A 57,671-nucleotide genomic window follows, 5' to 3' on the forward strand; every position below is an offset into this window, starting at 1 on the left:
AAGCGCGACGGGGCGGCGCTACACAGCGCGCGCGCCTCGGCGGCGGATACCGCCTGTCCGTCTTCCGCGGCGGCTACCAGCGCCTGTGCCAGCGCCAGCACGGTACGCGCACGCGCCGGCACCGCCGCCAGCAGGGCCGCGCCTTGCCCCGGGACTGCGCGGTAATGCTCGCTGCGGGCACGCAGGGCCAGCCGCGCCCAGCCGTCGGCTTCGCGCAGCGCGGGAGGCAGCGCGGGCAACATGACTTCGCCCAGGCAGCGGTGATAGTAGCGGGCGGCAAACGCCGACAGTGCGATCCAGTGCGCGCCGAGCGGCGGCAGCCAGTCCAGGTGCTGGGCGACGGGACGCAGGCGCTCGGCAGGCACGTCCGAGTGCGCCGAACGCGATACCGCCACGCCCACCAGCATGCGGCGGCCGAACGGCACGGCCACCAGATCGCCAGGCTGCACGTCGTGGCCGGCAAGGTAGTCGAAGACGTCGTCGGCTGGCGTATCGAGCGCCACTTGCACCAAGGCGAGCGGGGCGTCATCCCTGCCAGCAACGCTTGCCGGTGCCGCTGCCGCTGCCGGCCCGGCTTCCCCGGGGATCGCCGGTGACGTCACACTGCGCCTCCCGATCCGGACACGGGGCGCAGCAGCAGGTACGTTCCACAATGGGGCAAAGAGGCCCGAAGCGTGTGCAGACCGGCGCCAGGCCGCTTTTCAGCTAAATTAAGTGTGCGGCGCAACATCAACTTAAAGTAACGCTTCAAATGTGCCCCTAAGTCGATGATAGATGGCTGGTTTTCCCGGCCTCGGGCACCGCCTGTGGATAACTTTGTTGAAAACTCGCCCGGAGTTCCCGCAAACGCCCGTAAAACAAGGCTCCCATGGGCATTCCAACCCGACCCTGCCCGGATGCAATCCCTTGTAAATCAAGGACTTGCAGACCTCCCTCAGATGAGTTAAGGACTAACCCGCTCTTGCACTGCGGAAAACCCATTGATGTGCATAAGTCAAGCCTTGACAAGCGCGAACCAGCACCGAAAGGGCGAAATATTGCAAAATAGTTTACTTGACAGCGCTTCTTGCAAGCCTCACCCGGCACGCGGGCATCCCTGCGCGGCGCGCTAGGCCTGCTCGCTGCGCCGCACAGATGGCAGCCCTGGGCGGGTGGGAAGACGTGCACCCCCTGTCACCTCGCGGCGACACGCAGCTGCCGGCTGTAGCGATGTACCTCGTCCACCAGCACCGTCACATTCTCAGGCGGCGTGAACTGGGAAATCCCGTGACCCAGGTTGAAAACGTGACCGTCGCTGCCGCCGCCGGCGGCATAGCTGTCGAGCACGCTGCGCACCTGCTCGCGAATCGCGGCCTCCGGCGCAAACAGCACATTGGGGTCGATGTTGCCCTGCAGGGCCACCTTGCCACCAGTCCGGCGGCGCGCCTGGGTCAGGTTGACCGTCCAGTCCAGCCCCAGCGCATCGGCGCCGATGCCGGTGAGTTCTTCCAGCCACAGGCCGCCGCCCTTGGTGAACACGATGGCCGGCACCTGCTGGCCGTCGTGCTCGCGCTTCAGCCCAGCCAGCACCTGGCGCATATAGGCCAGCGAGAAGGCCTGGTACATGCCATCGGCCAGCGTACCGCCCCAGGTATCGAACAGCATCACCGCCTGCGCGCCAGCCTCGATCTGCGCATTCAGGTAGGCCGCGACTGCCGTGGCGTTGATCTCCAGGATGCGGTGCATCAGGTCCGGGCGGCTGTACATCATGGCCTTGACCGTGCGGAAATCCGAGGAGCCGGCGCCTTCCACCATGTAGCAGGCCAGTGTCCAGGGGCTACCCGAGAAACCGATCAGCGGCACGCGCTGGCGGCCGTCCTGCACCAGGGCACGGCGGATCTCGCTGACCGCGTCGAACACATAGGAGAGCGAGGCCATGTCCGGCACCGCCAGCTTCTTGACGTCGCCCTCGGTACGCAGGGGATGCGCGAAGCGCGGCCCTTCGCCTTGCGCGAACGACAGGCCCAGGCCCATGGCGTCGGGCACGGTAAGGATGTCGGAGAAGAGGATGGCCGCGTCGAGCGGATAGCGCTCGAGCGGCTGCAGGGTGACTTCGGTCGCGTAGGCCGGGTTCTTGGCCAGGCCGAGGAAGCTGCCGGCGCGGGCGCGCGTGGCGTTGTATTCGGGCAGGTAGCGCCCCGCCTGACGCATCAGCCACAGCGGGGTGTACTCGGTGGGTTGCCGGCGCAGCGCGCGCAGGAAGGTATCGTTCTGCAATGCGGTCATGGTCATCCTCGTAAGACCGCCATTTTACGGGATGGCCAGTCGCTGCCGGCAGTCTTGTGGCTGGCTCGGGACGGCAGGCGTTGCGCGTGGGCTCCGGCAGCCACCCCGCCGGGGCCGTCTGCTCAGATATCCGCCGCCAGTTCCTTGAAGGCCTGCGCGGCGCGGCGCATCCATTCGCGCGCGCGCGGGACATCGGGCTGCAGGCGGGCAAAGCCGTGCGTCATGCCGCTCGCTTCCAGCGTGATCACCGGTGCGCCGTAGCGCACCAGGTAATCGGCATAGGCCAGGCCGTCGTCGCGCAGCACGTCGTGAGCGGCGACCATCACTACGCTGGCCGGCGGCAGATGCTTCGGCGCGGCGCCCATCAGGTGGATGCGCGTGTCTTCGATGGCAGCGCCTTCGGCGAGGCGCCCGGCACCGATGAATTCGGTCCAGAACCAGGCCATTTCGTCGCGTGTGAGGCCAGGACCATCCGCGAAGGCGCGATAGCTCTCGGTCGCCAGCACAGGTGCCGTCACGGGATAGACCAGCAACTGGGCGTTGATCAGGCCCGGACGCGCATGCGCATTGGCCCAGCGCGCCGCCTGCGCCGCCAGGTGGCCGCCCGCGCTGTCGCCGGCCACGGCCAGGAAGCCCGCGTCCAGGCGCAAGCGCACGCGCTGCTCGGCGAACCACAGGACGGCTTCCAGCGCGTCGTCGCAAGGCGCCGGAAATGGAAATTCCGGCGCCAGCCGGTAATCCACGCTCGCGACCGCGCAGCCCGTGTCGGCAGCCAGCAGCGCTGCCACGCTGTGATGCGTGTCATGCGAGCCGACCACCCAGCCGCCGCCATGGAAGTAGACGATCAGGCGCGGCTCGGCCACGGCCTCGGGCCGGAACAGGCGCGCGGCCAGGGTGCGTCCCGGCAGCGGGATCTCCAGATTGGAGGCAACGATGCCTTCCGGATCCGGCATGATCGAGGTGGCTGCGATCTCGGCGAAGCGTGCGCGGCGGCCCGCCGCATCGGCCGGCGTGGGCTGGCCGGCGTAGCGCTCGGCGAGACGGCGATAGTAGTCGAGGAGCTGGGGATCGATGGCCATGGCTGCTTGCGAGTGGAATTTGTCTGGTTTGTGCTTGACCGGCTAGAAGTGTAGCGGGATCAGGACGCGAGGCGCATCAGCTCGATCTTGCTGCAGCGGTCCTGTACCGCCAGCAGGCCCGCGGCGCTGGCCCGGCCAAAGGCGACGTCATTGACGATGCCGAGCTGAAGCCAGACGCCGCGGGCGCCGATCGCGATGGCGTCCTCGACCACCGGAGGCACGTCGGCGGCGCGACGGAAGATATCGACCCATTCGATACGCTGCCCCGACTCAGCCAGCACCGCGGCGGCGTCGGACAGGCTCGCGTGGCAGGTTTCCCCCAGGATGCGCTCGCCGGCATGGCGCGGGTTGACCGGCACGATGCGGTAGCCGTGGCGCTGCAGGAAGGTAGCCACTTCGTGACTGGCGCGGTCGGGGTGGTCGGAGAGGCCAACCACAGCCACGGTCTTCATCGCCAGCATGCTGTGTATGGCCTGATGCATCTCGCTCACGTCTGTTCCTTCTCGTTGGGTTCCGGGGATTTGTCGCGGCCGGCGGCAGGTGGGCGGGCACAACTGCCCAGCCGCGCGAAAGGCACCGCCACTTGGTATGCACCCTGTGCAAACGACCCTACCGCGTAAGGTGCATAGTGCATTACCAGGCCACCGCGGTACAGGGTAAATGGAGTGCGCGTATCACGCAGGGCTTGCACATCGAGCGCGCCGCGTTCGGGCTCGGCCGCGCCCTGCCGCTTCAGCGCGGCCTGCAGTTCGTCGTTGAGTTTTTGCAGGCAAGCCTCGCCCGGCTGCAGGAGGTCTGCGAGCCGGACAGGCGTATAGACAGTCCGGGCAGGCGCCGCGGATGCCGCAGATGCCGCAGATGTGGATTCGGCAATATCGCGCCGCCAGGTACCGCCGACAAAGTCGAGACTGCCGTGGGCACCGCCGCTATAGCGCCAGGTGGTACGCAGCGGGCTGACGGCGCCGCCGTCGAGGCGCATCAGTTCGATCCCGCTGCGGCATTCGTGCTCGCCCTCACCGCATCCGCTGTCACGCAACGAAGCAATCAGCGCATCGAGTCCAGGGCGGCCAGTCTCCGGAAAGCGTTCGGTAAGTTGCGCGCCTGCCACTTTCACGGTGCGTTCGCGGTAGATCGCCTTGCGGGTCAGCGACAGTGTCTGCCGGCGGGTGCCGTCGATACTCATCCATTGCCCGGTTGCACTCAGCCCATCGGCGGAGACAGTGCCTTCGAAACGTGCACCATCGCGGGGCTCGGGATACTCAGCCGCCGCCTGGACGTCGTCGCGCTCGCGCAGGCTCAGGCGACCCTGCGCTGTCAATTGGCCATCGAGTTGACGAGGTGCAGCGGCAAGCATCGAATCGTAACGGGCCGTTCCTTCGACCCGGTCAGTCCCGGCGCGCGAGAAAATCGTCAGCGCTACCCGCGCGCCGCCTTCAAGCTCGCCTTGCCACAGCACGCCATTTGGCGCTTGCAACTCGGCTGCGCAAGCAAGGCCACTAGCAAACAGGGAAGCGGTTGACAGCGCCGCAATGCCAAGCTGGACAAGGCCTCTCGCGGTATGTGCGGGAGCAGGAGCGACGGGGGAAAAAGCTGAGTGAGGCGGCATGGCAATCGATGGCCGAACCGCAAAGCGGATGGCGAGTTCAGCGAAATCTATCGGACCCGCGCCACGTGGTGATGTTCCCGCCGCCTGGCGGCGGCGCAGATGCAATGCGCGCTAAAACGCCTATTTAGACGCTTTTTAAGTTACCGCGCTTTCAACTTCTTGCAAACCGATACATTTTGTTACTGCCATCCCCAAAAGTTTCCCCCACAATGCTTTAACACAATCAGTTTTTGTGAAAGGCGTTCCCTCCCCCAAACAGAAAGGGAGGGCGCATTGAAGAAAGCCTAAGGAAGCATTCCCATCTAGATTAACCGGATCGCAGACGATGCTGCGGTCGGTGTACCAGGTTGAGATGATGTTGGCGCGTGCCGGTTCTGGCTGGTTGGATCGTCTGAATGCGATCAATACTGCCCGACCGGATGTTGGACCACCAAGAAAGTGGTTTGCGCCTGTTGGTTGACCTGGACCTTACCCGTTCCTTCGAATTGACCCCTCGAAGGGATTTTCCCGTCCGCGCGGAGCCTCCCCGGCCCGCGCGCTTTTTTTTGTCCTGAGCCGACAGAATAGTCGTTGGGATTCAAAAAAGGCAGCCTCGCGGCTGCCTTTTTTTCGCCGCAGCCAAAAAAACAACAGCTGCGGTGGTGCTACTTTTTCTTACCGTTTCCGACGCAGGCGCGCGATGGCAGCCAGTTGCGCAGTAGCAACAGCCAGCTCGCCTTGCGCACGTGCCAGGTCGAGATCGCTGCTCTGGTTCTGCATCAGCTCCTCGGCGGCGCGCTTGGCTGCCTGCGCCTTGGCTTCGTCGAGGTCGCCGCCGCGGATCGCGGTGTCCGCCAGCACGGTGACGTGCTTGGGCTGGACTTCGAGAATCCCGCCGGCCACGAACACGAACTCTTCGCTGCCGTCTTCCTTCTCGATGCGCACCGCGCCCGGCTGTATACGCGTAATCAGCGGCGTATGGCCCGGCAGGATACCCAGCTCGCCCGACTCGCCCGGCAGCGCCACGAACTTCGCCTGACCGGAGAAGATCGACGATTCGGCGCTGACGACGTCTACAAGAATGGTTGCCATGTGAATTCCTTTAGTCCCTGAAAGCTTCGGCTTCCCGTTGCCAGGAAGCTAGTATTCCGCCCTCAGCCTGAGCGCGGCCGCCGCCGACATTGCTGTCCACGGCAACCGCCACTACAACGCTGAAAGCGAAAGACGCCGCTTACTGGAGCTTCTTGGCCTTCTCGAAGGCTTCGTCGATCGAACCGACCATGTAGAACGCTTGCTCCGGCAGGTGATCGCACTCGCCGTCCACCAGCATCTTGAAACCACGGATGGTTTCCTTCAGCGGCACGTACTTGCCCGGCGAACCCGTGAACACTTCCGCAACGTGGAAGGGCTGCGACAGGAAACGCTGGATCTTACGAGCGCGCGACACAGCCTGCTTGTCTTCCGGCGACAGTTCGTCCATGCCCAGAATCGCGATAATGTCGCGCAATTCCTTGTAGCGCTGCAGCGTTTGCTGAACGCGGCGGGCCACGTCATAGTGCTCCTGACCCACGACTTGCGGGTCGAGCTGACGCGAGGTCGAGTCGAGCGGATCGACGGCGGGGTAGATACCCAGCGCGGCGATGTCACGCGACAGCACGACGGTCGAGTCCAGGTGCAGGAAGGTGGTAGCAGGCGACGGGTCGGTCAAGTCATCCGCAGGCACGTACACGGCCTGGATCGACGTGATCGAGCCGGTCTTGGTCGAGGTGATGCGCTCTTGCAGCTTACCCATTTCCTCGGCCAGCGTCGGCTGGTAACCCACTGCGGAAGGCATACGGCCCAGCAGTGCGGACACTTCGGTACCGGCCAGCGTGTAGCGGTAGATGTTGTCGACGAAGAACAGGATGTCACGGCCTTCGTCGCGGAACTTCTCGGCCATGGTCAGGCCGGACAGTGCCACGCGCAGACGGTTGCCCGGCGGCTCGTTCATCTGGCCGAACACCATGGCCACCTTGTCGAGAACGTTCGAGTCCTTCATTTCGTGGTAGAAGTCGTTCCCTTCACGGGTACGCTCGCCCACGCCGGCGAACACCGACAAACCGCTGTGCTGCTTGGCGATGTTGTTGATGAGCTCCATCATGTTCACGGTCTTGCCGACGCCGGCGCCACCGAACAGGCCAACCTTACCGCCCTTTGCGAACGGGCAGACCAGGTCGATCACCTTGATGCCGGTTTCCAGCAGGTCGACTGAAGGCGACAGTTCGTCGAACTTCGGGGCCTTCTGGTGGATCGCGCGCCGCTCGTCCGATGCGATCGGGCCGGCGTCGTCGATGGGACGACCCAGCACGTCCATGATGCGGCCCAGGGTGCCTTGACCAACCGGCACCGAGATCGCGGCGCCGGTGCTCTTCACCGCCATGCCGCGGCGCAGGCCGTCCGACGAACCCAGGGCAATGGTACGCACCACGCCGTCACCCAGCTGTTGCTGCACTTCGAAGGTCAGGCCCTTCTCGGCGAACGAGGCTTCGTTGCTCTCTTCCAGCACGAGCGCGTCGTACACCTTCGGCAGCGCGTCGCGGGGGAACTCGATGTCCACCACGGCGCCAATACACTGCACAATATTTCCGATACTCATTTCGTATCTCCGATAGCTTGAATACTTGACGCCTTAGACGGCTGCGGCACCGCTGACGATTTCCGACAGTTCCTTGGTGATCGCTGCCTGACGGGTCTTGTTGTAGACCAGTTGCAGTTCGCCGATCACGTTCTTGGCGTTGTCGGATGCAGCCTTCATGGCCACCATGCGCGCCGACTGCTCGGACGCCATGTTTTCGGCCACGGCCTGGTACACCAGCGCTTCGACGTAGCGGACCAACAGTTCTTCCACCACGGTCTGGGCGTCGGGCTCGTAGATGTAATCCCACGAGTAGGCGCGCTTTTCATCTTCGGTCTGGGCAAACTTGTCGGCGGGGAGCGGCAGCAGCTGCTCCACCATCGGCTCCTGCTTCATCGTATTGATGAACTTGGTGTAAGCCAGGTACACAGCATCCACCTCACCATTGGTGTAGGCGTCGAGCTGGACCTTGATCGCACCGATCAGTTTTTCCAGATGCGGGGTGTCACCGAGCTGCACCACGTGCGAAACCACCTTGGCGCCGATGCGGCCCAGGAACTGCATGCCCTTGGAACCAATGGCGGTGCTTTGCACCTGCACGCCGCGGCCTTGCAGGTCACGCAGCTCATTGGTCACCGCGCGCAGCACGTTCGTGTTCATGCCGCCGCACAGCCCCTTGTCGGTCGTCACCACGATCATGCCGACGCGCTTGATGTCGCGCGCCACCATGAAGGGATGCTTGAACTCGGGGTTGGCTGAAGCCAGGTGCGCCGCGATATTGCGCACTTTCTCGGCGTAAGGACGGGCGTTACGCATCCGTTCCTGCGCCTTGCGCATCTTGGACGCGGCGACCATCTCCATCGCCTTGGTGATCTTGCGCGTGTTTTGCACGCTCTTGATCTTGGTTCGAATTTCTTTCGTTCCGGCCATATCTTCCTCTCCATTCGTGCTGCGGCGGCACCGTCATGGCAACGGTGCCGGCGCAGTTTCGTGGAATTGCGCGGTTAGAACGCGGCGGACTTCTTGAAATCCTCGATCGCGGCACGCAGCGCGGCTTCATCTTCCTTCGACAGATCCTTGGTATCTTCGATGCGGTTGATGAGGTCGGCGTACTTGGTCTTCAGATGGTCGTGCAGGCCCTTCTCGAACGCGAGAATGTCCTTCACTTCCACGTTGTCGAGGAAGCCGTTGTTGGCTGCGTACAGCGACGCGGCCAGCTGCCACACCTGCAGCGGCAGGTATTGAGCCTGCTTGAGCAGTTCGGTCACGCGGCGGCCGCGCTCGAGCTGCTTGCGGGTGGCATCGTCCAGGTCGGAAGCGAACTGCGCGAACGCAGCCAGTTCACGATACTGGGCCAGGTCGGTACGGATACCGCCGGACAGCTTCTTGATGACCTTGGTCTGGGCGGCACCACCAACGCGCGACACCGAGATACCGGCGTTGATTGCGGGGCGGATACCTGCGTTGAACAGGTCGGTTTCCAGGAAGATCTGGCCGTCGGTGATCGAGATCACGTTGGTCGGCACGAAGGCGGACACGTCGCCAGCCTGCGTTTCGATCACGGGCAGCGCGGTCAGCGAGCCGGTCTTGCCGGTCACGGCACCCTTGGTGAACTTTTCGACGTAGTCGGCGTTCACGCGGGCTGCGCGCTCGAGCAGACGCGAGTGCAGGTAGAACACGTCGCCGGGGTAGGCTTCGCGGCCCGGCGGGCGGCGCAGCAGCAGCGACACCTGGCGGTAGGCCCAGGCTTGCTTGGTCAGGTCGTCATAGACGATCAGCGCGTCTTCGCCGCGGTCGCGGAAGTACTCGCCCATCGTGCAGCCGGCGTAGGCAGCCAGGTACTGCATGGCGGCGGAGTCCGAAGCCGTTGCTGCGATCACGATGGTGTACTCCATCGCGCCCAGTTCTTCGAGCTTGCGCACCACGTTGTTCACGGTCGAAGCCTTCTGACCGATTGCCACGTAGACGCAGAAAACGCCCTTGCCCTTCTGGTTGATGATGGCGTCGACAGCAACGGCGGTCTTGCCGGTCTGGCGGTCGCCGATGATCAGCTCGCGCTGGCCACGGCCGATCGGCACCATCGCGTCGATCGACTTCAGGCCGGTCTGCACCGGCTGGCTAACCGACTGGCGTGCGATCACGCCAGGGGCAACCTTCTCGATCACGTCAAATTCCTTGGCGTTGATCGGGCCCTTGCCGTCGATCGGCTGGCCCAGCGTGTTGACCACACGGCCCAGCAGTTCCTTGCCAACCGGCACTTCCAGAATGCGGCCGGTGCACTTGACCGGGTCGCCTTCGGAAATGTGTTCGTAGTCACCCAGCACCACGGCGCCGACAGAGTCGCGCTCGAGGTTCAGCGCGAGGCCGAAGGTGTTGCCGGGGAATTCCAGCATCTCGCCCTGCATCACGCCGGACAGGCCGTGCACGCGGCAGATACCATCGGTCACGGAAATCACCGTGCCGGTGTTGCGCACTTCAGCGTCAGCGCCAAGACCCGAGATGCGGGACTTGATCAGCTCGCTGATTTCTGAGGGGTTCAGTTGCATCACAATGCTCCTAATTCTTCAATCCGTCGGCCGGTATGCGCGCTTACGCGCATCATGCGGTCAGCGCCACTTGCATTGCTGCCAGGCGCGCACGCACGGAGGTGTCGAGCACTTCGTCGCCGACCTTGACGCGCACGCCGCCGATCAGCGACGGGTCCACCGCAACCGAGGGCTGCAGCTTGCGGCCGAACTTGCGTTCGAGCACGGCGACGAGGTCGGTCAGGGTTGCGCCCTCGATAGGGAAGGCACTCGTGATCTCGACATCTGCCGACCCTTCACGGTCGTTCTTGAGCGCATGGAACTGCTCGGCGATTTCCGGCAATACCGACAGGCGGTGGTTCGCCGCCAGCAGGTTGACGAAGCGCTTGGCCTCGTCGTTGACCGGAGACTTCAGGGCCGACAGGAACAGTGCGATCAGCTTGTCGCCTTGCACGTTCGGATCGCCAGCCACCGCCTTCATGTCGGGATTGGCGGCAACTTGCCCCATTTCCGACACCAGCTCGGACCATGCATCCAGATTGCCGCTCGACTCGGTCGCGACGCGGAACAGCGCCTCTGCGTAGGGACGGGCAATGGTTGCGGTTTCAGCCATGATTAGAGCTCAGCCTTGAGTTGATTGAGCAGATCCGCGTGGACCTGCGCGTTCACTTCGCGCTTGAGGATCTGCTCGGCACCCTTGACGGCCAGCACGGCGACCTGGTCGCGCAATTGCTCGCGCGCGCGGGTAACTTGCTGATCGGCTTCGGCCTTGGCCTGGGCAATGATGCGTGCGGCTTCTGCCTGGGCGTTCTGCTTGATCTCGTCAGCCGTCAGCTGGGCGCGCTTCTCGGCGTCGGCGACGCGTTGGGCACCTTCGGTGCGGGCTTCGGCCAGGGCCTGGTCCACACGCTTGTTGGCGAGTTCGAGCTCAGCCTTGCCTTTTTCGGCGGCGGCGAGGCCATCGGCGATCTTCTTTGCGCGTTCGTCGAGCGCCTTCACCAGCGGCGGCCAAATGAATTTGGCAACTACCCACCACAGGATGAAGAACACGACCATCTGCGCAAGAAACGTTGCGTTCAGATTCATGGTGTGTTCCTTTCGGTAATCAAACTACAGATAAATGCGCAAGGGCGGCCAGGCTAAGTGGCCCGCGCCGCCCGTCAGCATCATGCAGACCGAAAAGAATTACTTGATGACAGCCAGCAGCGGGTTGGCGAATGCGAACAGCATTGCAACACCAACACCGATCAGGAATGCTGCGTCGATCAGGCCAGCCAGCAGGAACATCTTGGTTTGCAGCGGGTTCATCAGCTCGGGCTGACGTGCGCACGCTTCGATGTACTTGCCGCCCATCAGGGCGATACCCAGGCAGGCGCCGATTGCGCCCAGACCGATGATGATGCCGATACCGATGGCGGTCAGACCCTGGATGTTGGCGAGATATGCTTGCATGACGACTCCTTTAATTGAGAAGAGACTTAGAACCAAAAAACCGAAAAACCGAAAACCTGAAAATCAGTGGTGATCGTGAGCCTGGCCGATGTACACCAGCGTCAGCATCATGAAAATAAAGGCCTGGAGCAAAACGATCAGAATGTGGAAGATCGCCCAGACAGCACCGGCCAGTACGTGACCGACGAAGCCCAGCGCGGACAGGTCTGCGCTGAACGTCCAGATGGAACCCAGCAGCGCGATCAGCAGGAACACCAGTTCGCCGGCGTACATGTTGCCGAACAACCGCATGCCCAGCGAAACCGCCTTGGCCAGGAATTCGATCAGGTTCAGGACCAGGTTGAACGGGGCCAGGTACCACTTGGCGCCGAACGGGGCCGACAGCAGCTCATGTGCGAAACCGCCCGCGCCCTTGATCTTGAAGCTGTAGTAAATCATCAGCACCAGCACGGCGCATGACATGCCCAGCGTGCCGTTCAGGTCGGCCGTGGCAACGGCGCGATGGTGCGGCAGGTGGATGTGGAAGATGCCCAGCAGGCCGTTCAGGCCGGTGACCCAGTCGACCGGGATCAAGTCGACGGCGTTCATTACGGTGATCCAGCAGAACACCATCAGCGCCAGCGGAGCGATGAAGGAACGGTCGCCGTGGATAATGCCCTTGGCCTGGTCGTCGACCATCTCGACGATCATTTCGACGAATGCCTGGAAACGGCCCGGCACGCCAGCGGTGGCGCGGCGCGCTGCGGCATACAGGAACAGGCAGGCGATGGCGCCGCACAGTACCGACCAGAACACGGTGTCGTAGTTGATGATGCTGAAGTCAACTACGGAGGCTTGCTTGCCGCCGATCGAGTTGAAATTCTGCAAGTGTTCGGCGATATAGCCGGAGGGGGTGAGGGCCTGTTCGGCGCCTTGAGCAGCTGACATGTCGAAACGAACCGTAATATTGCGAAACCAGTTGCCGGCATTTTGCCGGTACGCTTCTTGCACCGCCTTCAGCATGATTTGCTGGTCACCGCGGGCAAGCTCGTTTGAACCTTATCTGCGCCGCGCTTCACTGTTGTGACGCGCCACGCCAAAAAACTCTTGATATTCTGTTTTCGTGCCCCACTTCGACGAGAAGCACACTTATTCGATCTACTGCGCCTGGCCACCTTGCCCTGAGGCACACCCTCAGCGGATCGCCAGCGCCACCCAGTAGGTCTTGAGCGCAAGCAGGAACGTGACCAGCATCGGAACCCAGCGCAACTCGCCGTACAGCACCACCACCAGCACAAACAGTGCTGCGGTGGCAAACACTTTGATCGCCTCGCCGACCACAAGCCCGCTGATCGAGGGACGCTCGCGCGACATCCAGAGGCGCAAGGCGAAGAAGCCGCTGGGCACGAAACATACCGTGCCACCAAATAGTGCGGACCAACCCGCCGCCCCGGCGTTGCCGCCGGCAAACAGTCGCCAGGCAATGGCCGACAAAACAGTAACCGCCACCTGCGCCAGCACGACCCTGCCGGGCGTCATGCGCGAAGGGCGCAGCGCGCGCTCGCCGAACAGCGTTTCCGCCTCGACGCGCGACAGCGGATCGACCGCCTCTTCCTCGCGCTCCGCCTCGTCGTCTTCCCAGGTTTCCCAGGCTGCATTACGTGCGACTTTAGGTGCGTTACGCGGCTGCCGGTCTTTATCCTGACCAGCATCATGACGATCTGAAACCACCTGCGTATTGCCTCTGCTTGTTGTTTAATCCGACCCGGAACTTTTCTGGACCGGCCGGAATTCAAACCGCACGATTTTACGAGGAATGCACCATGCGAGTCAATCTGCTTACAGACTCCTTGCAACAGTCCGCATTCCGCTTGCAATCTCCACGCGCCCATAGTGCGCGCACGACCGACTGCCTCCAATAACGCGCCAGGTAATTGAAGCGCCTTGGGACAGCAGCGCACCATGGTCGTTTAACGCCCTTGCGTGGCGCTTACGAAGGGATCATCGCGGCCGGCCCGTGGCACTAAAACCACGCAGCCCGGCCGTTAATCGCGCACTATTTTTGGGAAGCCCACTCAGGCGGGAGACTGGCTCTCGCCTGGCTCGCGCAGGCGTGTCAGCACACCGTCGAGCGCATCGTTGCTGGTGAAGTGAATGGTGAGCTGGCCCTTGCCGCGCGTGCCCAGCTTGATCTGCACGGCCAAGCCAAGCACGTCGGATAGTTCTTCCTCAAGGCGCGTCACGTCGCGCGCCGGCGCGCCGTTATTTGGTTTCTGCAACCTCAGGTCCAGGGGCTTGAGGGTGGAGGCTACCAGCTTTTCGGTCTCGCGCACCGACAATCGTTTATTAATGATCTGATTGGCGAGGGTGATCTGGTTGGCGCCGTCGACGGACAGCAACGCGCGCGCGTGCCCCATGTCGAGATCGCCCGCCATCAGCATGGTCTGTACCGGCTGGGCGAGGTTCAGCAGACGCAGCAGGTTGGATACCGCGCTGCGCGAGCGCCCTACCGATTCCGCCGCCTGCTCATGCGTGAAATTGAACTCGCGCACCAGGCGCATGATGCCTTGCGCTTCTTCCAGCGGATTGAGGTCTTCGCGCTGGATATTCTCGATGAGCGCCATCGCGGCGGCGGCTTCGTCTGCCACGTCCTTGACCAGCACCGGCACCTCGTCGAGCCCAGCGATCTTGGAGGCGCGGAAGCGCCGCTCCCCGGCAATGATCTCGTAGCGATCCGGCTCGGCCACGCGACGCACCAGGATGGGCTGCATCAGACCCTGGGAGCGGATGCTCGCGGCCAACTCCTGCAACGCGCCCTCATCCATGCGTGTGCGCGGCTGGTACTTGCCGGGCTGGAGCTGATCCAGACGCAGCACCGAAGGCGCGCCCTCCTGCTTGACGGCATCGACAATTTCGGCCGGCCCACCCAGCAGGGCTTCCAGTCCGCGGCCCAGGCCCTTCTTCTTCACGGTGCTCATCTCGGTATCCTGTATACGTGAATCTCAGGCCCGGCGCTTAGCCGAGTTGCTTGACGCGCGCGATCATTTCCGCGCCGAAGTCGAGGTAAGCCTTGGCGCCCTTGGAGGACGGATCGAAGGCCACGCCGGGTACGCCGTAGGACGGTGCTTCCGCCAGCCGCACATTGCGCGGGATGAGGGTCTTGAACACCTTGTCGCCGAAATGCGACTCAAGCTGGGCTGACACCTGCTGCTGCAATGTCACGCGTGGATCAAACATCACACGAAGCAAGCCAATCACCTTCAGGTCGCGATTGAGGTTGGCGTGCACCTGCTTGATGGTGTTGACGAGATCGGACAGCCCTTCCAGCGCGAAGTACTCGCATTGCATCGGCACGATCACGCCGTTGGCCGCGCAGAGGCCGTTGAGGGTCAGCAGGGAGAGCGAGGGCGGGCAATCGATCAGCACGAAATCGTACGCGTCATCGACTTCGGCAAGGGCGTTCTTGAGCCGGCGCTCGCGCTGATCCAGCTCGACCAGCTCCACTTCCGCACCGGCCAGTTCACGGTTGGCAGGCAACACATCGTACTTGCCGGACTCGGAGTGCTGACGCGCCTGTTTCACCGTGGACAGCCCGACCAGCACCTGGTAGACGCTGTGTTCGAGCGACTGCTTGTCGATGCCGGATCCCATCGAGGCGTTGCCCTGGGGATCGAGGTCGACTAGCAGCACGCGCTGGTCCTGTGCCGCCAGGCCGGCGGCAAGGTTCACCGTGGTGGTGGTCTTGCCGACGCCGCCCTTCTGGTTTGCGATCACGAATACCTTGGCCATAAGCTCCTGCTGCTCCTGCTTGATTTCAACCTGCCGGGGGTGGGCGCCGGCGACAACCACCGGCCGGGTCAGCGGCGCGACAGCACCACCAGGTGACGCTCTGCGTCCAGCTCCGGCACGGTCAGGCGCGGTATTGCCTCGACCTGCCACTGTGCCATCAGCCCGGCCGCTTCCATGCGATCGATCTCGGGCTGGGGATAAACGCCCTTCATTGCTATCAGCTTGCCGCCCGGCGCCAGCAGGTGGCCGGCGAGCGAGACGAAATCGCTCAGCTCGGCAAATGCGCGCGAGGTGATCACCGCATAGCCCTTGTTGTCCTCCAGCTTCTCGACCGGCCCCCAATGGGCAGCGGCATTGGACAATCCGAGCTGTGCCCGGCACTGCGTGAGGAAGGCTGTCTTCTTTTGCACGATGTCGACCATCAGCACCGATACATCGGGACAGGCGATGGCAAGCGGCAGGCCGGGCATGCCGCCGCCCGAACCCACATCGAGCACCCGGCGGCGCGCGCCCTCCTCCACCACGGCGGCGCGCGCCGCCTCCGCCAGCGCCGGCACGGCGGCCAGCGAATCCAGCATGTGGTGGGTGAGCATCTCGTCGGGATGACGGATGGCGGTCAGGTTATAGACGCCGTTCCATTTGCGCAGCAGCGCGAGGTAGGCAAACAACTGGTCGATCTGTGGCGCGGAGAGAACCAGCCCGATGGCGGACAGGCCGGCTTCCAGCCGACGGCGCTGGTCGGCATCGTCCACGGCGGCGTAACGTTGTTTCCTCACTCAGGCGGCCTCTTGGCTGGAGCCGGACTTGGTACGCCCCATGCCCTTTTTCTTCAGATGGACCAGCAGCAGTGAAATCGCCGCCGGCGTCACGCCGGAAATGCGCGATGCCTGGCCGAGTGTCTCCGGCCGGTGCTGGTTCAGTTTCTGGCCGACCTCAATGCCCAGGCCGCGCACTTCGGTGTAATCGAAGTCTTCTGGCAAGCGGGTGGATTCGTTGGCTTCCAGCTTATCCACCTCCGCGGCCTGGCGTGCGATGTAGCCGTGATACTTGATGCCGATCTCGATCTGCTCGCAAATCTGCTCGACCAGCAGGGGATCGGCATCCAGCGGCTGGGCCGGCGCGAACTTGCCATCTTGCAGTGCCATCAGTGCGTCGTACGTAACGGCCGGACGGCGCAGCAGGTCGGCGAGGTTGTACTCGCGCTCGATCGCCTTGCCGAGCAGCGGCACCGCATCCGCCTCGGGCAGCACGCTCGGATTGACCCAGGTCCCCTTCAGTCGCTCTGTTTCACGTGAAACAGCATCGCGCTTCCGGTTAAATGCATCCCAGCGCACATCATCGACAACACCAAGCGCCCGACCAGCCTCGGTCAGCCGCATATCGGCATTATCTTCGCGCAGGCTCAAACGGAACTCCGCGCGGCTGGTGAACATTCGATACGGTTCCGAGACCCCGCGGGTGATCAGATCGTCGACCAGAACCCCAAGATAGGCCTGGTCCCGCCGGGGAGTCCAGGCATCGCGCTCCTTCACGAAGCACCCGGCATTGATACCGGCCAACAGGCCCTGGGCCGCCGCCTCCTCGTAACCGGTGGTGCCGTTGATCTGGCCCGCGAAGAACAGCCCGCGGATCGCCTTGGACTCCAGCGAGGCCTTCAGGGCACGCGGATCGAAGTAGTCGTACTCGATGGCGTACCCTGGGCGCAGGATATGCGCGTTCTCCATGCCACGGATCGAGTGCACCAAGGCGAGTTGCACGTCGAACGGCAGGCTGGTCGAGATCCCGTTGGGATAGAACTCGTTGGTCGTCAGCCCTTCCGGCTCCAGGAAAATCTGGTGGCTGTCCTTGCTGGCGAAGCGGTGAATCTTGTCTTCGATACTGGGGCAGTAGCGCGGCCCTACCCCCTCGATCACGCCGGTGTACATTGGCGAACGATCGAGGCCGCCACGGATGATGTCGTGGGTACGGCTATTGGTATGCGTGATCCAGCACGGCAATTGCCGCGGGTGCTGTTCGGCACGGCCAAGGAAGGAGAACACGGGCACCGGGTCGAGATCCCCGGGCTGCGCCTCCATCACCGAGAAGTCGATGGTGCGGCCGTCAATGCGCGGCGGCGTGCCGGTCTTCAGGCGGCCCTGAGGCAGCTTGAGCTCCTTCAGCCGCGCGGACAGCGATACCGACGCAGGATCGCCAGCGCGGCCGCCGGTGTAGTTATCCAGTCCCACGTGAATCTTGCCGTCGAGGAAGGTACCGGCGGTCAGCACAACCGCGCGCGCGCGGAAGGTGATGCCAACCTGAGTGACGGCACCGACCACGCGGTCGCCCTCCACCACGAGGTCGTCCACGGCCTGCTGGAATAGCATCAGGTTAGGCTGGTTTTCCAGCCGGGTGCGAATCGCGTTGCGATACAGCACGCGGTCGGCCTGGGCACGGGTGGCGCGGACGGCCGGGCCCTTGCTGGAATTCAGGATGCGGAACTGAATGCCCGACTCATCCGTGGCAGCCGCCATGGCGCCGCCCATTGCGTCCACTTCCTTGACGAGATGACCCTTGCCAATGCCGCCGATCGATGGATTGCAGCTCATCTGGCCAAGGGTCTCGATGTTATGGCTCAGCAGCAGCGTCTGGCAGCCCATACGAGCCGCGGCGAGCGCAGCTTCCGTGCCGGCGTGGCCGCCGCCGACAACAATGACATCGAATTCTTTTGGGTAAAGCATGGAGGCACCTCCTCCGGGAGGCTGGCGGGAAATGAATCGGGATGCCGAATTATAGCGGCATTCGCTGTGGCGTCCCTGCGCCGCAGCATGTTTCACGTGAAACATGCCGCATGAATAACTCGGGTGTGTTCCACGTGAAACAAAAAAGCCGGGCTCGATGGCCCGGCTTGGATACTGACTGGATTAACGTCTACGCGTCATGCCCCATCCTGCTCTCGCAAGTAGCTGGCAATGCGTTCGACCAGTCGGCCCAGATCCGCCTGAAGCTGGCCGAACCCAGCGCTGCGTTCGCGCGTCGCCTCATCCATATATAGCGGTCGGCGAATCTCGATCTGCAAGCTGTTACGCCGCTCGGCGGGACGCCCAATTTGCGCTATCAGTTGCACGCCCTTGTACGGATCGTTACGCGCCACCGTATAGCCGAGCGCCCGCAATTCGGATTCCACTAGCGCGACGAAAGCCGGCTCGCAGGTCGTGCCGTCGCGATCGCCCAGCACGAAGTCCGCCAGTGGATGCGGACTCCGGATCTTGAGCCGCTCATAGGCGTTGTTCGGCATCGAGTGCAGGTTCAGATGCCACACCGCACCGAAGCGCTGGTAGGACTCCTCCACCGCCGCAGATAGTGCCTGATGGTAAGGGCGGTAGTATCGATCGATCCGGCCGCGTACCTCTTGCAGCGAGAGCTTGCGGTCGTAGATCCGTGTGGCCGCATCCACATTGCGCCAGATCAGTCCATAGCCCAGGCGCGTCTTTTCACCTGGCGCCAGCGGCTCGGGCCAGGTGTCATCCAGCAGTTCGGGATCCAGATCGTCAAGCGTACGATTGGGATCGATATAGACGCGGGGGAAATTCGCGGCGATCAGCGTGCCACCGATCCGCGGCACGGCTTCCCACAGCGATTCCACGTGGGTGTCCTCGCCGCTCCGAAGACGCTGCAGCGGGATGGCCGCACCGAAGTCCTGCGGGTAGCACGTGCCGCTGTGCGGCGAATCGCAAACCAGCGGCAAGGCCTGAGCCTGCGGCGCGGACTGGACAAAGGGTTCGAAGCTATCGTTCATGCCATCAATCCAGTTTGATATTGGCGGCCTTGGCCACGCGCGCATAGCGTGTCATGGCCTGCTGGATCTGGACCTTGAAGCCATCCGGCGTGGTCGGTACCAGGGTGCCACCGGACTCTTCCACCTTGCGCTTGAACTCAGGATTCTGCATGGCCTTGTGGATGGCGCGGTTGAGCTTCTCGACGATAGCCGGCGGCGTCCCCGCGGGCGCCACGATGCCGAACCAGCCGCCATCCCCCATCTCCTTGTAGCCCAGTTCCGCGTAGGTCGGGACGTTGGGCAGTAGCGGCGAACGAGCGGAGCCCAGCACGGCGAGCGGGCGCAGCCGCCCGGATTTCACGTGGGGCAGCGCGGACGACAGGTTGTCGGTGATGGCACTGACCTGCCCCGCCACCGCGTCGTTGAGTCCCAGACCGGCGCCCTTGTACGGTACGTGCAACAGGTCGATCTTGGCCAGCATCTTGAAGTTCTCGATATTCACATGACCCAGGGAGCCCGCACCTGGCGAAGCAACGCTGTATTTGCCGGGGTTGGCGCGGGCCAGGGCAACGAACTCCTGCATGGTCTTGGCCGGTACGCTGGGATGCACCGCGAACACGCTGGGGACCGCCATCACATTGGTGACCGGCGCGAAATCCTTGATCGGGTCGTAATTCAGCTTGGGGTACACGGCCGGGTTGGAACCGTGCGTGCTGACGGTAGCCATGCCGATGGTGTATCCATCCGGTGCCGAGCGCGCGACCTGCTCCATGCCGAGCGAACCACCGGCACCGCCCTTGTTCTCCACCACGATCGGCTGCCCCAACTCGCGGCCGCCGAACTCCGCCACCAGGCGCGCCGACAGGTCCGTCGAACCACCCGCGGCAAAAGGTACGACCAGGCGGATCGGGTGGTTCGGATAGTTGGCCTGCGCGAACGCGCCGCCGGCGGCGGAGACGCTGGCGCACGCCGCCAGGCAGGACAGGACGAAATGCCGGCGCGGCAAACTGGCTCGGATCATGGGAGTTTTCTCCTTGGCGTTATGTGGGTAGGTGGCCAAGTGTCGGCAGTTTACCGGGTCCGCACAAACGACTATATTGCACGCTTGCATTACCAAAGCTCATTCTCGGCTCCCCCCTCCCCCTCCTCCCATGCGGCTACGCTCGCCCTCGATGTCCGAACTGCACGCCTTTGCCGCCGCGGCGCGACTGGGCAGCTTTACGCGTGCGGCGGAGGATCTTTGTGTCACCCAGGGGGCGATCAGCCGTGCCATCGCCCGTCTCGAATCGCACTTTGGCCAACCCCTTCTCCAACGCAATGCGCATCGCCTGACCCTGACCGATGCCGGCCGCCAGCTACTCGACTCAGTAGCCGGCCCGCTGGCAGTCATCGAGAACGCCAGCGCCGCCCTGCTCTCTCGCGACCGTCAGCGTCACCTCACGCTGTCCGCCGTGCCCACGCTGGCCAGCGTATGGCTGATACCGAGGCTGCCGGATTTCCACCGCCGCCACCCCGAGATCCGCCTGGACTTCGTGCCCTACCGGCGCAACGAGGACTTCTCAGGCCCGGCGCCGGATGCCGCTATCCTCGCCGGCGCCCCGGACCGCTGGCCGGGCCTGCAATGCGACTACGTGATCGGCAGCGAGATGGTACCCATCTGCCATCCCGACCGGGCCCGCGCCCGCCATGAGTCTGGGCGATGGTCCCAACCGGCAGAACTGCTCGAGGAACCCTTGCTCTACCACACCACCGCCCCGGCCAACTGGCAGCACTGGCTGTGTGCGGCAGGCGTACCCAGTGCTGCGCCGGCGCTTGCCACGGGCTTCGACCAGGTCTCGATTCTGGTCCAGGCGGTCAAGGCGGACATGGGAGTGGCCGTGTTGCAGCGCTGTCTGGTACGGGACGAGATCGCCGCAGGGCGCGTAGTGGCGCCGTTTGATTTGCCGATCAGGCTGACGCGGGGGTACTTCCTGTGTGCGCCGAGGGAGAGGCGGGACCATCCCGCATTTGCCAAGTTTCGTGCGTGGCTACTTGGCATGGCAGCGCAAGATCCCGACGTGCTGCAGGCCAATCAGGAAAATTCGCCGAATAAATAACAGAAGGCATGATTCTGGAAATTATTTTTGTTCAGCGAATATCCACCTGTCTCTTGGCGCACTGATATCTACGCAACGAATTTAGAGTCAATTTGCATTAGTACTGAAATTCTTTCTATGAATATATAGCGTACCTATTCCTGCGCTAACCCTGGATCAAGAACGCTTCCGCAAAGGTCCGGCTTCTAGCAATCCAGCCTACAAATAATAATGACGGGCAATGCCCGTCATTATTCGTCGTATAAATTCTGGCGATAGATAAGGCCTAGGCCGCCTTTTTCGCCAGCCCCAGATACGTCTCAATCACCTTCGGATTCGCCGCCAGTTCCACCGCCGGCCCCTCCATCGCCATATCCCCCGTCTCGATCACATACCCATAGTCCGCCACCTGCAGCGCAGCGCGTGCGTTCTGCTCGATCAGCAGCGTCGCCACGCCCGTCTTGCGCAGGTCGTTGATGATGTGGAAGATCTCCTTCACGATCAGCGGCGCCAGCCCGAGGCTCGGCTCGTCCAGCATCAGCAGTTGCGGCTTGGCCATCAGCGCGCGGCCCACCGCCAGCATCTGGCGCTCGCCGCCGGACAGCGTGCCGGCATCCTGCTTCGCCCGCTCCTTCAGGCGCGGGAACAAGCCGTAGACCACCTCCATCTGGTCGAGGAAGTTCTTTTCCCCGGCGCGCTTGCGGCGATACGCACCCAGCACCAGGTTGTCCGCCACGCTCATCGAGCCGAACAGTTCGCGCTTCTCCGGCACCAGGCACATGCCACGCGCCACGCGGCCCTCCACCGGTATCCCGGCGAGGTCGTGGCCGAGATAGCTCACCGCGCCGGCCGAGGAGCCGTTCACCGGCAGCGCCCCCATGATCGCGTTGAGCATGGTGGACTTGCCCGCGCCGTTGGGGCCGATCACCGTGACGATCTTGCCCGCCTCCACTTTCAGGTTGGCGCCGTGCACCGCTTCGACCTTGCCGTAGCGCACGTGGAGGTCTTTCACTTCGAGGATCAGGCTCATTGTCTTTTCCTTACTCCACGCCGCCGAGATAGGCTTCGAGCACCGCCGGGTTCTTCTGCACGTCCTCGGGCACGCCTTCCGCGATGCGCGTACCAAATTCCATCACCACCAGGCGGTCGGTCAGATTCATCACGAAGTCCATGTCGTGCTCGACCAGCAGCACGCTCATGCCCTCGCCCTTGAGCTTCTTCAGCAGTTCCGCAAGCGCCTGCTTTTCCTTGTAGCGCAGCCCCGCCGCGGGTTCATCCAGCAGCAGCAGCGCGGGGTCGCAGCACAGCGCCCGGGCGATTTCCAGGATGCGTTGCTGACCCAGCGCGAGGCTGCCGGCCTCCATGTACATGCAGTCGGCCAGCCCCACGCGTTCGAGCTGGCGCGCGGCCTCGTGCAATAGCTTCGCTTCTTCGTTCTGGTTCATGCGCAGGATCGCCGCGGTCACGCCGCCCTGCGCCGCGAAGTCGCCACGCAGGTGCGCGCCGATCGCCACGTTCTCCAGCACCGTCATGGTCGGCAGCAGATGCACATGCTGGAAGGTGCGTCCGATGCCGCGCTTGACGATCTCGCGCGACGGCAGCCCGGAGATCTGCTCGCCACGATAGCGCACCTCGCCGCGCGTGGCGGGCAGCACGCCGGTGACAAGGTTGAAGGTGGTGGACTTGCCCGCGCCGTTGGGACCGATCAGGCCGATGATCTCGCCGGCGCGCACCTGGAAGCTGACGTCATTGACCGCCACCAGCCCGCCGAACTCCTTGCGCGCGGCCTTCACATCAAGGATCAGCTCGCCGGCCTGCGGCTTCGCCCGCAACGGCAACCGCTCGGCCTGCTCCGGCGCCGCCACCGGCGGCCCGCTCGGGAACAGCTTCTTGATAAAGGGCCAGATGCCATCGCGCGCGTACTGCAGCAGCAGCACCATCAGCACGCCGAACACGATGGTTTCGAAGTTGCCGTTGGCGCCGAGCAGCTTGGGCAGCACGCCTTGCAGCACGTCCTTCAGGATGGTGAGGATGCCCGCGCCGAGCACCGCGCCCCACACATGGCCGACGCCGCCCACCACCGCCATGAACAGGTACTCGATACCGTAGTTCAGGCCAAAGGGCGTCGGGTTCACCGCGCGCTGCAGATGCGCATAGAGGAAGCCAGAGATGCAGGCGAGTATCGCCGCCACCACAAAGATCACCACCTTCATCCACGCGGTGTTGACCCCCATCGCCTCGGCCATGGTGCCGCCGCCCTTGAGCGCGCGAATGGCGCGGCCCGGGCGCGAGTTCAGCAGGTTCTGCATGGCGATCACCGCCAGCAGCACCACCGCCCAGATCAGGTAGAACATCGAACGGCCGGAGGCCAGGTCAATGCCGAGCAAGTTCAGCACCGGAATGCCGTTGAGGCCGTCGTACTTGCCGAGGAACTCCAGGTTGCCGAACAGGAAGAACAGCGACAGCCCCCAGGCGATGGTGGCCAGCGGCAGGTAGTGGCCGGACATGCGCATGGTGATCAGGCCGATCACATAAGCCGAGGCCATCGTGATCATCAGTCCCACCAGCAGGCCGAACCACGGCGACATCCCGAACTGCGTGGTGAGGTACGCCGTGCTGTAGGCGCCCAGGCCAACGAAGGCGGCCTGCCCGAAGGAGGTCATGCCGCCCACGCCGGTGAGCAGCACCAGGCCGATGGCGACGATGCTGTACAGGCCGATGTAGTTGCCCAGGGTGATCCAGAACTCGGGGGTGGGGAGCACCGGCAACAGCGCCAGCACCACCGTGAAGGCCAGCAGGAAAATTCGGTTCTTGAGGTTCGTGTTCATGGCGTGTCCCTTATTCCTCTTCTTCCACATGCTTGCTGGTGAGCGAGCGCCACAGCAGCACGGGCAGGATCAGGGTGAACACGATGACCTCCTTGAAGGCGCTGGCCCAGAAGGAGGAATAGGATTCGAGCAGCCCCACCAGGATGGCGCCCGCGGCCGCCGCCGGATAGCTCACCAGGCCACCCACGATGGCACCGACGAATCCCTTGAGGCCGATCAGGAAGCCCGATTCGTAATAGACGGTGGTCAGCGGCGCGATCAGGATGCCGCACAGCGCGCCCATCGCCGCCGCGAGCGTGAACGACAGCCGCCCGGCCTGGGTCGTGCCGATGCCCACCAGGCGCGCGCCAAGGCGATTGACCGCGGTGGCGCGCAGCGCTTTACCAGCGATGGTGCGCTCAAAGTAGAAGTACAGCGCCGCGATCAGCAACGCCGACACGCCCACCACCCACAGGCTCTGGCCGGATATCGACAGGCTGCCCACTTCGAAGCGAGCCTCGGAGAACGGCGTGGTGCGCGAGCCCTCGGCGCCGAACATCACCAGGCCCAGCCCCACCAGCGCGAAGTGCACGCCGACCGAAACGATCAGCAGTACCAGCGTGCTGGCCTCGGCCAGCGGCTGGTAGGCCAGGCGGTACAGCATGGGACCGAGCGGAATCACGATCAGCAGGGTCAGCGCGATCTGCGCCAGCATCGGCATCGACTGTCCGTTGAAATTCTGCGCCAGCAGATGCACGGCCAGCGGGAAGACCAGGTACTTGCCCGCCAGCACGGCCAGCCGCCTTGCTGCCGTACGGCGCAGCTCGGCGCTGCGCAGGATGGTGATCGTCTCGTAGAGAAAGGTCAGCACGCCCATGACCAGCAGCAGCCAGCTGCTTTGCGGCGCATGACCTGACTGGATCGCCGCCAGGGTCAACGCGCCATAGGCGACGAACTCCCCTTGCGGAATGAAGATGACGCGGGTCACCGAGAACACCAGCACCAGGGCCAGTGCAAGCAGCGCGTAGATGGCGCCCGAGGTGATCCCGTCCTGCGCCAGGATGGCGGCGATCGAGAGGTCCATTGTCTCCCCGTATTGTTGAATGGCCCTGCCGGCGAGGGAGGCCGGCTGGCTTGTGAAAAAACGAATTACGAAATAGTAAAGAACTTACGCATAGCGTAAATCCTGACGAACCCTTAGGTTTCGCAGTGCCGCATCGGTCATCCGCCAGCGTGAGCGCCAACCTTTCGATATGGCTGAGGCAGTCATACCCGCGGCGCAACATGGCCGCCATCCCGTTTCGCCCGCCCCTGGGTGGACCGGTCGGCCCGCCAATATAATTAACACGTTAAAGATCGTGCATGACGGATGCGGTGTCAAGCTCGGGATTGCCTGTAGCGGGTGGCGCAGCCGCCGCGCAATAAAAAGGGCGCATGGTCTGTCCATGCGCCCTCCTTGCACCTCCGTGCACCTATGCCGGCAGTCTTACTTGGTCTGCAGCTTCCACTTGCCGTCGACGATTTCCACCATCACGCGCGCGCGCTGGTCCAGACCGAGGTGGTCGGTCGGCGTCATGTTCATGATGCCGTGGGAGATCGGCAGTTCCTTGGTCTGCTCCATCGCATCGCGCAGCGCCCTGCGGAATTCCTTGGTACCCGGCTGGCCCTTCTTCAGCGCCTCGGGAATGGCTCGCTGCAGCAGCAGGCCAGCATCCCAGGCGTGGCCGCCGAAGGTCGAGACCTGCCCGCCGTACGTCTTTTCGTACGCGGTCTTGTAGGTGATGGCGGGCTTCTTGACCGGGTTGCTGTCAGGCAGTTGCTCGGCCACCAGCAGCGGGCCGGCCGGCAGGAAGATGCCTTCGCAATCCTTGCCACACACACGCAGGAAGTCGGGGTTGGCCACGCCGTGCGTCTGGTAGATCTTGCCCTTCCAGCCGCGCTCCTTGAGCGCCCTGGCCGGAAGCGCGGCGGGCGTACCCGAACCAGCGATCAGCACTGCATCGGGATTGCTCCCCATCATCTTCAGCACCTGGCCGGTCACGGAGGTATCGGTGCGAGCGAAGCGTTCGTTGGCCACGACCTTGATCTTGCGCATCTCGCCAACCTTGGCGAATTCCTGCGCCCAGCTATCGCCGTAGGCATCCGCGAAGCCGATAAAGGCCACCGTCTTCACGTTGTGGTTGGTCATGTGCTCGGCAATGGCGGTTGCCATTTGCGAGTCGTTCTGCGGCGTCTTGAAGACCCAGTAGCGCTTGGCGTCCATCGGCTCGATGATGCGGGCCGAGGCGGCCAGCGTGATCATCGGCGTCTCGTTCTCGGCGACGACGTCGACCATGGCCAGCGAGTTGGGCGTGACGGTTGAACCCACCACCACGTCGACCTTGTCCTCGCTGATCAGCTTGCGCGTGTTCTTGACCGCCGTGGTGGTGTCCGATGCATCGTCGAGCACGATGTACTCGACCTTCTTGCCGGCGATCTCCTTCGGCAGCAGCGCGATGGTGTTCTTCTCGGGGATGCCCAGTGAAGCCGCGGGTCCCGTGGCCGATAGCGTTACCCCGACCTTGACCTGTGCGCTGGCGGTGCCGGCGCACAGGCCGGCGGCAGCGAGAGCCAGCAGGCTGGCGCGCTTGAATGTCATCGTGTCTCCTTCCATTGCGGCAAACGGAAAAAGCATCCGTCCCGGCCTCCGGCCGGTCGGATGCCCCAATCTGGTGTTCTTGTCTTTCTATTCTTTTTATTGTGCCGGTCCCTCGCGGGACCGTCTCCAGGCGCAACGCCGGCGCCTGCCTGCTACCCTGGGGCACATGGCGAATGCAAATTCGCCGCACTCCGTCTCCCGCCCAGCGCTTGATCCCCGGCGGCGCTCGGCACGAGCTAGCCATGCTAAGCCATGGCGCGCCCCGGACCGGCCGCGCATTCGCCGACCGCCCGGTCGGGAATGCGTAGCGAGTCTAGCAACAGCCATATCGGCCGGGTAGCCGGATTAACCCGCATCGCAACATGCAAGCGACACGGCGTCGCGCGGACATCGCGCCAAGCGGTGTTCGCTCAGTTGCCGAACGCATCCCACGCGGTCTTCACGATCAGCGCGGCCACCACCACGATGAACACCCGCCGCACGAAAGCGCTGCCATGCTTGAGCGCGAGGCGGCTGCCCACCTGGCTGCCCGCCACATTCGCCACCGCCATGACCAGCCCGAGCTGCCACCAGACGTGCCCCTTCACCGCCAGCAGCAGCAGCGCTGCCAGGTTGGTGGCGAGGTTAACCACCTTGGTCGACGCCGATGCGTGCAGGAAATCGTAGCCGAACACCCGCACGAACACGATCATCAGGAAGCTGCCGGTTCCTGGCCCGAAAACGCCATCGTAGAAGCCAATGGCCGCCCCCGCCACTAATGCCGCCGCGCGCTCCTTGCCGCCCGACAGCGACGGCGCATGCTCGGTGCCCAGGTTCTTCTTGGCCACTGTGTACACCAGCAGGATGACCAGGATAAAGGGCAGCGACTTGCGCAGCGGCTCCGCGGGAATCAGCGTGAGCGCGTAGGCCCCCGCCATCGAAAAGGCGAAAGCCGACAGCATCGTCGGCAGGGTCGCACCCCAATAGATATGAACGCTGCGTCCATAGCGAAGCGCGGCATTCGTGGTCCCGGCCAGCGAGGCCACCTTGCTGGTACCCAGCAGCGTGGCCGGCGACATATTGGGATAAGCGGAGAACAGGGCCGGGATCTGCACCAGGCCGCCGCCGCCGGCGACGGCATCGATCAGGCCGGCAAGAAATGCGGCAACAGCGAGAAACGCGAATTCCATGGAATGCGAGAAAAATAAAGAGGGGAAACGAAGCAGCAGAGACGGCCGCGCCAGTCAGGCGCGACGCCTGTCAGCCCAGGGTCTTGGGCGCCGGAGAGAGATTGCGATGCCACAAGCCCCCGGCGTGCGCGACAAAGCCCGCCGAAGCGGCCTGTGGCGCGCTCAGCAGCGCCGGCGCCAGGAGCAGGTGCCGCACGCCGTGCGCTCGGCACCAGTCGGCCAGCAGGTCGCAACAGGCCTGCAGCATGGCGGCATCCTCTTGCGCGGCTTCAGCGCCGGCCCACCACTCCGCGGCTAACGCCGCCAGGCCGGACAGTTGGAGATGTGGCACCAGCGTCACGGGGAGGCATCCCATCAGCCGCGGCGCGGCAGCGTCCCCGGCCGCCGCCAACACGCAGGTCCCGCGCTCGGGCCGGGCCAGCAGGTTCTCCACCAGCGCATCCCGGGCGCGCGCCGCCGCTACGGGCAACGCCTGCCGTGACTGCAGCCAGGCGCACAGGGGCCCGGCATCGGCCGGGGTGGCAAGACGTACCAATGCCTGCGGACCGGCGGGAAGGGCCGGGGCACTAGCGGGATCGGGCTGGGAAGGAAATGGGGAAGGGAAATCTGAAGGCATGGCGGGCCCGATGGCAAGGCAGCATTGTCTCATGCGCTCCTGGCTGCCCTTATGCCGATTCCGCATGGCGGGGGCATTACGCACCACAAACGGGCGTTCACGGGTATCGAGCGGGCATTAAAAAAGGCGTTGCCAGGGATCACCCGGCAACGCCCTCATCTTATATTGGCACTCCAGCCTAGTGACTGCGCGCCTGTCGTCTCCTCGCTTCCGCCTCCATTTAACCTGCGAAAACCGTATATGCAATGTAACGAAGCGGTGCGTTTCCAGCAAGCTAGAAGAAACCCTAGCCCCAAAATCGGGCATGTAGCCCGGCGATCACTCCCGGGACTTCCCGAAGAAGCGCGCCATCACTTCACCCATGATGCCGCGGCGGAACGTCAGCACGCAGATCACGAAGATCACGCCGGTGACCATTGTGACGGACTCGCCCAGCGTGCCGAACCACTCGATGCCCGTCGCCGACGCCAGGAAGTTGCCGATATCGCCGAGCTTGTTCTCAAGAGCCACCACCACAAATGCGCCGACCAGCGGACCGGACAGTGTACCCAGCCCGCCCACCAGCGTCATCAGGATCACCGAGCCCGACATCGACCAGTGCACGTCCGTCAGGGTGGCAAAGCCCAGCACCAGCGCCTTGATCGAGCCGGCCAGCCCGGACAGCGCGGCAGACAGCACGAACGCCATCAACTTGAAGCGGTCGGTATCGTAGCCCAGCGAGATGGTACGCGGCTCGTTCTCCTTGATCGCCTTGAGGATCTGCCCGAACGGGGAATGCACGACGCGTACGATCAGCGCGAAGGCCGCCACGATGATGGCCAGCGCCACATAGTAGAGCGTCAGGTCGTTGGCCAGCGGCAGCAGGCCGAACAGCTTGCCTCGCGGAATGCCCTGCAGCCCGTCCTCGCCGCCGGTGTATGGCACCTGCAGGCAAAAGAAGAACAGCATCTGCGCCAGCGCCAGCGTGATCATCGAAAAGTAAATGCCCTGGCGCCGGATCGCGATATATCCCACCACATACCCGATCAGGGCACCAGCCAGCGTGCCCAGCACCAGCCCGACCTCGGGCGTGACGCCCCACGCCTTCATGGCATGGCCGGCCGTGTAGGCCGCGCCGCCGAAGAAGGCGGCATGGCCGAACGACAACAGGCCCGTGTAGCCGATCAGCAGGTTGAAGGCGCAGGCGAACAGCGCGAAGCACAGCACCTTCAACACGAACACGGGATACGCCCCGGCCATCGGCGCCAGAATCAGCGCCAGCAGCAACAATCCGTACAACAGTTTCTTCTGCACGCCCCGCCCCTGTCTTGTCTGCCCTGCGGCCACCGCCGCGCCGGTTGGTTGGTTCATCACTTCTCCCTCCCGAACAGTCCGGCCGGGCGCAGCATCAGCACGATCACCATGATGAAGAACACGACCGTGGATGAGGCCTCGGGATAGAACACCTTGGTCAGGCCTTCGATCACGCCCAGGCCAAGGCCGGTCAGGATCGAACCCATGATCGAGCCCATGCCGCCGATCACCACCACGGCGAACACGATGATGATCAGGTTCTGCCCCATCAGCGGCGAAATCTGGATCACCGGCGCCGCCAGCACGCCGGCGAACGCCGCCAGCGCCACGCCGAAGCCGTAGGTCAGCGTCACCATCAGCGGCACGTTGACGCCGAAGGCCTCGACCAGCTTGGGATTCTCGGTGCCCGCGCGCAGGTAGGCACCCAGCTTGGTCTTCTCGATCAGGTACCAGGTGGAGAAGCACACCACCAGCGAAGCAGCCACTACCCAGGCCCGGTAGTTGGGCAGGATCATGAAGCCGAGGTCGGTGGCGCCGCTGAGCGCCTCGGGCGCCGAGTACGGCAACCCGGACACACCGTAGATCGACCGGAAGATGCCCTCGATCACCAGTGTGATGCCCAGTGTCAGCAGCAGACCGTAGATATGGTCGAGCTTGTAGATCCAGCGCAGCATCGTGCGCTCGATCACGATCCCGATCAGCGCCACCGCCAGCGGCGACAGCACGAGCATCACCCAGTAGTTGAGCTCGAAGTAATTCATGCCCATCCAGGCCAGCACCGCGCCGAGCATGAACAACGCCCCGTGGGCGAAATTGATGACGTTGAGCAGCCCGAAGATGACCGCAAGGCCGAGGCTCAACATCGCATAGAAAGCACCGTTGACCAGTCCCAGCAGTAACTGGGACAGCATGGCGGGCAGAGGAATACCGAAGATGTCCATCGCAGGCGTTACCGTTTGCGCACCAGCCGGGGTCCGTCGTTCCCCGCCAGCAAGGCGCAGTCAAAATGAAGCGTAGCGGATCTGCCCTGACACAATGCCTGAGGCAGTATCACCACGCCGGAATCATCTTGCTCGTGCCTCCAGGCGGGAACCCAGCGCCGTTGCTGGCCCGGTGCAAAGAAAGACACTGGACCCCCGCTCCGGTCCCCGTTGAGGGCACCGGAGCGGGGGCGACATACGTCATGCATTCACATCACGTTATTACTTCTTCAGCAGCGCGCACTTCGATTCCGCCACCGTAGTGAAGGCCTGGTCGCCCGGAATGGTGGCCACCACCTTCATGTAATCCCAAGGCTTCTTGGATTCCGCCGGCGCCTTCACTTGCATCAGGTACATATCGTGGATGCCGCGGCCGTCCTGGCGAATGTAGCCCTTGGTGTAGAAGTCGTTAATCTTGGCCTTCTTCAGTTCTGCCATGACCTTGTCCGGGTCATCGGTCTTCGCTGCCTCGACCGCCTTCAGGTAGGTATGCGCCGCGGAGTAGTCGGCCGCCTGCAGGCTGCTCGGCATCTTCTTCATCTTGGCGAAGAAGCGCGTGGCGAACTTGCGGGTATCGTCGTTCATGTCCCAGTACCAGCTGTCGGTCATCAGCAGGCCTTCGGTGTTCTTCAACCCCAGGCTGTGGATATCGTTGATGAACATCAGCAGGCCGGCGATCTTCATATTCTTGGTGATGCCGAATTCCTTGGCCGCCTTGATCGAATTGATGGTGTCGCCACCGGCATTGGCCAGGCCCAGGATCTGTGCCTTCGACGACTGCGCCTGCAGCAGGAAGGACGAGAAGTCGGAGGCGTTCAGCGGGTGGCGCACCGAACCCGCCACGGTGCCGCCATTGGCTTTCACCACGGCGGCGGTATCGGTCTCGAGCGAGTGGCCGAACGCATAGTCGGCGGTCAGGAAGAACCACGACTTGCCGCCCTGCTTGACCACCGCGCTGCCCGTGCCCTTGGCCAGTGCCACCGTGTCATACGCATAGTGCACGGTGTACGGCGAGCATTCCTCGTTGGTCAGGCGCGCAGTGCCGGCGCCGATATTGATGTAGACCCTCTTCTTCTCCGACGCCACCTTGTTCATGGCCAGCGCGGTGCCGGAATTGGTGCCGCCGATCAGCACGTCGAGGCCCTGCTGGTCCATCCACTCGCGCGCCTTCGAGGCGGCGATGTCGGCCTTGTTCTGGTGATCCGCCGAGACCAGTTCGATCGGCTTGCCCAGCACCTTGCCGCCGTTGTCTTCAATCGCCATCTTGATGGCCTCGAGGCCGCCCGGGCCGTCGATGTCGGCGTACAGGCCCGACAAGTCGGTGATGTAGCCGATCTTGACGGTATCGCCCGAGACCTGTGCCGATGCCGTACCCGTTGCCACGCTCGCTACGATAGCCGCCAGAGCGACCGCCACCCGAGTCATCTTCATTTACCTGTCTCCTTAGTTTCGGCGGCACGTGACGCCACCCGTTCCCGTTCTAAAACAATGCCTGCGATGCAGGCCGGCGATGCGCGCCGGCGTGAATCAGACCCCAAGCAGTTCGTTCAGCACCGGCATCTTGGCCTGCAGCTCCGCAGCCGCGAAGCGCTCGACGATGGTGCCGTGTTCCATCACATAAAAGCGATCGGCCAGCGGCGCGGCGAAGCGGAAGTTCTGCTCCACCATCACCACCGTGTAGCCCTTCTTCTTGAGCATCAGGATCATGCGCGCCAGCGCCTGCACGATCACCGGCGCCAGGCCCTCGGAGATCTCGTCGAGCAGCAGCAGGTTGGCCCCGGTGCGCAGGATGCGGCCAACGGCCAGCATCTGCTGCTCGCCGCCCGACAGGCGCGTGCCCTGGCTTTGGCGACGCTCCTTCAGGTTCGGGAACATGTCGTAGATCTCGGCCTCGCTCATGCCGGTGACCGCGCTGCCGCCCTGCCCTTTCAGCAGCGGCGGCAGCAGCAGGTTTTCCTCGCACGACAGGCTGGCGAAGATGCCCCGCTCTTCCGGGCAGTAACCGATGCCGCAATGCGCGATCTTGTGCGTCGGCATGCCGATGGTCTCGGTGCCGTTGACGCGGATCGAACCCTTGCGCTGGCCGGTCAGGCCCATGATCGCGCGCAGCGTGGTGGTGCGCCCGGCCCCGTTGCGGCCCAGCAGCGTCACCACCTCGCCGGGATTCACGGTCAGGTCCACGCCATGCAGGATGTGCGATTCGCCATACCAGGCGTGCAGGTCCTTGATTTCTAGTGCGGGCGTTGTGCTCATCCTGGCTCCTCAGTGCGCGCCCTGCAGTTCAGCGTCGACGGTGCCCATGTAGGCCTCCATCACGCGCGGGTCTTTCGATACTTCGGCGTATGGCCCTTCGGCCAGGATCGCGCCGCGCTGCAATACCGTGATCTTGTCGGCGATCGACGAGACCACGTTCATATTGTGTTCGACCATCAGGATGGTGCGCCCCACCGCCACCTTGCGGATCAGTTCGGTGACGCGCGCCACGTCTTCATGGCCCATGCCCTGGGTGGGCTCGTCGAGCAGCATCAGCTCCGGCTCCATCGCCAGCGTGGTGGCGATCTCCAGCGCGCGCTTGCGGCCGTACGGCAGGTTGACCGTCACGGTCTGCGCAACGTCGGTCAGGCCGACCTGCTCGAGCAGTTCCATGCCGCGCCCGTTGAGCGTGTCGAGCGTGTTCTCGCTGCGCCAGAAATGATAGGACGTGCCGAGCTGCCGCTGCAGGCCGATGCGCACGTTCTCCAGCACCGTCAGGTGCGGGAACACGGCCGAGATCTGGAACGAACGGATCACGCCGCGCCGGGCGATCTGCGCCGGTTTCTCGCGCGTGATGTCGATGCCGTTGAACAGGATCGTGCCGGTCGTCGGCTCAAGGAACTTGGTGAGCAGGTTGAAGCACGTGGTCTTGCCGGCGCCGTTGGGGCCGATCAAGGCATGGATGGACCCGCGGTTCACCCGCAGGTTGACGTCGCTCACCGCGGTAAACCCCTTGAACTCCTTGGTGAGGTTCCGCGTTTCCAGGATCGTGTCTTGCTGGTTCATGGTCTCCTGCCCGCCCTCTTGCTGCGGCGCCGGCTTCTGGTCGGCACCGCCAAATGGTCAGAACTGTGGTGCCTGTCGCACCACCACGGCACGGGTCGCGCCAATCCAGTTGCGCTCCCCGTGGCTGCTGCGGCGTTGGCGCCGCTTGTCTTTTTCTACCCGCCGTGCCCCGCCCTCCCGGAACGCGCAACGCGCCCTCGGGAGGGCGCGCCAATGTGAGCGGTACTGCACGGCATCGCGGCGTCTATTGTGTGCGCCTGCTGCGTCGCAAAACATCCGGGTTTGCACTAATTATGAAACATGAACCAGATGTCAGGTTGGTGTCAGGTTCGCGTCAACTTTGCGATGCCGGCGCATTCAGGCCTGGGTTGCGGCTCCCGCCTTGACGGCGAGCGAAGCTTCCGCCGGGGAATCAGCATCCTCCGCCGCCTTGCCGGCCACGCCGCTCACGCGCAGGCGCCGGTCTTCGCGGATCATGTCGCTGGCGCGCTCCGCGATCATGATGGTGGGCGAGTTGGTATTGCCCGAGGTGATCAGCGGCATCACCGATGCATCCACCACGCGCAGGCCATCGATGCCGATCACGCGCAGGCGCTGGTCCACCACCGCCTGCGCATCGTCGGGACGCCCCATGCGGCAGGTGCCCACCGGATGGAAGATGGTGGTGCCGATCTCGCTCGCTGCCTGGGCCAATTGCTCATCGGTCTGCAGGGCCGCGCCGGGAAGCCATTCCAGCGGCTTGTAGGGTGCCAGCGCCGGCGATGCCACGATGCGCCGCGTCAAGCGCAGCGAATCCGTCGCGACCTTGCGGTCGGCATCGGTGGACAGGTAATTGGGCGCGATCACCGGCGCATGGCGGAAGTCCGGATCCGCGATATGCACGCTGCCGCGCGAGGTCGGGCGCAGGTTGCACACGCTGGCGGTGAAAGCATTGAAGCGATGCAGCGGATCACCGAACTTGTCGAGCGATAGCGGCTGGACGTGGTACTCGAGATTGGGCCGCGCGTACGAAGCGTCCGAGCGCGCGAACGCGCCCAGTTGCGACGGTGCCATGCTCATCGGGCCGCTCTGGTTGACCGCGTACTGCAGGCCGATGCCGAGCTTGCCCCACCAGTTGCCCGCGCGGGTATTGAGCGTGCGCACGCCTTCCACCTTCACCACGCTGCGCAGTTGCAGGTGATCCTGCAGGTTCTCGCCCACGCCGGGCAGCGCGTGGCGCACGGAGATGCCCAGCGCCTGCAGCCGCTCGGGCTGGCCGATGCCGGACAGCTCCAGCAGCTGCGGCGTATTGACCGCGCCCGCTGCCAGGATCACCTCCTCGCGCGCCGCCACCGTGAACGGCGTGCCGCCGCCGAGATAGGCCACGCCGCTGCAACGCCGTCCATCGAACGTCAGGGCGCTGACCTGCGCGCCGGTGACGATGGTCAGGTTCGGCCGTTCGGCCGCGCGGCGCAGGAAGGCCTTGGCGGTATTCCAGCGAATGCCGCGGCGCTGGTTGACCTCGAAGTAGCCCACGCCGAAGTTATCGCCGCGATTGAAATCGCCGGTGCGCGGGATGCCGGCCTGCTCGGCGGCCTCGATGAAGCGCTCAAGGATATCCCAGCGCAGACGCTGCCCTTCCACCCGCCATTCGCCGCCGGCGCCGTGGAATTCGTCGCCGCCGCGGTGATGGTCCTCGCTGCGCTTGAACAGCGGCAGCACATTGTCCCAGCGCCAGCCGTCGTCGCCTGTCAGGCGTGCCCAGTCGTCATAGTCCTCGCGCTGCCCGCGCATATAGATCATGCCGTTGATCGACGACGAGCCGCCCAGCACGCGCCCGCGCGGATAGCCCAGCGTGCGGCCGTTCAGGCCAGCCTCCGCGGCGGTGCGGTACATCCAGTCGGTGCGCGGGTTGCCGATGCAATACAGGTAGCCCACCGGGATATGGATCCAGTGATAGTCGTCGCGCCCGCCGGCTTCGAGCAGCAACACGCTCACCTCGGGGTCCAGGGTCAGGCGGTTGGCCAGCACGCAGCCGGCCGAACCGGCGCCGACGATGATGTAGTCGTAAGTCTCCATGCTTTTTTCTTGTCAGGCCTTGCGCCGCGTTTGAAAGGGTTGAAGATAGGCCCGCACGGGAATGCACCGCCGGGCTTGCGAAACCATGCGGCCCTGCGCGGGCTGCGGAACTTGGGCCATGGCCGCGTGCAATGGTTCAGGAAGCCGCAGCCGGCAACGCATCATGCGCTCACGCAGCCTGCGGCTGCAAATGCTTGCGCAGCCAATCGGCGAGCGTGGCAAAAACCTCGCCGCGCAACGGCTGTGCCTCGTTGAAAATCTCGTGGTAAGCGCCATCGAACCTGCGCGCTTCGCACAGGTCGCGCGGCGCACTATCGCAGAAGCGGCGGCTACCGGCCGGGTCGACGATGTGATCGTCGCCCGCGACGAGCATCAGCGTGGGCGCTTCCAGCAAGATCGCATCTGCCTGCGCCTGCGCCATGCCGCGCAGGAACGTCTCGAGCACGCTAGCGCTGATGGTGCCCTGCACCAGCGGATCGGCACGATACCGCGCCACCACCGCCGCATCGTGCGAGAGGTAGCGCGCGTCGATCGGGTTCGGCACGCGCAGGCGCGGCGCCAGCGCCAGCAACATGTGGTGCAGCGTCAGCATCGGTGCGGAGAGTTTCAATGCCAGCGCCGGCGACGACAGCACCAGCGCGCGCACGGGCCGCACCCGTGCCGTGGCGAAACGCGCCGCCACCAGGCCGCCCATGCTATGGCCCAGCAGGAATGGCAGCTCCTTCCACTGGCTCACGGCCGCATCGTGGATTTCGGTGAGGTCTTCGACAAACACGTCCGGGTGCCCGGCCACCATGCGCGGACCGCCGCTGGCGCCATGGCCGCGCTGGTCGTAGGCGCGCACGCGCAGGCCCAGGCCGCACAACAGCTCGGCCACGTGCTGGTAGCGGCCGCAATGCTCGGCCAGGCCATGAACCAGCAAGAGCGAGCCAGTGGCCTCGGGAAAGGAGTCGGGATCGGGCTGCCAGGTACGCAGCAGCAGTTCCGTGCCGTCACGCATGCGCTGGCGGCTTTCAGAGGGAACGAGAGGCCGCGCCGGAGCCGCGGCACCGGAACCAGCGCCACCGGCCTCGCCGGCACCACCGCCGGCAATGCTCGCGGGAGCCCCGGCGGGAGCAGCGGTACTCGGTCGATCCATGCGATTGGTCTCCATATCTGTTCCGCTACGGTGGTGCTGGCCTGGCGTTACGATTCCACTGGCCGGCGCCGCACGGCTAGGTGGCCGCCGTGCCGTCCCCTTCATGGGCATGGCGATGGCAATCAGGCATTGCCACACCGCCAGCCTCGTCCAGGCCGGCCCGCGCCATATCCGCCAGGATCGGGCAATCGGGCCGCGCGTCGCCGCTGCAAGCCTCGGCCAGCTGGCGCAGCGTATCGCGCATGGCGGCCAGCTCGGCGATGCGCTGCTCGAGGTCCGCCACGTGACGCAAGGTAAGCGCCTTGACATCGGCGCTGGCCCGCGCGCGGTCATGCCACAACGACAGCAGGCCGCGTATCTCGTCCAGCGAGAACCCGAGATTACGGGCACGCCGCACGAAGCGCAAGGTGTGCACCGCGCGCTCGTCGTAGCGCCGGTAGCCGCCCTCGCTGCGCGGCGGCGGCGCCAGCAAGCCGATGGCTTCGTAGTGCCGGATCATCTTGGCGGAGACGCCGGAAGCTTGTGCCGCTTCACCGATATTCATGTTCTGTCTCCCGCCGGCTTCCAGCGCCGCAACAGCAGTGCATTGCCGACCACGCTCACGCTGGAGAATGCCATGGCCGCGCCGGCCACCACCGGGTTCAGCAAGCCCGCTGCCGCCAAGGGGATACCGATCACATTGTAGAAGAAGGCCCAAAACAGGTTTTCGCGAATCTTGCGCACAGTGCGGTGCGAGATCGCCAGCGCATCGGCCACCAGCGCCGGATCCCCGCGCATCAGCGTGATGCCGGCGGCATGCATGGCCACGTCGGTGCCGGTGGACATGGCAATCCCGACATCGGCAGCGGCCAGCGCCGGCGCATCGTTGATGCCGTCGCCCACCATCGCCACCACGGTGCCACCCGCCTTGAGTCCGATGACGCGCTCCGCCTTGTCGGCCGGCAGCACTTCCGCCTGCACCTCGTCCAGCCCGAGCGTCTCGGCCACGCGTGCCGCGGCCCCCCTGTTGTCGCCGGACAGCATCACGGTACGCACGCCGGCGGCACGCAGCCGGTCGATCGCGCGGCGCGCGCCGGGCTTGATGGTGTCGCCAAAAGCGACCAGGCCCAGCACGCGCGGCAGTCCTTGCGCAGGCGACGCATCCTGCGCGCCCGTCTCGATCAGCCAGGACACCGTGCGCCCCTGGTCCTGCAGTGCTTGCGCCTGTGCGCCGAGCGTACCCGGCGCTGCGCCCAGCGAAGCACGCAGGCGCTCGCTGCCGAGCTGCAGCGCCACGCCGTCCACCTTCCCGGCCAGGCCCATGCCCGGCAGCGCGCGCACATCGGTAGCCGTCGACGCCTCGATGCCGCGCGCACGGGCCGCCGCCAGCACGGCATGCGCGAGCGGATGCTCGCTGCCGGCCTGCAGCGCGGCCAGGCGTGCCAGCAAGCGTTGCTCTTCGTCCGCGCCGGCGCCTTCGGGCACCGCCAGCGCCACCACTTCCGGCTTGCCCACCGTGAGCGTGCCGGTCTTGTCGAAAGCCACCACCTTGACCCTGTGCGCCACTTCCAGCGCCTCGGCGTCCTTGATCAGGATGCCGGCGCGCGCTCCCGCGCCGGTGCCCGCCATGATCGCGGTCGGCGTCGCCAGGCCGAGCGCGCACGGGCAGGCGATCACCAGCACAGCCACCGCGTTGAGCAAGGCCGCTTCCCAGTTGCCGCCGAGCACGCCCCAGCCCAGCAGCGTGACCATGGCGATACCCAGCACTACCGGCACGAACACCGAGCTGACGCGGTCGACCATGCGCTGGATCGGCGCCTTGGCCGCCTGCGCGTGCTCGACCATGCGGATAATGCGGGCCAGCACCGTTTCAGCGCCCACCGCCACGGTGCGCGCAACCAGACGGCCTTCGTAATTGATGGCACCGCCGGTCAGCAGCGTGCCAGGCTCCTTGGCCACCGGCAGGCTCTCGCCGGTCAGCATCGATTCGTCGGCATGACTGCTGCCCTCGATCACTTGGGCGTCGACGGGCACGCGTGCGCCCGGCAGCACGACGATCTCGTCGCCTACCCGCACCAAGCCCAGTGGCACCGTGACTTCGCCGCCATCGCGGCGCACGATTGCGATATCGGGGCGCAGCGCGGCCAGCGCGCGGATGGCGTCAGCGGTCTGGCGCTTGGCGCGCGTCTCCAGCCACTTGCCGAGCCGCACCAGCGTGATGACCACCGCCGCGCTTTCGAAGTAGAGGTGCGGCATGCCGTCCACGCCGCGCCACATCGACCACAGGGACAAGGCATAGGCCGCCGAAGTGCCGAGCGCGACCAGCAGGTCCATATTGCCGGCGCCCGCGCGCACCGCCTTCCAGCCCGCCTTATAGAAACGCCAGCCGAATACGAACTGCACCGGCGTGGCCAGCAACCATTGCACCCAGGCCGGCAGCATCCAGTGCACGCCGAACCATTGCGCCACCATCGGCGCCATCAGCGGCAGCGACAGCGCCGCCGAGATCGCCACCGGCCACGGCCCGGACCAGAAGCCCTCGCCCGCCGCGCCCGCGGGCAGTTCGCCGCCCACCGGCACGGCGCCATAGCCGGCGCGCGCGACCGCCGCGGCCAGCGCATCGGCATCCACGGCACCGCGCATCACCGTGACCTCGGCCCGCTCCGTGGCCAGGTTGACCTGTGCATCCACCACGCCCGGCACGGCTTTCAAGGCACGCTCGACGCGGGCCACGCAGGACGCGCACGTCATGTCGCTGATGGACAAGGCAATGGCCTGGTGCGGCACCTCGTAGCCGGCAGCCTTCACCGCCTCGGCCGCGGCCGGCAACACCGCCGCGCTATCGGCTTGCAGCGTGGCCTCTTCGGTGGCGAGGTTAACAGCGACCTGCCGCACGCCCGGCACTTTGCCCAGCGCGGTTTCGACACGCCGCACGCACGAGGCGCACGTCATGCCGCCGATCGGCAGGCGCCATTCGGAAGCCGGCGCGTTCGCCGCTGCGCCGGGTATGGGAAGAACTTGGGAATTGGCGGGCATGGCCTGAAGGAAAGAGATCCTCAATGATGACCAACACATGATGGACCTTACCATGCTGGGAAGGTCAAGGGCGAAGACAAGCCACCCTTCAATCACCCGCACGAGCGGAGCTTGCTTCGAAAAGGCCTTGCGCTTCCCACCGTGGGAAGGTGCAAACTTTAGGGGTAGATGCAGTCCGGCCCGGTCAGCGCAGCGGTGGGTACGCTTTTTCTGGGGCCGCCGGACGCTTTCATTGAGTCCTTTCCTACAGGAGATTCCAGATGATCCAGTTCCAGGTTGAAGGCATGTCGTGCGGCCACTGCGTGGGCGCCATCACCCGCGCCGTGCAGGCGCTCGATCCGGCCGCGAAGGTGTCGGCCGACATTCCCGCGCAGGCGGTTACGGTCGAAGCCACGGCAAGCAGCCAGGCGCTGCGCGAGGCGATCGAAGCGGCCGGCTATCCCGTCAAAGCCAGCGCATAAGCTGGCACCGCGGGCATGGCCCGCGGCTGCCCCAAAAACAAAACGGGCGCCTCGCGAGAGGCGCCCGTTTGCTTTCTGGCGATACGGCAGCTTAGAAGCGGTAGCCGACGTTCAGAAAGGTCACTACCGGATCGATCTTGATCTTGGTGTGCGACACCACGGTGGCATTACCCGCCGGGCCGGCGTTCTGCGTAGTCAGCGTGGCGGTGCTGGACAGCGGCAGGTAGGAAACCGACAGGCCGACAAACCAGTTCTCGGTCACTGCATAGTTGGCACCGATATTGAAGACCGGGTTCCACGAGCTCTTGGCGCTGGCCGACATCGTGGCTTTCGGGCCGAACTCGGACTTCACGAACGTCTGGTTACTGATGGTCTCGTCGGTGAACCACGTGTAGTTCACGCCGATGCCCACATAAGGGCGGAACTTGGACTTCGCTTCCAGGAAGTGGTACTTCACCAGCAGCGCCGGACTCCATTGCTTCACATTGCCCAGCGTGCCGTACTTGGAAAACGAGCCCGAGCCCTGCACATCGTGCTTCGGCGGGATGCCAGCCACGAATTCACCCGAGATATTGTCCGTAAAGTAGTGTGTAAACGCGATGCCAAGCGTATCCGCGGACTTGATCTTGGCGCTGGTACCGGTCTCGGTCAGGCCAACGGGAGCACCGTTGATGCTATCGACCACCAGCGGGTCGGCGGAACTGGTCGGCATCACGCGGAACCAGCCCAGGCTGACGATGTTGCTGCCGGCGCTTTGCGCTTGCGCGGCACCGGCGATTAGCATGGCTACGCTGGCCAGCAGGATCTTCTTATGGGACATGCCTCTTACTCCTAGTTAATTCTCTACCCGAGGCACGCATTATCCTGCTTGGTATGACCAGTCTGTTTCAAGCGCTTAACACATTTGTAGAAGGCCCACCCTAAATTCCGGGTTAACCATTAAAAAAGCGGCATTTCCCGTCGAAATCGCGTTCGAAACTGTACCGAATATGAGACGCCCGCCGGCTGAAAATTCTACTGAGCGGTATAGGCCTACTTCGAATAAGGGAATTCCCGCAGTCCACCGGCCGGCGAGGCTCAAGAAGCACGGCACGACGGTGTCAGGCCGCCGGGTTGCCCGCCCCGGGTCCGGCGCTGGCCAGCACACAGGCGGCCAGGTCCCACAAGGCATAGCCGACGCTCTTGAATACCAGCGGGCTGCCCCTGCGCGCACGCAATTCATCGGCGGCGAGGATGGCTTGCTCGAAGGGCTGCACGGTGGCCCAGTCGATGCCCGCCTGCAGCAGATCGCCCGCCTCCTCCTCGATGCCGAACAATGTGTCGGCCAGCAGCCGGCGATGTGCCGAGGCCGCCTGGCACAACGCCGGCGGCAGCTCGCACATCTCCGGGCGGAAAGCGCCCACCGCGGCAATGAAATGCTCGTCGCGCCACAAGCCGCTATCCAGGTCCGGCAGCACCGGGGTCAGGCTGGACGTCACGGTCACCACCATCGACACGCGCGGCAGCACGGCGCGTACGTCCGCCACCGTCTGCGCCTCGACACCGAGCGTGCGCGCGTGCGCGGCGAGGGCTTCGGCCCTGGCGGCCGTGCGCGAATGCAACCACACGCGGCGCGGCGCCAGCCCGGCAACAAAGGCTTCCAGATGTGTCTGGGCCTGCACGCCGGCACCAATGATCAACAGCTCGCCGCCGGGCTCCGGGGCGAAGGTCTGCGCCGCCAGCAGCGACACGGCGGCGGTACGCCGGCCGGTCACGGTGGGACCGTCCAGCAGCGCCAGCCGGCGCCCGGTATGGGCGTCGGCCACCACCACTTCACCGAGAATATTGGGCAGGCCGCGCCGCGGATTGCCGGGGTGCACGGTGATGTTCTTGGTCATCACCAGTTCACGGTTACGCGCCGGCATCACCAGCAGCGTGCCTTCGCCACCGGCCGCATCGCCCACCGGCAAGGCAATGCGCGGCGGCGCCATGGCCGTGCCGTCCCGCAGTTCAGCCAGCATGCCGGCAATGGCGCGGGCCAGCGCGGGGTACGGCAGGCGGGCCGCGGTCTGGGCGGCGTCGAGCAGGGCAAGGGACACGGCGGATAACTCCGGAGGCGGTTCGCGATGCTGGATTATCGGCGATCTCGCCACTTGGGTAACGCGTACCCACTACTGCGATACGGGCCACGCATATCACCCGTATCGATAGCATTGATTAGTTTTGACGATATGAGATTAATCGCGTGCATGTAATTTCCATCGTCATGGGCGCCAGAGAGCTTGCTCATGCTCATGCAGCCAGGGCCGAGGGGAAATCCGTCCCGGAGGCGGCCAGGTAGCACGTCATGAAATCGTGCCGAGGTGCGTGTTCGTCGAATTCCTCATGGCGCGCGCACTGCTCGCGCCGGTGCCGGCGTATTCAGCGGCGCCTTCGCCACCGCGCCGCGCACCTCGATGCCGATCCGGTCCACCACCTTGCCGGCGGCATCCAGCAGTTCCACCTGGTGCCGGCCCGGCCAGGGCAGCCAGGCCAGTTGCCCGCCGCGCCCCAGCAGCTTGCCGTCCATGCGCCAGCTGACGCGCTGCGCGGTCTGCCCGCTGACGCCTTCGGCGTGGAACCACACACGCTGCGCCGTCGGCGGGATATCCGGATCGAGCGCGAACACGGTGCCGTCGGCGGGACTTGCAATGGCGGCTGCGCGATCCTGGCCGCCGCCCTGCTTTTCCGTACGCGCCGCGCCGCGCACGCTATCCGCGCTGGCCAGGTTGACCATGCGCAATGCCGTACCGGCCAGGAAGACTTCCTCGCGAGCGGGTTCGAGATCATCGGCAAAGCGCAGCGGTACGCGCTCCACGCCCGCGGGCATGACCGGCGCCACGCTAGGCACCGAGCGGTGCAGGGCTTCCATGATTTCGTGCCACACCGGCGCCGCGCCGGACACGCCCGACACCTCGTGCATGCTCGCGCCGCTGGCGTTGCCCACCCACACCCCCACGGTGTAGCGCTGCGACCAGCCCACGCACCAGTTATCGCGCATGTCCTTCGACGTCCCTGTCTTGACCGCGGTCCAGAAGCGCGTGGTGAGCGGGCTGTCGAGACCGAACGTGCGCGCACGCGCGTGGCGGTCCGACAGCACGTCCGCCACCAGGTAGCTGGCAGCCGGCGACATCACGGCGCGCGCCGCCCCGGGCGCCGCATCGGTGCGCCATCGTGCGGGTGCGTAGCGCCCGCCGTTGGCGAATGCGCGATACGCATTGGTGAGCGCGGCCAGCGGTACGTCGGCGCTGCCCAGCGCCAGGCTGTAGCCATAGTAGTCGCCAGCCTGCGCAAGCGGCAGCCCGAGCGCCGTCAGGCGTTGGTGGAACCGATGCGGCGTCACCATCACCAGCGTGCGCACCGCAGGGACGTTGAGCGATGAAGCCAGCGCCGCGCGCATGCTGACCCAACCCGCATACTGCCGGTCATAGTTCTGCGGCACATAGAGCCCGCCGCCCCCGCCGGTAGGCAGGTTGACCGGCCGGTCGTCGAGCAGGGATGCCGTGGTCAGCCGCCGCGCCTCGAGCGCCTGCTCGTACAGAAAAGGCTTGAGTGTGGAGCCGGCCTGGCGCGGCGCCGCCGCGTGGTCGACCTGCGCGGCCGCCGACAGGGCGCCTGACGAACCGACGTAGGCGAGCACATCGCCGCTGGCATTGTCGATCACCACCACCGCGCCATCTTCCACGTTGCGTCCGGCGAGTTCGCGCAGATGACGGTCCAGGCTGCGCGAAGCGGCGCGCTGCAAGCCAGCGTCGAGGGTGGATGTGATGGTGGGCGGTACGGTGCCCGCGGCACGCGCCTGCGCGACCAGCAGGCGCGCCAGATGCGGTGCGAGATCCCGCGCCAGGGCCGACGTCTGTGCGGAGGATGCAGATGCGTTGCCCGCACCGCCGCCACTGCGCAGCAACGCCAGTTGCGCAAAGCCGTCCAGCCCGTCGCACGCCTTGGGCAACTGCTGTTCGCGCAGGATGCCGCAGGCGCGCTGCGCCACCTGTGGCGCGCGTGCATTGGGCGCGCGCACCAGCGCCACCGCGAGCGCCGCCTCGCGTGCATCGAGCCCGCTGGGATACTTGCCGAACAGCGCCTGCGACAGTGCGGACAATCCCACCAGCTCGCCGCGGAACGGCACCAGGTTGAGATAGGCCTCGAGTATCTGGTCCTTGCTCCAGCTGCGCTCCAGCGCCGCGGCGCGCACGGCCTGCGCCATCTTCTGGCTCACGCTGCGCCCGCCCTCGGCACGCCGCAGGCCTTCGTCGAGCAAGCCCGCGAGCTGCATGGTCAGGGTGGACGCGCCGCGCGTGCGCGTGTTCCACAGATTGGCCCAGGCGGCGGCGGCCACACCCTGCCAGTCAACACCGCTATGCGCATAGAAGCGCCGGTCCTCGGACAGCACGATGGCGGTGCGCACCGCTGGCGAAATCTCCGCCAGCGTGACCCAGTCGCCGCGCCGCGCGCGGAAGTCGTCGCGCACGCGCGACAAAGGCTCGCCGTGGCGGTCCAGCACCACCACGTCGGCGCTGCGCCAGCTTGCGCGCACGCCATCGAAGGTGGGTAGTGCATGGGCCTGCGCGCTCGCCACACAAGCAGCGAGGAGGACGGCGCGCACGGCGTACCGGCTTGCGTTCATTCGTTTCGCCCGGCTACCACGCCGGCCACCAGCAACACCTGCGCGACCGCGTAAGTCCACCAGATGCCAAGCGCGAAGGTATCGAACGGCACCAGGAAACGCGCACTGCCGAGCAAACCGTCGGACACGGCGAAGAACACCGCGCCGATAGCCGCCAGCGCCGTCGGCAGCTTCGCCACCAGCGCGGCGCAAACCATCGACGCCAGCGCCACCACATAGACCGAGACCGGCACCACCAGCGTGCCCAGGTTGGGCCAGAAGCGCCCGAGCATGACGCCGGCCGCGCCCAGCACCATGCCGCAGGCGAGCAGGCGATGCGCCCGCAAGTCGCCCGCCATCGGCAGGAACAAGCCAAGGTAAGCGAAGTGCGCGATCAGGAAGGCCCCCAACCCGCCGATAAAGGAAAACGACAGCCACGGCATTGCCAGCAGGAAGTCGCCGGTCGCCGAGAACAGCAGCGCCGCCATCAGCCAGCGCCGTTCGCGGCGCGGCGGGTGGAATCGCGCCGCGCGCACCAGCAGCAGCGCCATCGCCGTCTTCCATACCGGCTGGAAGGCGATCTGCCCATTCAACGGCGCGCCGGGTGGTGAATCCATCGCCACTGTGACCAGCAGGCCACCGTAGACCAGCCCGGCCATCGTGCCCGCCAGCCACCATTCGCGCACCCGCGCGGGCATCATCATCGCAAGCCAGCTCAAGGGCGTGCTCCTACGGTCAGTCTGGCATTGGGTTGCGCGCCGAACACATCCGGCGCGTACATCGCCTCCACCCGCGTGGGCGGCAAGGCGAACTCGCCGGCGTTGTTCAGCCGCACGGTGTATTCCACCGTGGCGCTGCCGCGCGGCATGTAGGCGTAATACTCGCGGAAGGCCTGCGGCGTGCGCTCGGTGAATGCGGGCCATGCCCCCTTGCGCCGCTCGCCGCGCGAGGCGATCTCCGAATCGCGCCCGAGGCCGCTGCCGAGGATGGTGGCGCCGGCAGGCACCGGATCGCTCACCACCACCCAGGTCATATCAGCCTGCGCGTCGATCTGGAGCTTCACCCGATAGCTGTCGCCGCGCGACCATTTGCCCGCCACCGCCTGGTCCACCGGCGTCACGCTGCGCGTAATGCGGTAGCCCGCCGACAGCGGCGAGGCCAGCGGTACCGCCGCCAGCGCGCGCACGGTGGCCCAGGGCTTGCCCGCGCCTTCCTGGTCGGCGCGCAGGTTGGCGGCAACCCCCGCGCGCGGCCACGGCAGGCTGACGCTGCCTCCGGCCACGCCATCGACCTTCGCGGCGCGCGCCCAGTCGAAGCTGCGCGCGGCCTCGGGCACGCCCTCCAGCGTCACGCGCGTCGCGCCCGCCACCGGCGTCTTCTCGAAGGCTTGCGCAAAGCGCGTGATCGCCAGCGCGCCCCACGCGTTGGCTGTGGTGGTCCCCCAGGCGCCGCGCATCTGGCGGCCGAGCAGGCCGGTTGCGAGTTGCGCGCTTTCCGACTTCCAGCCCGGCAGGTCGAGCGACAGCGACAGCAGGCGCGCCGCATTGAAATCGCCGCCGCTCATCAGCCACCACCAGTTGTCGTCGCGCTCGGTGGAGAACGCCAGCCGCGTGCCTTGCACTGTCAGCCGCGAACGCAGGATCTGCTGCGCTTGCGCCAGCCGCTCGTCGCGCTGCGGGATATCCTGCACGCGCGACAGCACGGCGATCCAGTCGAGCAGCGCCGAGGTTGGCCACTGCGCGGGCAGGATCTGGATCGACCCGAGCATGCGTGCCTGCGCGTGCCCGTTGCGGGACAGCGCTTCGAGCGCGGCCAGCTTGCGCACTTCCAGGTCCTGCGTGGGCGCCCAGCGTTCGCGCTTGATGCGGCCCTCGACGAAGGCGGCCAGCCCGCGTTCCATGCGCTCGCGCGTCTCGTCGGGAAGGCGCAGTGGCAGGCCCGCGCGCACGGCTTCGTCGGACACCGCCAGCAGGTATGCGGTCAGCACTTCGCTGCCGGCATTCCCCTCGTTTTGCAGCGGGAAATACGCGGCCAGCCCGTCGTCGTCGAGATAGCCGGGCAACTGCGCCGCCAGCGCGTTCCACTGCGCCGCATCGCCCAGCCCGACCGCGCGCGAGGCGCGCTGCTCCAGGCACGAGAACGGATAGTTGCGGAACCAGTCGCGCACGCCCGGCATGCCGCCCGCCAACGAAGCTTGCAGGTTCACCTGCAGGCCACCGCGAGGCTGGCCCGTGGCGTCCGCGAGCGCGCCCTGCGGCGCACGCACCGGCACCGACAGATCCGGCGCCAGTTGCGCCAGCGTGGCTTGCTGCACGGTAAGCGGAACCGCAGGCACCAGCTGCTGCGAGAGCTTCACGCGGTCGCTGGCGCCGGCGGCCTTGCCGGTCTCGGTGGCTTCCACCTCCCACTGCACCGTGCCCTCCTGCACCAGCAATCCCGCGGGCAACAGCGGCGCGCCGACGTCCCAGCCGGTCTCACGCGATTCGCCGGCGGGAATCTCCACGGTCTGCGCCGGCAGCGCCTGAGACTGTCCGGTCTGCCCCGGCGCACTGACACGCGCCACGGCCTGCACCGTCATCGCGCGCTGCGTCGTGTTGCGCAAGGTGAACATCGCGCGGTAATGATCCTCCTCGCGCACCAGCGGCGGCAGCCCCGAGATCAGTTGCAGATCCTGGGTGGCGGCGATGTTGGCACTGCCGCTGCCAAAGCGGCTCACGCCCAGGTCCGCCACGGCGACGATGCGGAAGCGCGTGAGCGAATCGTTAAGCGGCACCGTCAGCGTGGCCCGCCCGTCGCCGTCGAGCTGCACGCGCGGGTTCCACAGCAGCAAGGTATCGAACAGTTCGCGCGTGGGGCTCTTGCCGCCGCCGCCGCCGGCCGGCACCGCCTTGCGTCCGTAGTGGCGCCGGCCGATGATTTCCATCTGCGCGGTAGCGGTCTCCACACCGTAACTGCGCCGCCGCAGCATGGCGTCAAGCAGGTTCCAGCTTGTGTTCGGCATCAGCTCCAGCAGCGCTTCATCGACCGCGGCCAGCGCGATTTCGCCATTGGCCGCGGGCTTGCCGTCGGGCAGCTTCACCTGCACGGCCACCTGCGCCTTGCCGCGCACCGGATAACTGGTCTTGTCCGGCGTCACTTTCACATCGAGCTTGTAGCCCTCATTGCCCACGCGAATCTCCGTCAGCCCGAGGCGGAACGCCGGCTTGGACAGATCGACTAGCGCGGTGGGCGCGGCATACTCGCGGCCCTCGCTGCGGAACGCCTGCCACCACTCGCCCGGCTGGCGCCAGCCCCAGGTGAAGAAGGAATACCAGGGTACCTCGCGCAAGCGTCCGCGCAGCGCCAGTACCGACACATACACATTGGGCCCCCACTCCGGCCTGATCTTGACCCGCACGGTGGGATCGCGCCCGTTGAGCTCCACCACGCTGGTTTCCAGCACGCCCTCGCGCTCCACCGCCACCAGCGCGGTAGCGTGGCGGAACGGCATGCGCACCTGGAACACGGCGGTCTCGCCCGGCGCATACGCCTTCTTCTCGGGAAGCACGTCGATGCGGTCGTTGTTCTCGCCGCCGAACCACAGTTCGCCCTGCCGCGTGACCCACACCGAGGTGGCAGCCTGCGAAACGCGTCCCGCGTTATCCCTGGCCTGCGCGATCAGCTCCACCTGGCCGGCCTCGGGCAACGAAACTTCGCATTGCATGCGGCCTTGCGCGTCGGTCCTGCCCTCGCACACGCTGCCGAGATCCTTGCTCTCGTTGCGATTGTCGTAGCGATAGAAGCCGCCCACCACGCGCTTGCGCACAGACGTGGTGATGCGCAATTGCGCGCGCAGGGCGATCGGCACATTGGCCTGCGGCCGCCCTTGCGGATCGAGCGCCACAGCATGTACGAGGAGTTTCTGCCTGATCGAAACCCAGCTCTCCGTGCGAATCCCCGCCACCACGCCAGCCGGCCACAGCGGCACGGTCTGCCGCAGCGTCTGAATCTCGCCGTTGGGGTCGGCAAAGCCCGATTCCACCACCAGGTCCTTGGGCGCATCCAGCCTGGGCATGTTCTTGAGGTTCAGCGTGCCGCTGCCATTCTTGTCCAGCTTGAGCGGCAGCTTGTCGGCAACCAGCTTCTGCGCCTCTTCGCGCTGCGCGGCGCCGTCCTCGCTCTCGTCCTCGTCGCCGCCGCTGTCCTTGCGCGGTTTGCGCGGCGCATCGAAGGCGTAACCGTCGTAGTCGGCAAAGCGCACGTACTTGTCGCGCAGCAGTGCCGACACCTGTACCGGCAGGCCCGCCGCGCCGCCGCCCGATACGTAGTGCACTTCCAGGTTGAGCGGCACCTCGGGCGGCGCCACCAGCGCCCCGCCGCTGCCAGCCTTGAGCGTCCCCGCCAGCACCGGCAGGCGGAACGCCTCGACGCGGAAGCTGCCGCTGTCGAGCACGCGATCCTTCGCATCGCTGAACGATACCGAGTAGATACCCAGCTTGGCCGCCTGCGGAATCGCGAAAGTGTTCTCGGCGCTGCGCCCGCCGGTGGCGGTGGTGCGCCACTGCACCGGCTGCTCGTAGGTCTGGCCGCTGCCTTCATGGCGGATGACCATCTTCTCCGGCAAGGGATCGCCTGCCGGCGGCAGCGCAAAGCCATTCGCGGTCTCGGTGCGGATCAGGTGCTTCATCGACACTGTTTCGCCCGCACGCAGCAAGGTGCGATCGAAGATCGTATGGACGCGCACGTCCGGCACCACGCTGGTGTCGGTCGGCACGTTGAAGCGCCAGCTCTCGATGCCCTGGTTCCAGCCGGACATCACGAAGGCCATGTCGGCCTGGCCGCGCGCCTGCGGATGGTCGGCGGCAATGCGGGCGGAGACGAAATAGCCTGACAGCCCGGTGTCGTCGCAACTGCGTTCGCGCACGTCGTCCACGCCGTTGAAGCTGGCGAGCCCGGCGGCATCGGTGCGGCCCGATGCCAGCAGCTTGCCGCTGCAATCGCGCAGCGCCACGGCGGCATTGGCCACCGGCTTGCCGTCGTCGAGCGTGGTAACCCAGGCCAGCGCGGTCATCTTGCCGGGGCCGCGCGCGAGCTTGAAATGCACGCCAAGGTTAGTCACCAGCGCGGCGGTGCGCACGTACATGGGCGCCGGCTTGCCGAGCAGTGCCTCGCCCAGCATCGGCGAAGCGATTTCCACCACATGAAAACCGGCTTCGGGCAAGGGAATGCCCACCACCTCGAACGGACGTGGCGCCTTGCCGCCCGGCTCCGACAATTGCGGGATGGCAAGCTTGCGCGCGCCGGCCGCGCCATCGAGCAGCGAGATCGAACGGGTCTCGATGGAAGGCGCATTGCGCGGGTTGTTGACGGCGGACGGCGACCGGCCCGCGAGAATGGCATCGAGTTCGCCCCGCGTCCAGCTGCTCTCGTGCAGCCGGCGCACCAGCCCGTACCAGCGCAGCACGGCGCCGTCGTCGTCCACCTTGAGGCGGCGCACGGTACCGGCTTGCGCGCGCACCCCCAGCGCGGGCAAGTCGGCTTCGACATTGCGCAGCGTCACCGGCAGCAGGGCCGGGAAGTCGGCCGGCGACTTGCCCTTGGGCAGCTCGCCAAAACGCTCAAGCACGCCGAACGGCGCGGCCGAGAATTTAGCCAGCGGCGGCATCGCGGCCGTGCTTACCTTGAGGGGGAACAGGTCGGCATTGGACAGCGCGCGGCCGCTGTCGTCCTTCAGGCCGGCAGGTACCGACAGCGTGAACTCGGTCTTCTCGGCAAAGGGCGGCGTGAAGGTGACGCTGCTGACGGGCGCGTCGCGCGCCGCGCCCGGCTCGAATTGCGGAGCCCGCGGTCCTTTCGGCGTATTGAGCAGGATATGCTCGGCATCCTTGCGCGAGATCGGAGCCGAGAACGACAGCGAGATCGGGCGCAACGGCGTGCAAGGCGACTGCGCGCGTTCGCGCTCGCAAGTAAAGCTGGCGGCGAAAGGCTCGCGCACGGTGTAGTCGAAGCGCCGTTCGTCGCGCGTGGCCAGGCCCGACGGCGTGGCAATGCCGCCGCCCAGCACCAGTTGCATGCGCGCCCCGGACGGCAGGCGTTGCTGGCAGGCCAGCAGGTGCACGGTGTCGGCTTCGTCGGCTTTCAGCTTCCAGTGCAGCGCGGCCAGCACGGCCTCGCGCTCCTTGCCGCCCAGCAGCCGCACCGGAATGCGCTCGCCCAGGCCCTGAGCCTGGCACCACGCGGCGCGGCGCACCGAGCCGGCGGTGGCCGGCCCGTTGAAGCGCAACGCGAATACCTGATCTTCCTCGATCTCGCCGCCACTTGGCCGCGCCGTCACCACGGTCGGGCCGCCGGTCTCGAAGCGGTACTCCGGCTTGCCGGCGTAAGCCTTGCCTGCCTCGCTCTTCAGGCCCGCGACAATGCGCACCGCGCATTTGACGCCGGGCGGCAGGTCGCGCGCAAAATCGAACACCCAGTTCTTCGCGTCGATCCAGCGCGCCTGTCCGGCAATTGCGCTGCCGCTGCAGGACACCACCGCAGGCGGGCTTGCCTGTGCGTCGCCCAGCGGCACCATCGCTTCGTCAAACCGGATCGCCACCTGCCGCACGCGCGAGACCTCGCCCTCCGGCGAGAAGCGCGCGATCTGCGCGGCCTGGCCCGAACCTGGCATCGTCGCCAACACAACCTGCAGGCAGGCCGCTGCGGCCCACCCAGCCCACCAGTACTCACCACGTTTCGCACGCTTGTCCATCCGAGCGACGATCTGCGTCATCCTGACCCTCCCGTTTACGGCACCCGGCGAGGGTGACATGCGCCGATGGCAAGTGCAAGTCCGCGCAGGAAGCGCAGGCCCGATGGCTATCGCAAATGCGACAGCGGCAGCGGCCCGTCGCGCTTGAGCGCGGTCAGCACGATGTTGGACCGCACACTCTCCACGCCTGGCACGCGCATCAGCTTCTTCATGGTGAATTCGGCCAGGGTCGGCAGGTCCGGCACCATGATGCGCAGCAGGTAGTCGGCCTCGCCAGCCACGGAGTAGCACTCCTGCACCTCCTCCAGCAGCAGAATGTCCTCGCGAAAGCGCTCTACGATGGTATCGCCATGGTGGGCCAGCTTGACGCTGGTAAAGACCAGCACGCCGAGGCCGAGCGCTGGCGGCGACAGCACCACGCGGTAGCCGGTAATGACACCGTCGGCTTCCAGCCGCGCCAGGCGCCGCCCGATCTGGCTGGGTGAAAGATGGATGCGCTCGGCGAGCTGCTGGTGGGTGGAACGGCCGTCGGTCTGCAACGCCGCCAGCAGCGCTAGGTCGAATGGGTCGAGGTTGATCATGGTTGGGTCGCTTCGATCGCGTTAGTCGAGTCAGAATCGCTTCTTGTTGTGCACTACGCCGAAAGGAATGCTAACCCTCCCGGCCCGGCTGCGGCGCGCCGATTGTCGGCAGCAACGCACCCTCGCAGATTTCACGCATAAAATACCAAATTCTTGCGCGATCAATGCATCACTATACGAAAGTAAGCCGTTTTTGCGGGCCATCTGCGTCATCTCCTCGCTAAACTGTGCGGTAAATCTGCAGGAGATAAGACATCATGGACGCCATGGCTACCGCCACCCAGGCAAGCAACGCCCAAACCAGCTTTGCCGGCACCCTGACCGATAAGCTGAAAGAACAGTTCGACGCCGGCCTGCTGTCCGGCCAGGCGCTGCGCGACGATTTCACCATCGCACAGCCGCTGGAGCGCTATACCGAGACCGACCACGCGGTATGGCGCAAGCTGTATGACCGCCAGGCCACCATGCTGCGCGGCCGCGTCTGCGACGAATTCCTGCAGGGCCTGTCCACGCTGGGCATGGAGCGCGACCGCGTACCCAGCTTCGACCAGCTCAATGAGACCCTGATGCGCGCCACCGGCTGGCAGGTGGTGGCGGTGCCCGGCCTGGTGCCGGATGCCGTGTTCTTCGAGCACCTGGCCAACCGGCGCTTTCCCGCCAGCTGGTGGATGCGCAAGCCAGAGCAGCTCGACTACCTGCAGGAGCCCGACTGCTTCCACGACGTGTTCGGCCACGTGCCGCTGCTGATCAACCCGGTCTTCGCCAACTACATGGAAGCCTATGGCAAGGGCGGGCTCAAGGCCGCCTCGCTGGGTGCGCTCGACATGCTGGCGCGGCTGTACTGGTACACCGTGGAGTTCGGCCTGATCCGCACGCCGGAAGGCCTGCGCATCTACGGCGCGGGGATCCTGTCGAGCCAGGGCGAGTCGATCTACAGCCTGGATTCGGCCAGCCCCAACCGCATCGGCTTCGATGTGCGCCGCATCATGCGCACGCGCTACCGCATCGACACCTTCCAGAAGACGTACTTCGTGATCGACAGCTTCGACCAGCTGTTCGACGCTACCCGCCCGGATTTCGCGCCGCTCTATGAGGAACTGCGCGCGCTGCCCACGCTGGGCGCCGGCGACGTGGCCGCCACCGACCTCGTGCTCAACCGCGGCACGCGTGAAGGCTGGGCCGACAGCGACGACGTCTGATCCCGGCTCCGGCTGCCTTTGCACAACGGCTGCAGGCTGCCCACGCACGCGCTTTGTGAAACAATGACGGCATGCCCGCCCGGCCCCCAGCCCCGACCCAGGTCGCACAGGCTGGAAGGCTGCGCGGGCGGGCCGGTTTCATCCTTTGCTTATCCCTTTCCGACCATCGAGCCCATCATGTCCCCTGCGCCCCTCGTGCCCCTTTCGCTGGAAGAACGTGCACCGCTGCTGGCTGCCCTGCCCGGCTGGAGCCTCGTCGAAGACCGCGACGCGATCCACAAGCGCTTTACCTTTGCCGACTTCAACGCCGCCTTCGCCTTCATGACGCGCGTGGCGCTGGCGGCGGAAAAGGCCGACCACCATCCCGAATGGTTCAACGTCTACAACCGGGTCGATATCACCCTGTCCACCCATGACGCCAATGGCCTGACCCGGCGCGATACCGAGCTGGCGGGCTTTATCGAACGCGCTGCCGCGTCGCTGGCCAAAGCCTGAGCGCACCGCCTGCGGCAACGCAGGGGACTGTAGGCAAACCGAAAGGTCGGAGGCGGCCCCGCCCTGTACAATCGGTGGCTAACCGGTTAATCAACGCACCGGTTTATTGCTTTCCCGTTCCTTTCCAGCTTCCTCCTGCCCCCATGCGTATCCTTCTGATCGAGGACGACCGCCAGATTGCCAGTGGCGTCGAAGCCGGCCTGTCCCAGGCCGGCCATCAGGTGCGCGTGGTGCACGACGGCGTCTACGCCACCGAGCACCTGCTGCGCGAACAGCATGACCTGGTCATCCTCGACCTGGGCCTGCCCGGCATCGACGGCATGACCCTGCTGGCGCGCTACCGCGCCCGCAACCGCACCACGCCCGTCATCATCCTGACTGCGCGCGACGAGCTCGAAGACAAGCTATCCGGCCTGAATGCCGGCGCCGACGACTACCTCGTCAAACCTTTTGCCCTGCCGGAGCTGGAAGCGCGCGTGCGCGTGCTGCTGCGGCGCAGCCAGCATGGCGAGGCCGCGCCCGAGCGCGACGTGCGGCTGGGCCGGCTGCGCCTGTCGGGCAACGACCGCCGCATGTTTATCGACGGCAAGCCGCTGGAACTCTCCCCGCGAGAGTTCGCCGTGCTGGAACTGCTGTTGCAGCGCCAGGGCCGCGTGGTCAGCAAGGCGCAGCTGCAGGACCACCTCGCCACCTTCGCCCATCCCGCGGGCGAAGGCGGCGACACAGTCGGCGACACCGCCATCGAAGTCTATGTGCACCGCGTGCGCAAGAAGCTGGAAGAAAGCGACGTGGAGATCGTCACGGTGCGCGGCTTCGGCTACCTGCTGCAGATTCGCGCCGGCACCTGACGCCGCGCACAGAGCAAGCCCGCCATGTGGCTGCGCCCACGTCCTCCCCAGCCGCCCGAGGGCCTGACCGGCACCGCTGGCGGCGTATCCGGAAAGCCTGCCGCGGCGGCGGATCAACCCTCGGCGGCGGCACCCGCGCGCACCGCCTCCACGCAAAGCCTGCGCGTACACCTGCTGCGCGCGCTGGCCACGCCGCTGTTTGCGCTGGTACTGACCAGCGGCTCGCTCTCCTATTGGCTGGCCGCGCACTACACCACGCAGGTATTCGACCGCGCCCTGTACGGCGTGGCCAACAATATCGCCCAACAGATCCGCATTGCCGGTCCGCGCCTGGAGCAGGACATCCCGATGATCGCGCAGACGCTGGTCGAGGCCGAAGGCACCGACCGCATCTACTGGCGCATCCACGGCCCGGATGGGCTGATCGGCGGCATGGATACCTGGCTGGGCTACGGCACCGGACAGACTTCGCTGCACGATGCGCGGCTGTTCTACGCCTGGTTCAGCGGGCGCCAGGTGCGCGCCGTGCGGCTGCCGGTCAACCTGCCCAGCCCGGCTTCGGACGAACTGGCCACCAGCGAGGCTGGCCGCGCCCCGCGCGGGCCCATCGTGGTGGAAGTGGCAGAGTTGCTGGACCGGCGCGAAACCGCCGCCAACGAGATCCTGCTGTCGGTGTCGGTGCCGCTGATCCTGCTGCTGGTGGTGGGCAGCCTGATCCTCTCGCATGTGCTCAAGGAAGAGCTGGTGCCTTTGCAGATCCTGACCGACAAGCTCAACCGCCAGACCGCGCGCTCGCTGGCACCGCTCGACGAAACCCAGGTGCCAGCCGAAGTGGAGCCGCTGATCCGTGCGCTCAATGCACTGCTGGCCAGGCTGCGCGACGCGCTTGATGCGCAGCGCAAGTTCATCGCCGACGCCGCGCACCAGTTGCGCACCCCGCTGACCGCGGTCAAGCTGCATGCCGACCGCGCGGTGCAGTCGGACGATCCCGCAGTGACGGACCACGCCCTGCGCGAGCTGCAAGCGGCGGCCGACCGCGCGGTGCGCCTGTCCAACCAGTTGCTGTCGCTGGCGCGTGCCGAGCCGGGACTATCGCTGGAGCGGCTGGGCCCGATCGAGCATTTCGACCTGGCCACACTGGCTTTCGAGACCGGTGCCGAGTGGGTGCCGCAGGCACTGGCGCGCCAGATCGACCTGGGCTTCGAGACCTTGCCCGGCCCCACCTTTACCGGCGCGGCACCGTCCACCGTGCGCGGTAACCGGCTGCTGATGCGCGAAGCGCTCAGCAACCTGATCGACAATGCCGTGAAATATGTGCCGCCCGGCGGACGCATCACCGTGCGCGCCGGCGGCGAGGCACTTGGCCATCGCGGCATGGCGGTCGTGATGGTGGAAGACAACGGGCCTGGCATCGCCCTGGCGCGCCGCGAGGAAGTCTTCAAGCGCTTCTTCCGGGGCGACCATACGCCGGGCCCCAATGCGCCGGCGCAACCGCCCGGCGGCGCCGGCCTGGGGCTGGCAATCGTGCATGAAATCATCGGGCTGCATCACGGCACCATCCGTATCGAGGATGTGCCCACCACCGGCGAGCAGGCTGAGGCGCGCGGCATGCGTTTTGTGATCCGCATTCCATGCGAGGCGGCGGGCGCCGCCTGAACCGCATCAAGCCGCGGCGCAGATCAGGCATCTGCGCCGTGGCTTGCGTTGTTACCGGCTTTTCTTTGCCTTCGGCGCCAGCATGGTTCCGCGGCACTTCGGGCTGCCGCAGCGGCACTCGAATTCCTTCTTGAGTTTCTTGGTGTAGCGCGCGTCGATCACCAGCCCGTAGTCGTAGAACAATTCCTCGCCACCGGCGATATCGCGCAGCGCGTGGATGAATACGCGCCCCTTTTTCTCGCGTGCCTCGCAATTGGGCTCGCAGGCATGGTTGATCCAGCGCGCGCGGTTGCCGCCGAACTTGGCGTCGATCACATCGCCGTCTTCCAGGCTGAAATAGAAGGTGTGGTTAGGATCCGCCGGATCGTGCGGATGGCGCTTGAGCGCCTCCTTCCACGAAATATGCTCGCCCTTGTATTCGATGATGCGTTCGCCCTCGCCGATCGGCGCGATCGCATAGACGCCCTTGCCGTGCACGCCCGAGCGACGCACTTCGACGCGGTCGGCAGCGGTCTTGCGCTTGCCTTCCTTGGGACTCTTGACGCCCTTGCCGCTCCCGGCGTCTTTCACGTCAGTCCCTTCCTGCTTCGATTCCTCTTGCTTTGCCTGTTCCGCCATGTGCCATCCCGTATTGATCCGCCTGCCTGCCACTGCGCGTGGCTGTGCGCCGCCCGGCGCGATGGCGATGATACCTGCCCATATTGGCCGCGGCATCCCCCTTGCCGGCAAATTAACGTATACGGGCGAACAGACCGGCCCGTATACGCCGAAACAGGTATACGCATTGCCCGCAAGCCGTGCGTCCCGTCGATTTGCCGCCCGGTAAACGGCCTTAAGAAGCCCTCGCCCACCCACGTTTACGGCACGTATACCGCCATCGGCCAGCCCAAGCGATGTGGATAACCTGGCAAAAATCTGTGGATAAAGACATGCGATTCATGTGGGCTGCCTGGGGTCGGCATGGGGACGCATCAGGCATAAGTCGGAGGGCTGCACCTGAACCCCTCATCCAAAAGGCGAAGTCATCCACGGCAGCCAACATCCGGTCCGACCACTTCTGCTTCCCACAACCCATTGATTTTAAAAGTATTTACCGGGTTATCCACAGAAAAGGCGGCCGTTTACCTACTACTACTATTTGTATACATTAAAGAAAGAAGTAAACCGAAAGGACAGCGTCCTGCTATCGGCAAAGAAAGAAGGCAGCCGA

At 65.5% G+C, this 57,671-nt stretch carries 48 protein-coding genes (1 of these 48 only partly in view); 6 read left to right on the plus strand and 42 right to left on the minus strand.

Annotation, left to right across the window (positions count from 1 at the left end):
* From ACZY0R_RS36385 to ACZY0R_RS36480, 20 genes are all read right to left on the minus strand, one after another.
* Nucleotides 1-602, minus strand: partial view of a primosomal protein N' gene (locus tag ACZY0R_RS36385; protein ID WP_488865314.1) — the beginning only. Its footprint begins 1,726 nt before the window's first position; only the first 602 of its 2,328 coding nucleotides appear in the window; the start codon lies at nucleotides 600-602; the stop codon falls past the left edge of the window.
* 571 nt (nucleotides 603-1,173) lie between these two features.
* Nucleotides 1,174-2,271: a uroporphyrinogen decarboxylase gene (hemE, locus tag ACZY0R_RS36390; RefSeq protein WP_488865316.1), complete on the minus strand. Its 1,098-nt coding sequence runs from the start codon at nucleotides 2,269-2,271 to the stop codon at nucleotides 1,174-1,176.
* Nucleotides 2,272-2,387: 116 nt separating this feature from the next.
* Nucleotides 2,388-3,344 carry an alpha/beta hydrolase gene (locus tag ACZY0R_RS36395; RefSeq protein WP_488865318.1) on the minus strand — a complete coding sequence of 319 codons (957 nt, stop codon included), beginning with the start codon at nucleotides 3,342-3,344 and terminating at the stop codon, nucleotides 2,388-2,390.
* A 59-nt stretch (nucleotides 3,345-3,403) separates the two neighbouring features.
* Nucleotides 3,404-3,826: a CoA-binding protein gene (locus tag ACZY0R_RS36400; protein ID WP_488866381.1), complete on the minus strand. Its 423-nt coding sequence runs from the start codon at nucleotides 3,824-3,826 to the stop codon at nucleotides 3,404-3,406.
* 5 nt (nucleotides 3,827-3,831) lie between these two features.
* On the minus strand, nucleotides 3,832-4,818 hold the full coding sequence (locus ACZY0R_RS36405; protein ID WP_488865320.1) for an RsiV family protein: 987 nt from the start codon (nucleotides 4,816-4,818) through the stop codon (nucleotides 3,832-3,834).
* A gap of 786 nt (nucleotides 4,819-5,604) precedes the next feature.
* Nucleotides 5,605-6,021 carry a F0F1 ATP synthase subunit epsilon gene (locus ACZY0R_RS36410; RefSeq protein ID WP_045242252.1) on the minus strand — a complete coding sequence of 139 codons (417 nt, stop codon included), beginning with the start codon at nucleotides 6,019-6,021 and terminating at the stop codon, nucleotides 5,605-5,607.
* A gap of 139 nt (nucleotides 6,022-6,160) precedes the next feature.
* Nucleotides 6,161-7,564, minus strand: a complete 1,404-nt coding sequence (atpD, locus tag ACZY0R_RS36415) for a F0F1 ATP synthase subunit beta (RefSeq protein WP_488865323.1) — start codon at nucleotides 7,562-7,564, stop codon at nucleotides 6,161-6,163.
* A 33-nt stretch (nucleotides 7,565-7,597) separates the two neighbouring features.
* Nucleotides 7,598-8,473 (minus strand): F0F1 ATP synthase subunit gamma, encoded by an 876-nt coding sequence (gene atpG / locus ACZY0R_RS36420; protein WP_045242250.1) that lies wholly within the window; start codon nucleotides 8,471-8,473, stop codon nucleotides 7,598-7,600.
* A gap of 74 nt (nucleotides 8,474-8,547) precedes the next feature.
* Nucleotides 8,548-10,089 (minus strand): F0F1 ATP synthase subunit alpha, encoded by a 1,542-nt coding sequence (gene atpA, locus ACZY0R_RS36425; protein ID WP_045242249.1) that lies wholly within the window; start codon nucleotides 10,087-10,089, stop codon nucleotides 8,548-8,550.
* A gap of 52 nt (nucleotides 10,090-10,141) precedes the next feature.
* The gene (locus tag ACZY0R_RS36430) at nucleotides 10,142-10,681 is read right to left on the minus strand and encodes a F0F1 ATP synthase subunit delta (RefSeq protein WP_488865326.1); all 540 of its coding nucleotides are present in this window, start codon (nucleotides 10,679-10,681) and stop codon (nucleotides 10,142-10,144) included.
* A 2-nt stretch (nucleotides 10,682-10,683) separates the two neighbouring features.
* Nucleotides 10,684-11,154: a F0F1 ATP synthase subunit B gene (locus ACZY0R_RS36435; RefSeq protein ID WP_441632228.1), complete on the minus strand. Its 471-nt coding sequence runs from the start codon at nucleotides 11,152-11,154 to the stop codon at nucleotides 10,684-10,686.
* A gap of 99 nt (nucleotides 11,155-11,253) precedes the next feature.
* Nucleotides 11,254-11,520 carry a F0F1 ATP synthase subunit C gene (gene atpE / locus ACZY0R_RS36440; protein ID WP_006157246.1) on the minus strand — a complete coding sequence of 89 codons (267 nt, stop codon included), beginning with the start codon at nucleotides 11,518-11,520 and terminating at the stop codon, nucleotides 11,254-11,256.
* Between the two features lie 63 nt (nucleotides 11,521-11,583).
* On the minus strand, nucleotides 11,584-12,447 hold the full coding sequence (gene atpB / locus ACZY0R_RS36445; protein WP_488865329.1) for a F0F1 ATP synthase subunit A: 864 nt from the start codon (nucleotides 12,445-12,447) through the stop codon (nucleotides 11,584-11,586).
* 246 nt (nucleotides 12,448-12,693) lie between these two features.
* Complete coding sequence (locus tag ACZY0R_RS36450) at nucleotides 12,694-13,230, minus strand: ATP synthase subunit I (protein WP_045242246.1); 537 nt, start codon at nucleotides 13,228-13,230, stop codon at nucleotides 12,694-12,696.
* A gap of 344 nt (nucleotides 13,231-13,574) precedes the next feature.
* Nucleotides 13,575-14,477, minus strand: a complete 903-nt coding sequence (locus tag ACZY0R_RS36455; RefSeq protein ID WP_488865331.1) for a ParB/RepB/Spo0J family partition protein — start codon at nucleotides 14,475-14,477, stop codon at nucleotides 13,575-13,577.
* Between the two features lie 37 nt (nucleotides 14,478-14,514).
* Nucleotides 14,515-15,288 carry a ParA family protein gene (locus tag ACZY0R_RS36460; protein ID WP_488865333.1) on the minus strand — a complete coding sequence of 258 codons (774 nt, stop codon included), beginning with the start codon at nucleotides 15,286-15,288 and terminating at the stop codon, nucleotides 14,515-14,517.
* Nucleotides 15,289-15,356: 68 nt separating this feature from the next.
* Nucleotides 15,357-16,064, minus strand: a complete 708-nt coding sequence (rsmG, locus tag ACZY0R_RS36465; protein WP_488865335.1) for a 16S rRNA (guanine(527)-N(7))-methyltransferase RsmG — start codon at nucleotides 16,062-16,064, stop codon at nucleotides 15,357-15,359.
* On the minus strand, nucleotides 16,065-18,005 hold the full coding sequence (mnmG, locus tag ACZY0R_RS36470) for a tRNA uridine-5-carboxymethylaminomethyl(34) synthesis enzyme MnmG (RefSeq protein WP_488865337.1): 1,941 nt from the start codon (nucleotides 18,003-18,005) through the stop codon (nucleotides 16,065-16,067).
* A 197-nt stretch (nucleotides 18,006-18,202) separates the two neighbouring features.
* Complete coding sequence (locus ACZY0R_RS36475) at nucleotides 18,203-19,063, minus strand: N-formylglutamate amidohydrolase (RefSeq protein ID WP_488865339.1); 861 nt, start codon at nucleotides 19,061-19,063, stop codon at nucleotides 18,203-18,205.
* 4 nt (nucleotides 19,064-19,067) lie between these two features.
* On the minus strand, nucleotides 19,068-20,063 hold the full coding sequence (locus tag ACZY0R_RS36480) for a Bug family tripartite tricarboxylate transporter substrate binding protein (RefSeq protein WP_488865341.1): 996 nt from the start codon (nucleotides 20,061-20,063) through the stop codon (nucleotides 19,068-19,070).
* Nucleotides 20,064-20,193: 130 nt separating this feature from the next.
* Between ACZY0R_RS36480 and ACZY0R_RS36485 the strand changes: the two genes are divergently transcribed.
* Nucleotides 20,194-21,138 carry a LysR substrate-binding domain-containing protein gene (locus ACZY0R_RS36485; RefSeq protein WP_488865343.1) on the plus strand — a complete coding sequence of 315 codons (945 nt, stop codon included), beginning with the start codon at nucleotides 20,194-20,196 and terminating at the stop codon, nucleotides 21,136-21,138.
* A gap of 265 nt (nucleotides 21,139-21,403) precedes the next feature.
* Here the strand turns inward: ACZY0R_RS36485 and ACZY0R_RS36490 are convergent, their stop codons facing one another.
* The 15 genes from ACZY0R_RS36490 to ACZY0R_RS36560 all read right to left on the minus strand — a co-directional run bounded on the left by ACZY0R_RS36490 (nucleotide 21,404) and on the right by ACZY0R_RS36560 (nucleotide 39,870).
* Complete coding sequence (locus ACZY0R_RS36490) at nucleotides 21,404-22,147, minus strand: ABC transporter ATP-binding protein (protein ID WP_488865345.1); 744 nt, start codon at nucleotides 22,145-22,147, stop codon at nucleotides 21,404-21,406.
* A gap of 10 nt (nucleotides 22,148-22,157) precedes the next feature.
* Nucleotides 22,158-23,945, minus strand: a complete 1,788-nt coding sequence (locus tag ACZY0R_RS36495; protein ID WP_488865347.1) for a branched-chain amino acid ABC transporter ATP-binding protein/permease — start codon at nucleotides 23,943-23,945, stop codon at nucleotides 22,158-22,160.
* Between the two features lie 10 nt (nucleotides 23,946-23,955).
* The gene (locus ACZY0R_RS36500; RefSeq protein WP_488865349.1) at nucleotides 23,956-25,008 is read right to left on the minus strand and encodes a branched-chain amino acid ABC transporter permease; all 1,053 of its coding nucleotides are present in this window, start codon (nucleotides 25,006-25,008) and stop codon (nucleotides 23,956-23,958) included.
* A 402-nt stretch (nucleotides 25,009-25,410) separates the two neighbouring features.
* Nucleotides 25,411-26,562 carry an ABC transporter substrate-binding protein gene (locus tag ACZY0R_RS36505; protein WP_488865351.1) on the minus strand — a complete coding sequence of 384 codons (1,152 nt, stop codon included), beginning with the start codon at nucleotides 26,560-26,562 and terminating at the stop codon, nucleotides 25,411-25,413.
* Between the two features lie 410 nt (nucleotides 26,563-26,972).
* Nucleotides 26,973-27,731, minus strand: a complete 759-nt coding sequence (locus ACZY0R_RS36510; protein WP_488865353.1) for a sulfite exporter TauE/SafE family protein — start codon at nucleotides 27,729-27,731, stop codon at nucleotides 26,973-26,975.
* 70 nt (nucleotides 27,732-27,801) lie between these two features.
* Nucleotides 27,802-28,380 (minus strand): hypothetical protein, encoded by a 579-nt coding sequence (locus tag ACZY0R_RS36515; protein WP_488865355.1) that lies wholly within the window; start codon nucleotides 28,378-28,380, stop codon nucleotides 27,802-27,804.
* Nucleotides 28,381-28,665: 285 nt separating this feature from the next.
* Nucleotides 28,666-29,697, minus strand: coding sequence for a branched-chain amino acid ABC transporter permease (locus ACZY0R_RS36520; RefSeq protein WP_441637028.1), 1,032 nt, complete (start codon nucleotides 29,695-29,697; stop codon nucleotides 28,666-28,668).
* A complete protein-coding gene (locus ACZY0R_RS36525) occupies nucleotides 29,697-30,581 on the minus strand; it encodes a branched-chain amino acid ABC transporter permease (RefSeq protein WP_045242998.1) in 885 nt (294 codons plus the stop codon). Before ACZY0R_RS36525 ends, ACZY0R_RS36520 begins: the two co-directional genes overlap by 1 nt.
* Before the next feature lie 261 nt (nucleotides 30,582-30,842).
* Entirely contained in the window at nucleotides 30,843-32,051 is a 1,209-nt protein-coding gene (locus tag ACZY0R_RS36530) for an ABC transporter substrate-binding protein (protein ID WP_488865358.1), read from the minus strand.
* 96 nt (nucleotides 32,052-32,147) lie between these two features.
* On the minus strand, nucleotides 32,148-32,873 hold the full coding sequence (locus ACZY0R_RS36535; RefSeq protein WP_488865360.1) for an ABC transporter ATP-binding protein: 726 nt from the start codon (nucleotides 32,871-32,873) through the stop codon (nucleotides 32,148-32,150).
* A 9-nt stretch (nucleotides 32,874-32,882) separates the two neighbouring features.
* Nucleotides 32,883-33,659, minus strand: a complete 777-nt coding sequence (locus ACZY0R_RS36540) for an ABC transporter ATP-binding protein (RefSeq protein ID WP_488865362.1) — start codon at nucleotides 33,657-33,659, stop codon at nucleotides 32,883-32,885.
* Nucleotides 33,660-34,016: 357 nt separating this feature from the next.
* Nucleotides 34,017-35,717 carry a GMC family oxidoreductase gene (locus ACZY0R_RS36545; RefSeq protein ID WP_488865364.1) on the minus strand — a complete coding sequence of 567 codons (1,701 nt, stop codon included), beginning with the start codon at nucleotides 35,715-35,717 and terminating at the stop codon, nucleotides 34,017-34,019.
* A 169-nt stretch (nucleotides 35,718-35,886) separates the two neighbouring features.
* Nucleotides 35,887-36,855, minus strand: a complete 969-nt coding sequence (locus tag ACZY0R_RS36550) for an alpha/beta hydrolase (RefSeq protein WP_488865366.1) — start codon at nucleotides 36,853-36,855, stop codon at nucleotides 35,887-35,889.
* Nucleotides 36,856-36,931: 76 nt separating this feature from the next.
* Nucleotides 36,932-37,399 (minus strand): Cu(I)-responsive transcriptional regulator, encoded by a 468-nt coding sequence (gene cueR / locus ACZY0R_RS36555; protein ID WP_488865368.1) that lies wholly within the window; start codon nucleotides 37,397-37,399, stop codon nucleotides 36,932-36,934.
* Nucleotides 37,396-39,870, minus strand: a complete 2,475-nt coding sequence (locus ACZY0R_RS36560) for a heavy metal translocating P-type ATPase (RefSeq protein WP_488865370.1) — start codon at nucleotides 39,868-39,870, stop codon at nucleotides 37,396-37,398. The genes cueR and ACZY0R_RS36560 overlap by 4 nt, the downstream gene beginning before the upstream one ends.
* Before the next feature lie 260 nt (nucleotides 39,871-40,130).
* On the opposite strand from ACZY0R_RS36560, the gene ACZY0R_RS36565 reads away from it, so the two are divergent.
* On the plus strand, nucleotides 40,131-40,331 hold the full coding sequence (locus tag ACZY0R_RS36565; RefSeq protein WP_045241998.1) for a heavy-metal-associated domain-containing protein: 201 nt from the start codon (nucleotides 40,131-40,133) through the stop codon (nucleotides 40,329-40,331).
* Nucleotides 40,332-40,422: 91 nt separating this feature from the next.
* On the opposite strand, the gene ACZY0R_RS36570 is transcribed toward ACZY0R_RS36565, so the two are convergent.
* The 6 genes from ACZY0R_RS36570 to ACZY0R_RS36595 form a co-directional block, all read right to left on the minus strand.
* Nucleotides 40,423-41,151: an OmpW/AlkL family protein gene (locus tag ACZY0R_RS36570; protein ID WP_488865372.1), complete on the minus strand. Its 729-nt coding sequence runs from the start codon at nucleotides 41,149-41,151 to the stop codon at nucleotides 40,423-40,425.
* Between the two features lie 280 nt (nucleotides 41,152-41,431).
* Entirely contained in the window at nucleotides 41,432-42,409 is a 978-nt protein-coding gene (locus tag ACZY0R_RS36575; RefSeq protein ID WP_488865374.1) for a delta(1)-pyrroline-2-carboxylate reductase family protein, read from the minus strand.
* A 284-nt stretch (nucleotides 42,410-42,693) separates the two neighbouring features.
* Complete coding sequence (gene pbpC / locus ACZY0R_RS36580; protein ID WP_488865376.1) at nucleotides 42,694-44,976, minus strand: penicillin-binding protein 1C; 2,283 nt, start codon at nucleotides 44,974-44,976, stop codon at nucleotides 42,694-42,696.
* Nucleotides 44,973-45,674, minus strand: coding sequence for a lysoplasmalogenase (locus tag ACZY0R_RS36585; protein ID WP_488865378.1), 702 nt, complete (start codon nucleotides 45,672-45,674; stop codon nucleotides 44,973-44,975). Before ACZY0R_RS36585 ends, pbpC begins: the two co-directional genes overlap by 4 nt.
* A complete protein-coding gene (locus ACZY0R_RS36590; RefSeq protein ID WP_488865380.1) occupies nucleotides 45,671-51,703 on the minus strand; it encodes an alpha-2-macroglobulin family protein in 6,033 nt (2,010 codons plus the stop codon). Before ACZY0R_RS36590 ends, ACZY0R_RS36585 begins: the two co-directional genes overlap by 4 nt.
* An 86-nt stretch (nucleotides 51,704-51,789) precedes the next feature.
* Nucleotides 51,790-52,263 (minus strand): Lrp/AsnC family transcriptional regulator, encoded by a 474-nt coding sequence (locus tag ACZY0R_RS36595; protein WP_035865659.1) that lies wholly within the window; start codon nucleotides 52,261-52,263, stop codon nucleotides 51,790-51,792.
* Between the two features lie 266 nt (nucleotides 52,264-52,529).
* On the opposite strand from ACZY0R_RS36595, the gene phhA reads away from it, so the two are divergent.
* The 4 genes from phhA to ACZY0R_RS36615 all read left to right on the plus strand — a co-directional run bounded on the left by phhA (nucleotide 52,530) and on the right by ACZY0R_RS36615 (nucleotide 56,461).
* Nucleotides 52,530-53,462, plus strand: a complete 933-nt coding sequence (phhA, locus tag ACZY0R_RS36600) for a phenylalanine 4-monooxygenase (RefSeq protein WP_035865727.1) — start codon at nucleotides 52,530-52,532, stop codon at nucleotides 53,460-53,462.
* A 177-nt stretch (nucleotides 53,463-53,639) separates the two neighbouring features.
* Nucleotides 53,640-53,957, plus strand: a complete 318-nt coding sequence (locus ACZY0R_RS36605; protein ID WP_488865382.1) for a 4a-hydroxytetrahydrobiopterin dehydratase — start codon at nucleotides 53,640-53,642, stop codon at nucleotides 53,955-53,957.
* A gap of 143 nt (nucleotides 53,958-54,100) precedes the next feature.
* Complete coding sequence (locus ACZY0R_RS36610; RefSeq protein WP_035865653.1) at nucleotides 54,101-54,805, plus strand: response regulator transcription factor; 705 nt, start codon at nucleotides 54,101-54,103, stop codon at nucleotides 54,803-54,805.
* A 24-nt stretch (nucleotides 54,806-54,829) separates the two neighbouring features.
* Nucleotides 54,830-56,461: a sensor histidine kinase gene (locus tag ACZY0R_RS36615; protein ID WP_156177375.1), complete on the plus strand. Its 1,632-nt coding sequence runs from the start codon at nucleotides 54,830-54,832 to the stop codon at nucleotides 56,459-56,461.
* A gap of 51 nt (nucleotides 56,462-56,512) precedes the next feature.
* Here ACZY0R_RS36615 and ACZY0R_RS36620 read toward each other — a convergent pair whose 3' ends face one another.
* Entirely contained in the window at nucleotides 56,513-57,079 is a 567-nt protein-coding gene (locus ACZY0R_RS36620; RefSeq protein WP_488865385.1) for an SET domain-containing protein, read from the minus strand.
* Nucleotides 57,080-57,671 lie beyond the last annotated feature (592 nt).

This window comes from Cupriavidus sp. F041 (genome assembly GCF_057814235.1).

Coding starts and splice junctions, on each gene's coding strand:
- mnmG (WP_488865337.1), bottom strand. CDS start 18,005: ATGCTTTACCCAAAAGAATTCGATGTCATTGTTGTCGGCGGCGGCCAC.
- ACZY0R_RS36540 (WP_488865362.1), bottom strand. CDS start 33,659: ATGAACCAGCAAGACACGATCCTGGAAACGCGGAACCTCACCAAGGAG.
- ACZY0R_RS36460 (WP_488865333.1), bottom strand. CDS start 15,288: ATGGCCAAGGTATTCGTGATCGCAAACCAGAAGGGCGGCGTCGGCAAG.
- ACZY0R_RS36595 (WP_035865659.1), bottom strand. CDS start 52,263: ATGATCAACCTCGACCCATTCGACCTAGCGCTGCTGGCGGCGTTGCAG.
- ACZY0R_RS36545 (WP_488865364.1), bottom strand. CDS start 35,717: ATGGAGACTTACGACTACATCATCGTCGGCGCCGGTTCGGCCGGCTGC.
- ACZY0R_RS36560 (WP_488865370.1), bottom strand. CDS start 39,870: ATGCCCGCCAATTCCCAAGTTCTTCCCATACCCGGCGCAGCGGCGAAC.
- ACZY0R_RS36550 (WP_488865366.1), bottom strand. CDS start 36,855: ATGGATCGACCGAGTACCGCTGCTCCCGCCGGGGCTCCCGCGAGCATT.
- cueR (WP_488865368.1), bottom strand. CDS start 37,399: ATGAATATCGGTGAAGCGGCACAAGCTTCCGGCGTCTCCGCCAAGATG.
- ACZY0R_RS36530 (WP_488865358.1), bottom strand. CDS start 32,051: ATGAAGATGACTCGGGTGGCGGTCGCTCTGGCGGCTATCGTAGCGAGC.
- ACZY0R_RS36520 (WP_441637028.1), bottom strand. CDS start 29,697: ATGAACCAACCAACCGGCGCGGCGGTGGCCGCAGGGCAGACAAGACAG.
- ACZY0R_RS36515 (WP_488865355.1), bottom strand. CDS start 28,380: ATGAGACAATGCTGCCTTGCCATCGGGCCCGCCATGCCTTCAGATTTC.
- ACZY0R_RS36605 (WP_488865382.1), top strand. CDS start 53,640: ATGTCCCCTGCGCCCCTCGTGCCCCTTTCGCTGGAAGAACGTGCACCG.
- ACZY0R_RS36615 (WP_156177375.1), top strand. CDS start 54,830: ATGTGGCTGCGCCCACGTCCTCCCCAGCCGCCCGAGGGCCTGACCGGC.
- ACZY0R_RS36535 (WP_488865360.1), bottom strand. CDS start 32,873: ATGAGCACAACGCCCGCACTAGAAATCAAGGACCTGCACGCCTGGTAT.
- ACZY0R_RS36475 (WP_488865339.1), bottom strand. CDS start 19,063: ATGAACGATAGCTTCGAACCCTTTGTCCAGTCCGCGCCGCAGGCTCAG.
- ACZY0R_RS36495 (WP_488865347.1), bottom strand. CDS start 23,945: ATGAACACGAACCTCAAGAACCGAATTTTCCTGCTGGCCTTCACGGTG.
- atpA (WP_045242249.1), bottom strand. CDS start 10,089: ATGCAACTGAACCCCTCAGAAATCAGCGAGCTGATCAAGTCCCGCATC.
- ACZY0R_RS36485 (WP_488865343.1), top strand. CDS start 20,194: ATGCGGCTACGCTCGCCCTCGATGTCCGAACTGCACGCCTTTGCCGCC.
- ACZY0R_RS36505 (WP_488865351.1), bottom strand. CDS start 26,562: ATGACATTCAAGCGCGCCAGCCTGCTGGCTCTCGCTGCCGCCGGCCTG.
- ACZY0R_RS36510 (WP_488865353.1), bottom strand. CDS start 27,731: ATGGAATTCGCGTTTCTCGCTGTTGCCGCATTTCTTGCCGGCCTGATC.
- hemE (WP_488865316.1), bottom strand. CDS start 2,271: ATGACCATGACCGCATTGCAGAACGATACCTTCCTGCGCGCGCTGCGC.
- ACZY0R_RS36620 (WP_488865385.1), bottom strand. CDS start 57,079: ATGGCGGAACAGGCAAAGCAAGAGGAATCGAAGCAGGAAGGGACTGAC.
- ACZY0R_RS36490 (WP_488865345.1), bottom strand. CDS start 22,147: ATGAGCCTGATCCTCGAAGTGAAAGACCTCCACGTGCGCTACGGCAAG.
- ACZY0R_RS36410 (WP_045242252.1), bottom strand. CDS start 6,021: ATGGCAACCATTCTTGTAGACGTCGTCAGCGCCGAATCGTCGATCTTC.
- atpD (WP_488865323.1), bottom strand. CDS start 7,564: ATGAGTATCGGAAATATTGTGCAGTGTATTGGCGCCGTGGTGGACATC.
- atpB (WP_488865329.1), bottom strand. CDS start 12,447: ATGTCAGCTGCTCAAGGCGCCGAACAGGCCCTCACCCCCTCCGGCTAT.
- atpG (WP_045242250.1), bottom strand. CDS start 8,473: ATGGCCGGAACGAAAGAAATTCGAACCAAGATCAAGAGCGTGCAAAAC.
- ACZY0R_RS36480 (WP_488865341.1), bottom strand. CDS start 20,063: ATGATCCGAGCCAGTTTGCCGCGCCGGCATTTCGTCCTGTCCTGCCTG.
- ACZY0R_RS36500 (WP_488865349.1), bottom strand. CDS start 25,008: ATGGACCTCTCGATCGCCGCCATCCTGGCGCAGGACGGGATCACCTCG.
- ACZY0R_RS36565 (WP_045241998.1), top strand. CDS start 40,131: ATGATCCAGTTCCAGGTTGAAGGCATGTCGTGCGGCCACTGCGTGGGC.
- ACZY0R_RS36395 (WP_488865318.1), bottom strand. CDS start 3,344: ATGGCCATCGATCCCCAGCTCCTCGACTACTATCGCCGTCTCGCCGAG.
- phhA (WP_035865727.1), top strand. CDS start 52,530: ATGGCTACCGCCACCCAGGCAAGCAACGCCCAAACCAGCTTTGCCGGC.
- atpE (WP_006157246.1), bottom strand. CDS start 11,520: ATGCAAGCATATCTCGCCAACATCCAGGGTCTGACCGCCATCGGTATC.
- ACZY0R_RS36525 (WP_045242998.1), bottom strand. CDS start 30,581: ATGGACATCTTCGGTATTCCTCTGCCCGCCATGCTGTCCCAGTTACTG.
- ACZY0R_RS36570 (WP_488865372.1), bottom strand. CDS start 41,151: ATGTCCCATAAGAAGATCCTGCTGGCCAGCGTAGCCATGCTAATCGCC.
- ACZY0R_RS36590 (WP_488865380.1), bottom strand. CDS start 51,703: ATGACGCAGATCGTCGCTCGGATGGACAAGCGTGCGAAACGTGGTGAG.
- pbpC (WP_488865376.1), bottom strand. CDS start 44,976: ATGAACGCAAGCCGGTACGCCGTGCGCGCCGTCCTCCTCGCTGCTTGT.
- ACZY0R_RS36435 (WP_441632228.1), bottom strand. CDS start 11,154: ATGAATCTGAACGCAACGTTTCTTGCGCAGATGGTCGTGTTCTTCATC.
- ACZY0R_RS36455 (WP_488865331.1), bottom strand. CDS start 14,477: ATGAGCACCGTGAAGAAGAAGGGCCTGGGCCGCGGACTGGAAGCCCTG.
- ACZY0R_RS36610 (WP_035865653.1), top strand. CDS start 54,101: ATGCGTATCCTTCTGATCGAGGACGACCGCCAGATTGCCAGTGGCGTC.
- ACZY0R_RS36430 (WP_488865326.1), bottom strand. CDS start 10,681: ATGGCTGAAACCGCAACCATTGCCCGTCCCTACGCAGAGGCGCTGTTC.
- ACZY0R_RS36400 (WP_488866381.1), bottom strand. CDS start 3,826: ATGCATCAGGCCATACACAGCATGCTGGCGATGAAGACCGTGGCTGTG.